The sequence below is a fragment of the Variovorax sp. EBFNA2 genome, from assembly GCF_033802765.1.
GTDB classification, from domain to species: Bacteria; Pseudomonadota; Gammaproteobacteria; order Burkholderiales; family Burkholderiaceae_C; genus Variovorax; species Variovorax paradoxus_H.
The window spans coordinates 3,112,903-3,167,704 of record NZ_CP138496.1 but is presented as its reverse complement, the minus strand read 5'-3'; the positions used below and the strand labels follow the sequence as shown (position 1 = coordinate 3,167,704).

At 68.9% G+C, this 54,802-nt stretch carries 55 protein-coding genes (2 of these 55 running past the window's edge); 24 read left to right on the top strand and 31 right to left on the bottom strand.

Going from position 1 to position 54,802, the window contains the following annotated elements; all coding sequences use genetic code 11:
• From RZE79_RS14830 to RZE79_RS14820, 3 genes are all read left to right on the top strand, one after another.
• A protein-coding gene (locus RZE79_RS14830) for a histidine kinase (protein WP_319360997.1) crosses the window boundary here: on the top strand, positions 1-1,598 show its 3' portion. It extends 85 nt beyond the left edge of the window; 1,598 of the gene's 1,683 nt are visible here — the last part of the coding sequence; its start codon lies beyond the left edge, outside the window; its stop codon occupies positions 1,596-1,598.
• Between the two features lie 35 nt (positions 1,599-1,633).
• Positions 1,634-2,320, top strand: a complete 687-nt coding sequence (locus RZE79_RS14825) for a response regulator transcription factor (protein ID WP_153284337.1) — start codon at positions 1,634-1,636, stop codon at positions 2,318-2,320.
• Between the two features lie 79 nt (positions 2,321-2,399).
• A complete protein-coding gene (locus RZE79_RS14820; protein WP_153284338.1) occupies positions 2,400-3,173 on the top strand; it encodes a response regulator transcription factor in 774 nt (257 codons plus the stop codon).
• A gap of 16 nt (positions 3,174-3,189) precedes the next feature.
• Here RZE79_RS14820 and RZE79_RS14815 read toward each other — a convergent pair whose 3' ends face one another.
• Positions 3,190-3,579 carry a RidA family protein gene (locus RZE79_RS14815; protein WP_319360996.1) on the bottom strand — a complete coding sequence of 130 codons (390 nt, stop codon included), beginning with the start codon at positions 3,577-3,579 and terminating at the stop codon, positions 3,190-3,192.
• 138 nt (positions 3,580-3,717) lie between these two features.
• On the opposite strand from RZE79_RS14815, the gene RZE79_RS14810 reads away from it, so the two are divergent.
• The gene (locus RZE79_RS14810) at positions 3,718-4,653 is read left to right on the top strand and encodes a LysR substrate-binding domain-containing protein (RefSeq protein WP_319360995.1); all 936 of its coding nucleotides are present in this window, start codon (positions 3,718-3,720) and stop codon (positions 4,651-4,653) included.
• Between the two features lie 25 nt (positions 4,654-4,678).
• On the opposite strand, the gene RZE79_RS14805 is transcribed toward RZE79_RS14810, so the two are convergent.
• Genes RZE79_RS14805 through RZE79_RS14785 form a run of 5 tightly spaced genes read right to left on the bottom strand, consistent with a single transcriptional unit; the run spans position 4,679 to position 8,007 of the window.
• Positions 4,679-5,161: a nucleoside deaminase gene (locus tag RZE79_RS14805; RefSeq protein WP_319360994.1), complete on the bottom strand. Its 483-nt coding sequence runs from the start codon at positions 5,159-5,161 to the stop codon at positions 4,679-4,681.
• Between the two features lie 19 nt (positions 5,162-5,180).
• Positions 5,181-5,516 carry a hydroxyisourate hydrolase gene (gene uraH / locus RZE79_RS14800; protein ID WP_099796909.1) on the bottom strand — a complete coding sequence of 112 codons (336 nt, stop codon included), beginning with the start codon at positions 5,514-5,516 and terminating at the stop codon, positions 5,181-5,183.
• Between the two features lie 49 nt (positions 5,517-5,565).
• Positions 5,566-6,078, bottom strand: a complete 513-nt coding sequence (locus RZE79_RS14795) for a hydroxyisourate hydrolase (protein WP_319360993.1) — start codon at positions 6,076-6,078, stop codon at positions 5,566-5,568.
• A complete protein-coding gene (gene uraD / locus RZE79_RS14790) occupies positions 6,071-6,625 on the bottom strand; it encodes a 2-oxo-4-hydroxy-4-carboxy-5-ureidoimidazoline decarboxylase (protein WP_319360992.1) in 555 nt (184 codons plus the stop codon). Before uraD ends, RZE79_RS14795 begins: the two co-directional genes overlap by 8 nt.
• Positions 6,626-6,675: 50 nt before the next feature.
• Positions 6,676-8,007, bottom strand: coding sequence for an MFS transporter (locus tag RZE79_RS14785; protein WP_319361188.1), 1,332 nt, complete (start codon positions 8,005-8,007; stop codon positions 6,676-6,678).
• Positions 8,008-8,212: 205 nt separating this feature from the next.
• Here RZE79_RS14785 and RZE79_RS14780 point away from each other — a divergent pair, with 205 nt between their 5' ends.
• Entirely contained in the window at positions 8,213-9,172 is a 960-nt protein-coding gene (locus tag RZE79_RS14780) for a LysR family transcriptional regulator (RefSeq protein ID WP_319360991.1), read from the top strand.
• Here the strand turns inward: RZE79_RS14780 and RZE79_RS14775 are convergent.
• Positions 9,169-10,077, bottom strand: coding sequence for a LysR family transcriptional regulator (locus RZE79_RS14775; RefSeq protein WP_319360990.1), 909 nt, complete (start codon positions 10,075-10,077; stop codon positions 9,169-9,171). The two genes, RZE79_RS14780 and RZE79_RS14775, sit on opposite strands and share 4 nt — an antisense overlap.
• A gap of 139 nt (positions 10,078-10,216) precedes the next feature.
• On the opposite strand from RZE79_RS14775, the gene RZE79_RS14770 reads away from it, so the two are divergent.
• Complete coding sequence (locus RZE79_RS14770) at positions 10,217-11,215, top strand: tripartite tricarboxylate transporter substrate binding protein (RefSeq protein WP_319360989.1); 999 nt, start codon at positions 10,217-10,219, stop codon at positions 11,213-11,215.
• Positions 11,212-12,402 carry a M20 aminoacylase family protein gene (locus RZE79_RS14765; RefSeq protein ID WP_319360988.1) on the top strand — a complete coding sequence of 397 codons (1,191 nt, stop codon included), beginning with the start codon at positions 11,212-11,214 and terminating at the stop codon, positions 12,400-12,402. The genes RZE79_RS14770 and RZE79_RS14765 overlap by 4 nt, the downstream gene beginning before the upstream one ends.
• A 9-nt stretch (positions 12,403-12,411) precedes the next feature.
• Here the strand turns inward: RZE79_RS14765 and RZE79_RS14760 are convergent, their stop codons facing one another.
• Positions 12,412-13,296 carry an AraC family transcriptional regulator gene (locus RZE79_RS14760; protein ID WP_319360987.1) on the bottom strand — a complete coding sequence of 295 codons (885 nt, stop codon included), beginning with the start codon at positions 13,294-13,296 and terminating at the stop codon, positions 12,412-12,414.
• A 95-nt stretch (positions 13,297-13,391) separates the two neighbouring features.
• On the opposite strand from RZE79_RS14760, the gene RZE79_RS14755 reads away from it, so the two are divergent.
• From RZE79_RS14755 to RZE79_RS14745, 3 genes are read left to right on the top strand one after another with little or no spacing between them, the layout of a single operon-like run.
• Entirely contained in the window at positions 13,392-13,940 is a 549-nt protein-coding gene (locus RZE79_RS14755; protein WP_319360986.1) for a peroxidase-related enzyme, read from the top strand.
• Between the two features lies 1 nt (position 13,941).
• A complete protein-coding gene (locus tag RZE79_RS14750; RefSeq protein ID WP_319360985.1) occupies positions 13,942-14,493 on the top strand; it encodes a redoxin family protein in 552 nt (183 codons plus the stop codon).
• Positions 14,490-15,200, top strand: coding sequence for an MOSC domain-containing protein (locus tag RZE79_RS14745; RefSeq protein ID WP_319360984.1), 711 nt, complete (start codon positions 14,490-14,492; stop codon positions 15,198-15,200). The genes RZE79_RS14750 and RZE79_RS14745 overlap by 4 nt, the downstream gene beginning before the upstream one ends.
• 6 nt (positions 15,201-15,206) lie before the next feature.
• On the opposite strand, the gene RZE79_RS14740 is transcribed toward RZE79_RS14745, so the two are convergent.
• Positions 15,207-16,568, bottom strand: a complete 1,362-nt coding sequence (locus RZE79_RS14740) for a homoserine dehydrogenase (RefSeq protein WP_319360983.1) — start codon at positions 16,566-16,568, stop codon at positions 15,207-15,209.
• 318 nt (positions 16,569-16,886) lie between these two features.
• Here RZE79_RS14740 and RZE79_RS14735 point away from each other — a divergent pair, with 318 nt between their 5' ends.
• The 4 genes from RZE79_RS14735 to RZE79_RS14720 all read left to right on the top strand — a co-directional run bounded on the left by RZE79_RS14735 (position 16,887) and on the right by RZE79_RS14720 (position 23,110).
• The gene (locus tag RZE79_RS14735; protein WP_319360982.1) at positions 16,887-19,580 is read left to right on the top strand and encodes a bifunctional acetate--CoA ligase family protein/GNAT family N-acetyltransferase; all 2,694 of its coding nucleotides are present in this window, start codon (positions 16,887-16,889) and stop codon (positions 19,578-19,580) included.
• A gap of 69 nt (positions 19,581-19,649) precedes the next feature.
• On the top strand, positions 19,650-20,663 hold the full coding sequence (locus RZE79_RS14730; RefSeq protein ID WP_319360981.1) for a DUF4105 domain-containing protein: 1,014 nt from the start codon (positions 19,650-19,652) through the stop codon (positions 20,661-20,663).
• Positions 20,660-22,579, top strand: a complete 1,920-nt coding sequence (locus tag RZE79_RS14725) for an alpha/beta fold hydrolase (protein WP_319360980.1) — start codon at positions 20,660-20,662, stop codon at positions 22,577-22,579. The genes RZE79_RS14730 and RZE79_RS14725 overlap by 4 nt, the downstream gene beginning before the upstream one ends.
• A 324-nt stretch (positions 22,580-22,903) precedes the next feature.
• Positions 22,904-23,110 carry a dodecin gene (locus RZE79_RS14720; protein WP_056581096.1) on the top strand — a complete coding sequence of 69 codons (207 nt, stop codon included), beginning with the start codon at positions 22,904-22,906 and terminating at the stop codon, positions 23,108-23,110.
• 29 nt (positions 23,111-23,139) lie between these two features.
• Here RZE79_RS14720 and RZE79_RS14715 read toward each other — a convergent pair whose 3' ends face one another.
• Positions 23,140-24,369 carry a cyclopropane-fatty-acyl-phospholipid synthase family protein gene (locus RZE79_RS14715; protein ID WP_319360979.1) on the bottom strand — a complete coding sequence of 410 codons (1,230 nt, stop codon included), beginning with the start codon at positions 24,367-24,369 and terminating at the stop codon, positions 23,140-23,142.
• A gap of 185 nt (positions 24,370-24,554) precedes the next feature.
• Positions 24,555-26,027: an amidase family protein gene (locus tag RZE79_RS14710; protein WP_319360978.1), complete on the bottom strand. Its 1,473-nt coding sequence runs from the start codon at positions 26,025-26,027 to the stop codon at positions 24,555-24,557.
• A 113-nt stretch (positions 26,028-26,140) separates the two neighbouring features.
• On the opposite strand from RZE79_RS14710, the gene RZE79_RS14705 reads away from it, so the two are divergent.
• Positions 26,141-26,947 carry a helix-turn-helix domain-containing protein gene (locus RZE79_RS14705; RefSeq protein ID WP_319360977.1) on the top strand — a complete coding sequence of 269 codons (807 nt, stop codon included), beginning with the start codon at positions 26,141-26,143 and terminating at the stop codon, positions 26,945-26,947.
• A 35-nt stretch (positions 26,948-26,982) separates the two neighbouring features.
• Here RZE79_RS14705 and RZE79_RS14700 read toward each other — a convergent pair whose 3' ends face one another.
• The gene (locus tag RZE79_RS14700) at positions 26,983-27,975 is read right to left on the bottom strand and encodes an AraC family transcriptional regulator (RefSeq protein WP_153284358.1); all 993 of its coding nucleotides are present in this window, start codon (positions 27,973-27,975) and stop codon (positions 26,983-26,985) included.
• Positions 27,976-28,211: 236 nt separating this feature from the next.
• Here RZE79_RS14700 and RZE79_RS14695 point away from each other — a divergent pair, with 236 nt between their 5' ends.
• Positions 28,212-29,264 (top strand): aldo/keto reductase, encoded by a 1,053-nt coding sequence (locus RZE79_RS14695; RefSeq protein WP_319360976.1) that lies wholly within the window; start codon positions 28,212-28,214, stop codon positions 29,262-29,264.
• On the opposite strand, the gene bioD is transcribed toward RZE79_RS14695, so the two are convergent.
• The 7 genes from bioD to RZE79_RS14660 form a co-directional block, all read right to left on the bottom strand.
• The gene (gene bioD, locus RZE79_RS14690; RefSeq protein ID WP_319360975.1) at positions 29,247-30,005 is read right to left on the bottom strand and encodes a dethiobiotin synthase; all 759 of its coding nucleotides are present in this window, start codon (positions 30,003-30,005) and stop codon (positions 29,247-29,249) included. The two genes, RZE79_RS14695 and bioD, sit on opposite strands and share 18 nt — an antisense overlap.
• Positions 30,002-31,234, bottom strand: coding sequence for an 8-amino-7-oxononanoate synthase (gene bioF / locus RZE79_RS14685; protein ID WP_319360974.1), 1,233 nt, complete (start codon positions 31,232-31,234; stop codon positions 30,002-30,004). Before bioF ends, bioD begins: the two co-directional genes overlap by 4 nt.
• Positions 31,218-32,648: an adenosylmethionine--8-amino-7-oxononanoate transaminase gene (locus tag RZE79_RS14680; RefSeq protein WP_319360973.1), complete on the bottom strand. Its 1,431-nt coding sequence runs from the start codon at positions 32,646-32,648 to the stop codon at positions 31,218-31,220. Before RZE79_RS14680 ends, bioF begins: the two co-directional genes overlap by 17 nt.
• Positions 32,649-32,949: 301 nt before the next feature.
• Positions 32,950-33,816 carry an NmrA family NAD(P)-binding protein gene (locus RZE79_RS14675; RefSeq protein ID WP_319360972.1) on the bottom strand — a complete coding sequence of 289 codons (867 nt, stop codon included), beginning with the start codon at positions 33,814-33,816 and terminating at the stop codon, positions 32,950-32,952.
• An 18-nt stretch (positions 33,817-33,834) separates the two neighbouring features.
• Positions 33,835-34,146 carry a hypothetical protein gene (locus RZE79_RS14670; RefSeq protein ID WP_056581129.1) on the bottom strand — a complete coding sequence of 104 codons (312 nt, stop codon included), beginning with the start codon at positions 34,144-34,146 and terminating at the stop codon, positions 33,835-33,837.
• Between the two features lie 89 nt (positions 34,147-34,235).
• Complete coding sequence (locus tag RZE79_RS14665; protein ID WP_319360971.1) at positions 34,236-34,856, bottom strand: alpha-ketoglutarate-dependent dioxygenase AlkB; 621 nt, start codon at positions 34,854-34,856, stop codon at positions 34,236-34,238.
• Positions 34,834-37,167, bottom strand: a complete 2,334-nt coding sequence (locus RZE79_RS14660) for an ATP-dependent DNA helicase (RefSeq protein ID WP_319360970.1) — start codon at positions 37,165-37,167, stop codon at positions 34,834-34,836. The genes RZE79_RS14665 and RZE79_RS14660 overlap by 23 nt, the downstream gene beginning before the upstream one ends.
• A gap of 141 nt (positions 37,168-37,308) precedes the next feature.
• On the opposite strand from RZE79_RS14660, the gene RZE79_RS14655 reads away from it, so the two are divergent.
• The 5 genes from RZE79_RS14655 (at position 37,309) to RZE79_RS14635 (ending at position 43,952) form a co-directional block, all read left to right on the top strand.
• Positions 37,309-40,818 carry a response regulator gene (locus tag RZE79_RS14655; protein WP_319360969.1) on the top strand — a complete coding sequence of 1,170 codons (3,510 nt, stop codon included), beginning with the start codon at positions 37,309-37,311 and terminating at the stop codon, positions 40,816-40,818.
• Positions 40,819-40,907: 89 nt separating this feature from the next.
• Complete coding sequence (locus RZE79_RS14650) at positions 40,908-41,690, top strand: protein-glutamate O-methyltransferase CheR (RefSeq protein WP_153286102.1); 783 nt, start codon at positions 40,908-40,910, stop codon at positions 41,688-41,690.
• Complete coding sequence (locus tag RZE79_RS14645) at positions 41,687-42,301, top strand: chemotaxis protein CheB (protein WP_319360968.1); 615 nt, start codon at positions 41,687-41,689, stop codon at positions 42,299-42,301. Before RZE79_RS14650 ends, RZE79_RS14645 begins: the two co-directional genes overlap by 4 nt.
• Positions 42,291-43,508 (top strand): hybrid sensor histidine kinase/response regulator, encoded by a 1,218-nt coding sequence (locus RZE79_RS14640; protein WP_153284375.1) that lies wholly within the window; start codon positions 42,291-42,293, stop codon positions 43,506-43,508. The genes RZE79_RS14645 and RZE79_RS14640 overlap by 11 nt, the downstream gene beginning before the upstream one ends.
• A 90-nt stretch (positions 43,509-43,598) precedes the next feature.
• Complete coding sequence (locus RZE79_RS14635) at positions 43,599-43,952, top strand: response regulator (protein WP_319360967.1); 354 nt, start codon at positions 43,599-43,601, stop codon at positions 43,950-43,952.
• A gap of 15 nt (positions 43,953-43,967) precedes the next feature.
• On the opposite strand, the gene RZE79_RS14630 is transcribed toward RZE79_RS14635, so the two are convergent.
• From RZE79_RS14630 to RZE79_RS14620, 3 genes are all read right to left on the bottom strand, one after another.
• Positions 43,968-44,198: a hypothetical protein gene (locus RZE79_RS14630; RefSeq protein ID WP_228121778.1), complete on the bottom strand. Its 231-nt coding sequence runs from the start codon at positions 44,196-44,198 to the stop codon at positions 43,968-43,970.
• Between the two features lie 189 nt (positions 44,199-44,387).
• Complete coding sequence (locus RZE79_RS14625) at positions 44,388-44,738, bottom strand: hypothetical protein (protein WP_319360966.1); 351 nt, start codon at positions 44,736-44,738, stop codon at positions 44,388-44,390.
• A 111-nt stretch (positions 44,739-44,849) separates the two neighbouring features.
• Positions 44,850-45,797, bottom strand: coding sequence for an adenylate/guanylate cyclase domain-containing protein (locus RZE79_RS14620; protein WP_319360965.1), 948 nt, complete (start codon positions 45,795-45,797; stop codon positions 44,850-44,852).
• Positions 45,798-46,127: 330 nt separating this feature from the next.
• On the opposite strand from RZE79_RS14620, the gene RZE79_RS14615 reads away from it, so the two are divergent.
• Complete coding sequence (locus RZE79_RS14615) at positions 46,128-46,463, top strand: hypothetical protein (RefSeq protein ID WP_319360964.1); 336 nt, start codon at positions 46,128-46,130, stop codon at positions 46,461-46,463.
• 46 nt (positions 46,464-46,509) lie between these two features.
• Here RZE79_RS14615 and RZE79_RS14610 read toward each other — a convergent pair whose 3' ends face one another.
• The 8 genes from RZE79_RS14610 to RZE79_RS14575 form a co-directional block, all read right to left on the bottom strand.
• Positions 46,510-47,487 (bottom strand): LD-carboxypeptidase, encoded by a 978-nt coding sequence (locus RZE79_RS14610; RefSeq protein ID WP_319360963.1) that lies wholly within the window; start codon positions 47,485-47,487, stop codon positions 46,510-46,512.
• A complete protein-coding gene (tadA, locus tag RZE79_RS14605; RefSeq protein ID WP_319360962.1) occupies positions 47,484-48,599 on the bottom strand; it encodes a tRNA adenosine(34) deaminase TadA in 1,116 nt (371 codons plus the stop codon). Before tadA ends, RZE79_RS14610 begins: the two co-directional genes overlap by 4 nt.
• Positions 48,589-48,789 carry a hypothetical protein gene (locus RZE79_RS14600; RefSeq protein WP_373696558.1) on the bottom strand — a complete coding sequence of 67 codons (201 nt, stop codon included), beginning with the start codon at positions 48,787-48,789 and terminating at the stop codon, positions 48,589-48,591. Before RZE79_RS14600 ends, tadA begins: the two co-directional genes overlap by 11 nt.
• A 7-nt stretch (positions 48,790-48,796) precedes the next feature.
• A complete protein-coding gene (locus RZE79_RS14595; RefSeq protein ID WP_319360961.1) occupies positions 48,797-49,432 on the bottom strand; it encodes an FMN-binding negative transcriptional regulator in 636 nt (211 codons plus the stop codon).
• Between the two features lie 64 nt (positions 49,433-49,496).
• The gene (locus RZE79_RS14590; RefSeq protein WP_319360960.1) at positions 49,497-50,195 is read right to left on the bottom strand and encodes an ankyrin repeat domain-containing protein; all 699 of its coding nucleotides are present in this window, start codon (positions 50,193-50,195) and stop codon (positions 49,497-49,499) included.
• Positions 50,195-50,695, bottom strand: a complete 501-nt coding sequence (locus RZE79_RS14585) for a heme-binding protein (RefSeq protein WP_319360959.1) — start codon at positions 50,693-50,695, stop codon at positions 50,195-50,197. Before RZE79_RS14585 ends, RZE79_RS14590 begins: the two co-directional genes overlap by 1 nt.
• Before the next feature lie 116 nt (positions 50,696-50,811).
• Positions 50,812-51,471, bottom strand: coding sequence for a response regulator transcription factor (locus RZE79_RS14580; RefSeq protein ID WP_095947697.1), 660 nt, complete (start codon positions 51,469-51,471; stop codon positions 50,812-50,814).
• Complete coding sequence (locus tag RZE79_RS14575; RefSeq protein WP_319360958.1) at positions 51,468-52,946, bottom strand: ATP-binding protein; 1,479 nt, start codon at positions 52,944-52,946, stop codon at positions 51,468-51,470. Before RZE79_RS14575 ends, RZE79_RS14580 begins: the two co-directional genes overlap by 4 nt.
• A gap of 61 nt (positions 52,947-53,007) precedes the next feature.
• Here RZE79_RS14575 and RZE79_RS14570 point away from each other — a divergent pair, with 61 nt between their 5' ends.
• A complete protein-coding gene (locus tag RZE79_RS14570) occupies positions 53,008-54,081 on the top strand; it encodes a DUF72 domain-containing protein (protein WP_319360957.1) in 1,074 nt (357 codons plus the stop codon).
• Between the two features lie 10 nt (positions 54,082-54,091).
• The gene (locus RZE79_RS14565; RefSeq protein WP_319360956.1) at positions 54,092-54,601 is read left to right on the top strand and encodes a GNAT family N-acetyltransferase; all 510 of its coding nucleotides are present in this window, start codon (positions 54,092-54,094) and stop codon (positions 54,599-54,601) included.
• On the opposite strand, the gene RZE79_RS14560 is transcribed toward RZE79_RS14565, so the two are convergent.
• Positions 54,598-54,802, bottom strand: the end of a protein-coding gene (locus RZE79_RS14560) for a GNAT family N-acetyltransferase (RefSeq protein ID WP_319360955.1). Its footprint extends 347 nt past the window's final position; 205 of the gene's 552 nt are visible here — the last part of the coding sequence; its start codon lies off the right edge, out of view; its stop codon occupies positions 54,598-54,600. The genes RZE79_RS14565 and RZE79_RS14560 overlap by 4 nt on opposite strands.

Genomic DNA, 54,802 nt, shown 5'->3' with positions numbered 1-54,802 from the left:
CGATTTCGGCGGTGCTGGCGATGGCGGTCGATGCAGGGCCGGCCCGGCAACCGGTGGCCGGCGCGGTGTGGCTGGCCTTTTGCGGGTACCTCCTGCATAGCGTGCTGGTGCACGCCTGCACGCAGGGGGGTTGGCGTTATGTGCAGGGCAAGGCCGTCCACTGGACCGACGTGATGTGGTTCACGCTGATCGTCTTCGTGACGGGTGGCGTGCAGAGCCTGTTCTTCCTGTTCTATTTCTTCGCCATCCTGACCTCTTCGTTCCGCTGGGGCTTCGAGGAAGGCGCCCGCGTGACGGTGGTCTCGGTCGCATCGTTCGCCGCCTGCGGGCTCGGCACCAGCACCGGCGACGATGCACCGCAGTTGCTGATGCGCACGACCTTCCTGCTGGCGCTGGGCCACATGATCGTGCACTGGGGCGGCTCCAAGCTCATCCTGCAGCGGCGCCTGGCCCTGCTGGGCGACATCAGCCAGCTGTCGAACCCGCGCTTCGGCGCGGGCCGCACCATCGCCCGCACGATGGAAAAGACGCTGGCCTTCTTCAGGGCCAGCCATTGCATCCTCATGATGCGTGACACCGCCACCGGCAACTGGACCCTGCGCACGCTGCGCAGGGACGACACGTGCGAGCACGTCGGTGTCGAGACGCTCGGGGGCATCGCCGACTCGCCGCTGATGGCGCTCGGGCATCCGCACACCGTGCTGAGAAACCGCCTGCCCTGGCCCCTGAACCTGTTCTTTGCACGCAGCCACATGCACGGACCCGGCACGACCGGCTGGCGCCCCGAGGACCGCGACAGCGCCCTGCGCAGCGCCGCCGTGGCCGCCATGCTCGAGGCCCGCGCGTTCATCAGCGCCGCGCTGCCGCTGCGCCTGGGCGAGGGGCGCGTGTTCATCTCGTCGCGCAACGGCCACTTCAGCAAGTCCGACGCACTGTTTCTCGCGCATCTCATGGAGCAGATCTTCCCGGTCATCGAGACCATCGAGGTGCTTGACCGCATGGCCTCCGAAGCGGCCGCGACCGAGCGTCTGAAGATCTCGCTGGACCTGCACGACACGGCCGTGCAGCCCTACATCGGGCTGCGCATGGGCTTGTGCGCCCTGCGCAAGAAGGCCGCCGCCGACAACCCGCTGCTCGAGGACCTCGACAAGCTCGCCGAGGTGGCGAACGGCGTGATCGCCGACCTGCGGCGCTTTGCCGGCGCGGTCAAGGACGGCGCAGAAAGTTCGTGCGGGCTCGTGCTCCCCCAGCTGTACCGCCAGGCCGCCCGCATCCAGGGCCTCTACGGCATCGAGATTTCGGTCAACGTCGAAGGCCAGGTGCGCCTGGACGACCGCATGACCGCGGAGGTCCTGCAGATGGTGGGCGAAGGCCTCAACAACATCTGCAAGCACACGCAGGCGCGGCACGGCAGCGTGCGCATCGGCTGCCGCAACGGCTGCCTGCACCTGCGCATCGTGAACGAAGGCGGCGAAGAGAACTTCGCGGATTTCCGGCCCCGCTCCCTCAGCGACCGCGCCGCGGCGCTCGGAGGCCGCGCGCAGGTCAGCCGGTGCAGGGGCGGCGGCACCGAGGTGCTGATCGAGATCCCCATCTGAGCAAAAAAACACGACGACACCCCCAGGAGCTCCCCATGCCAACCGAAGCCCATCCCATCGGCGTCCTGCTGGTGGACGATCACCAGACCATGCTGTGGGGCCTGTCCCGGCTGATCGACGGCGAACAGCCGCGCATGAAGGTCGTCGCCACCGCCAGTTGCTGCGAAGAAGCCGTGGCGCACACGCAGAGCCTGGTGCCCGACGTCATCGTGCTCGACCTCGACCTGGACGGCCAGTGCGCCCTTGAGATCCTGCCGCAGCTGCTGTCGAACGAGGTGTCGCGCGTCGTCGTGCTGACCGGCGAACGCGAGCAGCGCACCCTGGACCTTGCGGTGCTGCGCGGCGCGCGCGGCGTGATGCGCAAGGACGCCTCGGCCGAGCAGGTGCTCGATGCGATCGAACGCGTGCACCGCGGCGAACTCTGCGTCGATGCCCAGACCATGGGCCGCGTGCTCTCGGAACTCACCGCGGTGAAGAAACCGCCCAAGGCCGACCCGGAATCCACGAAGCAGGCCAGCCTGACCCAGAAGGAGCGCGACATCGTCCGCACCGTGGTGCGCGGCAGCGGCGCCTCCAACAAGACCCTGGCCGGACAGGCCTTCGTCACCGAACACACGCTGCGCAACCATCTCACGTCGATCTACCAGAAGCTCGGCGTCGGAAACCGGCTCGAGCTGTACATCTACGCGGTCAAGCACCACCTCGACGCCGTGGCGCACTGACACGCGCCCGGCTTTTTCGTCTTTCAGCCCGCGCTCGAAGCGACCCGCATCCGTCGCTCACGCCAACCGGGGGCAGCACATGGTTGATCACAGGCTCATCAGCTCCGGCGACAAGACCTCCGCCGGGGTTTGCGCGCCCGCCGCGAGGCTGTGGCCCGACTTCCTGGTCGGCCAGGAAAACTCGCCGGTGCGCGTGCTGCTCATCGACGACGACGAGTACATGCGCCGCGTGATCGCCCAGGAGCTGCTGTCGGACCTGCGCATCCAGCTCGAAGGCCAGGCCGACAGCGTGCGCGAGGGACGCCGGATGCTGGCCACGCACACCTTCGACGTGCTGATGCTCGAACTGCAACTCGGCGACGAGATGGGCTTCGAGCTGATCACCGAGGCACGCCGCCTGCACCGCAACAGCGAGGTCATCGTGATCTCCTCGCTCGAGGACGATGCCCACGTGCTGCGTGCCTTCGAGCTGGGCGCCATGGGGTACCTGCTGAAGAACGCCTGGCTGCAGAGCTTCGCCGATGCGGTGCTGCACGTGGTGAACGGCGGCGCCGCCATCACGCCACGGCTCACGCGGCGCCTGCTGCACCGCCTGGATTACCGCTCCCGCGAGTCGTTTGCGGACGACGCACCACCACCACCAAGAGCGCCGTCGCACGACATGACGCTCACGCCGCGCGAGTGCGAGGTCCTGCGTTGCGTGGCCTCGGGCTACGTCTCCGCGGAGATCGGCGCCAGGCTCGGCATCACCGGCCAGACGGTCAACGTGCACATCAAGAGCATCTACAAGAAGCTGCACGTGCATTCGCGCGCCCAGGCCGTGAGCTTCGCCGTCCACATCGGCCTGATCTGAGTGCGGAACCCAGGGCCTACGGCAGCTTCGCAATCACCTTGATCTCGAACTGGAAGCCATAGAGCCACGTCACGCCGATGCCGGTCAGCGTCGGGTGCGGCGCGTCGCCCCAGTACTCGGGCACGATCTTCCAGATGGTTTCGAAGTTCGATTCCGGATCGACGATGAAGACCGTCACGTCGACCACGTCGTCGAAGGTGCAGCCCGCCGCTTTCAGGATGGCGTTCAGGTTGTCGAACGCGCGCCGCACCTGCGCCTCCAGTTCGGGTTCCGGCGAACCGTCTTCGCGGCTGCCGACCTGCCCCGACACGAACAGAAAACCGTTGGAGCGAACCGCTGGCGAATACCGGTTGCGTTCATATAGCGCCTGGCGCCCCGGGGGAAAAACGACGTCGCGTGCGGCCATGGGTGCTTTCTTTCTGCGGTAAGTGATGACGATGCAGGGACTTTAGAAAGCCATTCGCCATCGATCAACGGGCAAAGCCAACAATCACTGTTTGCAGATCCCAAACAATCACGGCAACCGCCCCGCAGGAGCCCATCCATGGACCGTTTCGATGCAATGCAGGCCTTCACCCGCGTGGTGGAAGCCGGCAGCTTCACCAAGGCCGCCGACACGCTGCACATGAGCAAGACCACCGTGACGCAGCTGGTGCAGCAGCTGGAGGCCAGGCTGCGGGTGACGCTGCTGAACCGCACCACGCGCAAGGTGAACGTCACGGCCGATGGCGCGGCGTACTACGAACGCGCGGTGCGGCTGCTGTCCGACCTGGACGACGCCGAGACCAGCCTGTCGAGCGCGTCCGCCCTGCCCCGGGGCCGCCTGCGCGTCGACGTGCCCAGCCCGCTGGCCCGCACGATCCTCGTGCCCGCGCTGCCGGCCTTTCATGCGCGCTACCCCGACATCCAGCTCGACATGGGCGTGAGCGACCGCATGGTCGATGTGATCGGCGAGAACGTCGATTGCGTCGTGCGCGGCGGCGAGCTCACCGATCCGTCGCTCATGGCGCGCCGCGTGGGCGACCTGCGGCTCGGTGTCTACGCGGCGCCGGGCTACCTCGAATCGGCCGGCATGCCCGTGCACCCGCGCGCGCTGGAAGACACGCACCATCGCATCGTCGGTTTCGTCTGGTCGCGCAACGGCAAGACCTTTCCGTACGCGATGCGCCGGGGCGGCGAACACATCGACGTGCAGGGCCGCTACGTGCTCTCGGTCGACGACGGCAACGCGTACCTCGCAGCCGGGCTCGCGGGCCTGGGCATCCTCTGGCTGCCGGACTACATGGCCGCGCCGCATCGGGAACGCGGCGAACTGGTGCCGCTGTTCGAAGACTGGCAGCTCGATCCGATGCCCCTGTACGTAGCCTTCGCGCCGAACCGGCACGTGAGCGCCAAGCTGCGTGCGTTCATCGAGTGGGTCGCCGGGCTGATGGCGCAGCATGCGCCGGTCATCGTTCGCCCCGGCGCACCCTCCTCCTGAACCGCCCTGCTCTGCCGAGGCGCTTTCAGCCAGCCACCTTGCGCCAGGCCTCGTACAAGTCTTCATCTGCCTCGTCGCGCACCGGCATCGAATGCAGCTTCATCTCGCGTTGTTCTGGCGGCCGTGCGATCTCGACGTAGCCGCGCTCGGCCGAGAGGTCGAAAGGCTCGCCGTCTTCGTTCGAGTAGGCGTAGAAAACTTCCTTCACGCCCGCCAGGTACATCGCCGTCAGGCACATCGAGCAGGGGTAGCCGCTGGCGTACACGGTGCAGCCCGACAGGTCGGTGCTCTTCAGTGCCTTGGCGGCGGCGCGCACGGCCTGCATCTCGGCGTGCGCCGAAGGGTCGCACAGGGCGTCCACCTCGTTGACGGCGGTGGCAATCACCTCGCCGTCGCGCGCGATCACTGCGCCGAAAGGCCAGGTCTTGCGTTCGCGGACGTTGCCCATGGCAAGGCGGATGGAGTCGAGCAGGTACGCGCCTGCGTTCGGGTCATGGGGTGTTGTCATTCAGAAAAAGCTCCCGCGGTCAGCTGCCGCGATAGGTGGAAAAAAACCAGGGCGCGCACAGCATCGGCACGTGGTAGTGCTGCGTGGCATCGGCGATGGCGAAACGCACGGGCACCACGTCCGACAGCGCATCGGCCGCCTTGAAGTGGTCCCCAACATGGAACTGCAGTTCGAACTGCCCGGTGCGCGCCGAGGCCCCGGGCAGCATGGGCGCGTCGGTGCGGCCGTCGGCGTTGGTGCGCGTGCTGTTCAGGCGCGTCGGCGGCGTGGTCGCCACGTCGTAGAGGTCGACCTTCATCCCGACGAGCGGGCGGCCGGTGGTGATGTCGAGCACATGGGTCGTGATGCCGGTCATGAGAAGAAAACTCCTTGCAGACGATGGGGTGCGAACGGGGCCTGCTGCGTCAGCTGCCGCGCGAGTAGGTGTAGCTCCACGGGCCGAACTGGATCGGCAGGTGGATGCGCTCGGCCGCGTTGGCGACGCGAATGCGCACCGGCAGCTTCGACAGGAACGGCGGCGTGGGCAGCCGCGACTGCTTGCGCGCGAAGTACTCGTCGACGTGCAGCAGCAGCTCGTAGTCGCCGGCGCGGTAGCTGTCGCCGATGAGCAGCGGCTCGTCGGAGCGCCCGTTGCCGTTCATGGTCACGGTGCGCAGCAGCTTGAAGCTGTCGCCCTCGCGCACCGAGAAATCGATGCGCAGTCCGGTCGCCGCGCTGCCGTGGAAGGTGTCGAGCGCATGCACGGTCAGGCGTGGGCTCACGCCGTGCAGCACGATCGGACCGCTGGCCTGCGCGGGGCCGGCCGGTGCGGCCGTTTGCGCAACAGCGCCGTGGGGTGCCAGGGCTGCGGCGCCCAGCGCGAGGCCCGACAGCGCGAAGCGACGGCGGGCAGCAAGGGAAATGACGTTCTCAGGCATGGACCGCTCCTTGAGGCATCGAAGAACCCAGCAGCGTGTCGATGCGCCCGCGGGTGATCAAACCGATCTGCGCCAGCGCCGCACGGCGCTCGGCCTCGGTCGATTCGGCGGCGCGGCTGCGCATCGCTTCGAAGATCTGGCCCTTGGTGCTGCGCCGCACGGCGATGATGAAAGGAAAGCCGTGCCGCTCGCGGTACACGCGGTTCAGCCGCTGGATCTCGGCCATCTCTTCGCGGCTCAGTGCGTTCAGGCCCGCGCTGCCCTGCTCGCCGACCGACTCGGCGGTCATCGTGCCGTCCTGGGCTTCGCGGCCCGCCAGTTCGGGGTGGCCGCACAGGAAGGCGAGTTGCTGGGCGTCGGGGGCGTGGCGCACCACGTCGAGCATGGCATCGTGCAAGGCGTCGATGCTGGCGAAAGGCCGCAGCGACCAGGCCGTGCGTGCGACCCAGGGCGAATTCTCGAAAGTCGGCCCGAGCGCGGCGACGAAAGAGTCGCAGTCCATGGCGTTGAGCGCTTCGAGGTCCAGGCGATAGGCGTGAGAAGGCATGGAGAGCATCTCCTTGTTTCAGACAGAGGGGTTGAGCGAGGGAGCGCTGATCAGCGCGCGGGCGTCTTCGTCTTCTGCAGACGCGGCACGAACAGCAGGATCAGCACGGCGGCGCAGACTTCCACCGCCGCGACCACATACAGCCCGGGCGCAAGGCTGCCGGTGGCGGTCTTGATGAGGCCCAGCATCCACGGCGCGCCGAAGCCTGCGAGGTTGGCGATCGAGTTGATCAGCGCCACGCCGCCGGCGGCAGCGGTGCCGGCCAGGAAGCGATTGGGCATCTGCCAGAACACGGGGATCGCGCTCATGGTGCCGACGATGGCCAGCGTGAGGCCGGCCAGCACGAGGCCCGGGCTCTGGCGCAGGAACAGCGCAACCACCAGCAACGCACCCGAACCGAGCGCCGCGGCCAGCGCGCAGTGGTAGCGCGACTCCTGGTGGCGGTCGGAGTGGAAGCCGTTCCAGATCATCCCGGCCGCGCCGCACAGGTAGGCGCCGGCCATGATCCAGCCGACGGTCAGCGGGTTGGTGAAGCCGATCTCTTTCACCAGCGTCGGACCGTAGAAGGTGAGCGACGAATTGGCCGCGATGATGCAGAAGAAGATCAGGATCAACAGCCAGAACTTGCCGTTCTTCAGCGAGGCCAGCATGCTGTGCTCGCGGTGGCCCAGCGCCTTGCGGTCGCGCTCCAGGTCGTCGTGCACCAGCTGGCGTTCACGCGCCGTGAGCCAGTGGGCCTGCTCGGGCCGGTCGGTCAGGTAGAAGTAGGTGGCGATGCCCGCCAGCACCGAGGGAATGCCCTCGAGCAACAGCACCCACTGCCAGCCGGCCCAGCCGTTCACACCGTGCATGTTGTTCATGATGAAGCCGGCCAGCGGTCCGCCGATCACGCCCGCGAAGGCCGAGGCCGACATGAACATGCCGAAGGCCTTGGCGCGACGGCTGTCCGGGAACCAGTAGGTCAGGTACAGGATGATGCCGGGGTAGAAGCCCGCTTCGAACACGCCCAGCAGAAAGCGCAGCAGGTAGAACATCTCGGTGCTCTTCACGAACATCGTGGCGATCGAGGTCAGGCCCCAGCCGATGGTGATGCGCATGATCGTCTTCTTGGCGCCGATCTTCTGCAGCAGCAGGTTGCTCGGCACCTCGAAGAAGAAGTAGCCCAGGAAGAAAATCCCCGCGCCCAGCCCGTACGACGCCTCGCTCCATTTCAGGTCGTCGAGCATCGTCAGCTTGATGAAGCCGATGTTGACCCGGTCGATCCAGGCCAGCACCCAGAGCAGCATCAAAAAGGGAATCAGGCGAAAGATGATCTTGCGGTAGATGCCGTCCAGTTCCGCCGTGGCGGTGTGTTCCCGGATCGGCGCCAGCGTGGCGTCCATGCTCATGGTTGTCTCCATTTGGGGTGTGGACGGGATGCGCCGCCTGGGGCCTTCTGTGAGCCCGCTTGCCGCTGCCATTCCCGTGGGTGGCGAACTGTAGGCAGATATCGCCGCGCCGGATCACGCTCTCTAGAATGTGCGACATAACGGTTTGCCATGTGGGGCCTGCCGCCGGCACCGCCCCCAGAGGCCATTTCTCTTCGCCATGTCACGCTCCCACGCCCCGATCGACACCTACCTGCTGCGCGTGCTGGTCGCCCTGGTGGCCGAACGCAGCGTCTCCCGCGTGGCGGTGCGCATGAACCAGAGCCAGCCCGCCATCAGCACCGCGCTGCGCCGGCTGCGCGAGGTGTTCGCCGACCCCATCCTCGTGCGCGAGCGCAGCGGCATGGTGCCGACCGAGCGGGCGCTGCAGCTGCGCGACCGCGCACGCGGCGCGCTGCTCGAAATCGACCGCATGCTTTCGGGCCCCGAGCAGTTCGAGCCCGCTTCCAGCGCGATGACCTTCCACCTCGCGCTGCCCGACTACCTGGCGATGAGCTTCCTGGCCGACGTGACCACGCGGTTCCGCGCCGAGGCACCGCACGCACGGCTCGTGGTGCACCCGCTGAGCGTCACCTACGACTACGAGCGTGCGCTGGCGCAGGGCGAGCTCGACATCGTCATCGGCAACTGGCCGCAGCCGCCCGACCGCCTGCACCTGTCGCTGCTGCTCGAAGACGACCTCATGTGCCTCATGGGCAGGAACAACCCGCTCGCCGCCAAGGGCGCGATGACGATGGAGCGCTACATCGCGGCGCGCCACGTGGTGCCCACGCCGTACGCGGCGTCGCAGCGCGGCGTGGTCGAAACGCACCTGGCCACGCTGCGCCAGACGCGCGAAGCCTGCATTGCCGTGCCCTACTTCACCGTGGCGCCGCACCTGCTGGTGGGCACCGACCTGGTGTTCACCACCGCGCGCCACTTCGCCATGCAGTTCGTGGACACGTTGCCGCTGGTGGCCGTGCCCGCACCGCAGGGCTTTCCGCGCATGCGCTTCTACCAGCTGTGGCACGACCGCTCGCAGCACGAGCCGGCGCACCGCTGGCTGCGCGGCATCCTGGCGGCGGTGGCGTCGGGGTTGGCGCGGTCCGATGCCGCACCCGCGGACGCACGGGCCGCCTAGGCTCTTTTCTTGTCGGGCCGCTGCCCGCCCATCTGCGCTTCCATCAACCGGCGAAGAATCGCGAGCGCCGGCGCCTCGGTGCGCTGGCGCAGGGTGACGAGTCCGAAGCGCGCCGTGCCGTGCATCGGCGGCTCCATCCGCAGTTCGACCAGGTCGGGCGCCGACTCGTGCACCGCGAGCAGCACCGTGTCGCTCTGGCGCACCACGTCGGCGATGCTGGGCAGCTCCTCGCACTGCAGGGTCACGCAGTTGGCGGGATGTGCCTGCGGGCCGTAGGTCTGGACCAGCCCGCGTGCCACCTCGTCGCTCAGCGGCGTCGAGGCGATCGGGTAGCGCTGCACGGCGTCGAAACTCACGCCCTTGCGCAGCCGTGTGAGCGGATGGCCGCGGCGGCACAGGAAGGCGCCGCGCAGCTCGTACACGTGGGTCAGCGCCAGGTCGGGCGCGGGCTTGAGCGCGCGCGCATCGACCACCAGCGCATCGAGGCTGCGCTCGCGCAGCGCCTGCGCCAGCAGGTCGGTGCTGCCGCGCGCGATCTCCGTGCGCACGGCCGGATGGTGCTTGGCCATGTGCAGCAGGAAGGGCGTCATCAGCAGCGCACCCGGCCCGGAACCGAGGCCGATGCGGACCGTGCCGCCCTCGCCTTCGCGCATCTGCCGGCCGCGGTCGCGCAGCGCCTCGGCTTCCGACACCAGCAGCCGCGCGCGCTCCAGCACCTCGCGCCCGAAGGCCGTGAGCTCGTTGCGCCGGCCGATGCGGTCGAACAGCGGCATGCCCAGCTCGTCCTCGAGCGCGCGCACGCTGCGGCTGAGCGCGGGCTGCGTCAGGTGCAGGGCTTCGGCCGATTTGCTGAAGGAGCCCGTGTGGGCCAGCGAAATCAGGTGCCTCAGTTGAACCAGCGTCATGGCGGGAACCTCGTTTTCATGAATGCATTGGACTCATGCTAATGCAGACAACAATGCATTGGACGTTCGTTCTTGTCACTCCTAGCATTCCCCTGCATCCGGCCCCACGAGCCGGCACCACCCCAGGAGACATGACTTGATGACGACCTCGTTCTTCCGATCCGCGCTCTGCCTCGCCTGCGGGCTGATGCTGGCCGCGGGCCCTGCCAGCGCCGACAGCTTTCCCACCAAGCCCGTGAACCTGATGGTTCCCTACCCGGCCGGCGGCCCCTCGGACGCCACCGCGCGCATCTTCACCGTGCCGCTGGGCAAGGCGCTGGGCAAGGCGCTGGGCCAGCAAGTGATCGTGGAGAACCTGGGCGGCGTGAGCGGCGCCATGGCCGCACAGAAGGTGCTGGCCGCGCCGGCCGACGGCTACTACATCTTCCAGGGCTCGCCCAACGAGATCATCCTGTCGCCGCTGGCCAATGCAGCCGTCAAGCTCAAGGCCGAAGACTTCCGCATGGTCCACCCCGTCGCCGAGGCGGTGATGGTCTTCGTCGCCCGCAAGGACCTGCCGGCCAACAGTGTCGACGAGCTCATTGCGCTGGCGCGCAAGTCGGCCGACAAGCCGCTGTCGTACGGCAGCGTGGGCATCGGTTCGCTCTACCACCTGATCCTTGAGAAGGTGCAGCTGGACACCGGCGTGAAGCTCATGCACGCGCCCTACAAGGGCAACGCGCCGCTGCTGCAGGACATCGGCGGCGGGCAGGTCGACTTTGCCGTGCTGGTCTACAGCGCCGCCATGGGCGCGCTGGCTGAACAGGGCCGGCTGAAGATCCTCGGCCAGCTCGGCGGACAACGCTCTGAACTGCTGAAGAACGTGCCCACGGCCAGCGAAGGCAAAGAGCTGAAGAACGTCAACTACAAGACCTGGAGCGGCTTCTTCGTGCGCAAGAACACGCCCGAGGACGTGGTGCAGAAGCTGCACCAGGCCATCGGCACGACGCTGAAGGAAACCAGCGTGCGCGAGCAGCTCGCCGCCCAGACGCAGCAGGCCTCGCCATCGACCACGCTGGCCGACTCCGCGAAGTTCTACGAAGCCGAAACCGCGCGCTACCGCGACATCGCCAAGTCCATCCGACTGGAACCCCAATGAGCACCACCACCGCCCTCCTGAACGACCTGCACGCCACCGCCGACACCTTCATCGGCATCCGCCGCGACATCCACCAGCACCCCGAACTGGGCTTCGACGAGCACCGCACCTCGGCGCTGGTGGCCGAAAAACTCGAAGCCTGGGGCTACACCGTCGAGCGCCACGTCGGCGGCACCGGCGTGGTGGGCCGGCTCGTGCGTGGCAACGGCACGCGCCGACTCGGCCTGCGCGCCGACATGGACGCCCTGCCCATCGACGAGGCCACGGGCCTGGCCTACGCCAGCGCGCACACCGGCGTGATGCACGCCTGCGGCCACGACGGCCACACGGCGATGCTGCTGGCAGCGGCGCAACACCTGGCCGAACGCGGGCGCTTCGACGGCACGCTGAACCTGATCTTCCAGCCCGCCGAAGAAGGCGGTGGCGGCGCGGTGCGCATGATCGACGACGGCCTGTTCGAGCGCTACCCGTGCGACGCCATCTTCGCGATGCACAACATGCCCGGCCTGGCGCAGGGCCGGCTGGCGATGCGCGAAGGCCCGGCCATGGCCTCGTCCGACTACGCCACGATCACCCTCACCGGCGTGGGGGGCCACGGCGCCATGCCGCACCGCGCGGCCGACCCGGTCGTGGCGGCGGCCAGCACCGTGATGGCGCTGCAGAGCGTGGTCTCGCGCAACATCGACCCGCTGCAGATGGCCGTGGTGACGGTGGGCGCCATCCACGCGGGCAAGGCCAACAACGTGATCCCGCAGAGCACCGTGCTCGAACTCAGCGTGCGCGCCCTCGACCGCGACGTGCGCAAGACCATCGAAACCCGCGTCAAGGCGCTCGTGGCCGCGCAGGCCGAAAGCTTCGGCGTGCAGGCGCAGATCGACTGGCGGCCCGGCTACGCGGTGCTGGTCAACACGCCCGAAGAAACCGCGTTCGCGCGCACCGTGGCCGAAGAACTCGTGGGCGCGGCGCAGGTCACCTGGCAGACGCCGCCGCTGTCGGGCAGCGAAGACTTCGCCTTCATGCTGGAGCGCGTGCCCGGCTGCTACCTGCTCATCGGCAATGGCGACGGCGACGCACACGGCGCCTGCATGGTCCACAACCCGGGCTACGACTTCAACGACAGCAATGTCGCGGTGGGCGGCGCCTACTGGGTGCTGCTGACCGAGCGCTTCCTGCGCGCGGCAAATTGAACTGAACGCTCAAGCAGACTGCCGCGCGAGCCATTCGCGCGGCGACACGCCCACCTTCTGCGCGAACAGGCGCGACAGCGCTGACGCATTCGCGTAGCCGAGGCGGTCGGCAATCGTCTTGACCGACGCGCCCGTGCGCAGCTCAGCCTGCGCAATCGTCAGGCGCCACTGCGCGAGGTAGTCCGCGGGCGTGGCGCCCACCACCGACTTGAAGCGCGCCGCGAACGCACTGCGCGACATGCCGGCTTCCGCGGCCATCTGTTCGAGCGGCCATGGCTCGCCCGGGCGCTCGTGCAGCGCGACCAGCACGCGCGCCAGTTGCGGGTCGCTCAGACCCGTCAACAAACCCGCGGGCACGCCGCTCTCCTGCGGATGGTCGAGCAGCCAGCGCAGCAGCTGGATCAGCACCACCTCGAACAGCCGGTCGGCCAGCAGCCGGTGTCCGCACAGCACGCGCCCGGTTTCCGCGAACAGCAATGCCAGCGAAGCTTCGAGGCCGTCGACTGCATGCAGCGGCAGCTGCACCAGCGGCGGCAAGGCGCGCACCAGCGGGTGCGCCTCGCCGCCGTCGAAGTCGACCGTGGCGCAGACGAAATCCGATCCTTCCGTGGGCGCGTTGTGGAAGTCGTGCGCCAGCGGGCGCGGATAGAACAGCAGGCTGGGCTCCTTCACGACGAGCTTGCGCGGCACGCCGGCCGAGCGCACCGACGGCGCCGAATGCGTGACCACCATTTCGCCGCGCCGCATCACATGCAGGAAGCTGCGCCCCTCCTTCGCCGCGAAGTGCGTCACGCCGCACAGCGGCCCCGTGTGGAACAGGTGGGCCCGGACACGGAAGCGCTCGAGGAGAGACGAGAGCCTGTCGATCGGTGGCGAAGGTGATGCGCTCGGCATTGGACGAAAAGGTATGTTGAATGGATGAAAGCGTTCAAATCATACGGATTCCGGGGAGACACTGCTTCCATCGTCATCACTGGAAGGAAATCCTCATGCCCCGCATCAACCTCGTCTCAGACACCGCCGCCACCGGCGACGCCCAAGCCTTGCTCTCCCAGATCCACGGCGCCTTCGGCGCGACGCCCAACATGTTCCGCGCCGTCGCCAACTCGCCTGCAGCGCTGCGCAGCCTGTGGGGATCGTTCGGCGCGCTCGGCGGCGGCGTCATTCCGGCGCAGCTCGGCGAGCAGATCGCCGTGGCGGTGGCCGACCGCAACGCCTGCCACTACTGCCTTGCAGCGCACACCGCGCTGGGCCGTAAGGCGGGCGTGTCGGCCGCCGACATGGCGGCCGCGCAGGCCGGCGAATCGGCCGACCCGCGCACGGCGGCGGCGCTGCGCTTTGCGCTGAAGCTGGTCGATGCACGCGGACAGATCGACGACGCCGACGTGCAGGCCTTGCGCGCCGTGGGCTTCGACGACCAACACATCGTCGAGATCCTCGCCCACGTCGCGCTGAACCTGTTCACCAACTACGTGAACGTGGCCTTCCAGGTGCCGGTCGATTTCCCGCAGGTGAAGCTGCGCACCGAGGCGGCCTGACATGGCCTGGCCGCACCCCGACGCGCCCGAGCTGCAGGTGTCCCAATGGCTCAACACCGACGCGCCCGTCACGCTCGCGTCGCTGCGGGGCCGGGTCGTGGTGCTGCACGCGTTCCAGATGCTGTGCCCGGCCTGCGTGTCGCACGGCCTGCCGCAGGCGAAGAAGACGCGGCAGCTGTTCGCGGAAAAAGACGTCGCGGTGATCGGTCTGCACTCGGTGTTCGAGCACCACGACGTCATGACGCCCGCCGCGCTCGACGCCTTCGTGCGCGAGTACCGACTGGGCTTCCCGATCGGCATCGACCAGCCCTCGCCCACCGGCATCATCCCCGCCACGATGCGCGACTACCAGTGGCAGGGCACGCCGAGCACGGTGCTGATCGACCGGCGGGGCCGTCTGCGCATGAGCCATTTCGGGGTGATCGACGACATGGCGCTGGGCGCCGCGATCGGGCAGCTCGCGGCTGAAGATGTACCCACGCATCTCATCGCGCAACCGGCGGACGGTGCGCCGCCAGATGGCGCGTGCAACGACAACGGCTGCCCCGCATGACCTCACAGACCACCCTGCCCATCGACGCGCTGCTGGTCGGCCCCGTGGCCCTGCTGCCCGACGGCCGGTCGCGCAGCGGCATCCGCAAGACGGCCACGTCCGATGCGCTGTGGCTGTCACCCACGGGCCTGCAGGGCGACGCACAGGCCGACCTGCGCGTCCATGGCGGTGTCGAGAAGGCCGTGCACCACTACCCGCGCGAGCACTACGCGGGCTGGGCCTCGGCGAGCCACCCAAGCGAGTTGCTGACGCACGCAGGCGCCTTCGGCGAGAACATCTCGACCACCGGCTGGGACGAATCGACCGTGTGCATCGGCGACGTGATCCAGCTCGGCGATGCGCTCGTGCAGGTGTCGCAAGGCCGACAACCCTGCTGGAAGCTCGACGCGCACTTCGGCGTCCCCGGCATGGCGCGCGAGATGCAGGCGCGCGGCTGCACGGGCTGGTACTACCGCGTGCTCGAGCCCGGTTGGCTGCGGGCCGGTGCCGTAGCCACGCGGGTGGAACGCCCGCATCCGGCGTGGCCGCTGTCGCGCCTCATCGCGCTGCTGTTCTCGCGCGACGCGCGCTTCGTGCCTGAATGGGAACAGGCGGCCGGGCTGCCCGCGCTGGCCGAACGCTGGCGCGCGACGTTCCGCAAGCGGCTGGATGCGGGGCGCGTCGAAGACTGGGAGCCGCGACTGCGCGCACCCGCGTCCGACACCTGAACGCCTTCAGTCGTCGAGCGTTTCCACGCGCAATGCAACGACCGGGCCTGCGACGACCGGGCTCGCCTGCAACGCATGCAGCGCGAGATCGACCGCGCCCTGCAACGCCGATTCGGTGATCACCAGCACCTGCGGCGCCGCATCGGCCGGCCCGTTCGCCAGCACCAGTTGCCGCACCGGCAGCCGCTGCGCGGCCAGCAGATCGGCCACGGTCGCGATGTCGGTCGCCGCCTGCACCGGCACGCGCAGGTAGTGCGCGCTGCGCACGGCCGCGCGCGGCAGCACCGGCAGTTCGCGCACCGCATGCGCGTGGAAACCGGTGTGCGGCACGCGCTGGCCGGCGTGGGTGCCGTCCAGGCGCGCCACATCGACGAGGTCGGCGATCACGGCTGAGGCGGTCTGCTCCGAGCCGGCGCCCGCGCCGTAGTACATCGTGACGCCCGCCGCGTCGGCCTTGACCATGATCCCGTTCATCGAGCCGTTGACCTGCGCGAGCAGGTGCGTCGCCGGCACCAGCGCGGGCTGCACGCGCAGCTCCACGCCCTCCTCGCGTCGGCGTGCCACGCCCAGCAGCTTGACGCGAAAGCCCAGTTGCTCGGCGCAGGCCACGTCGAGGCGCTGCAGCGCGGTGATGCCCTCGATCTGCGCGTCGGCAAAGCGCACCGGCATGCCGAAGGCGTTGGCGGCCAGCAGCGCGGTCTTGTGGGCGGCGTCGACGCCCTCGATGTCGAAGGCCGGATCGGCCTCGGCATAGCCCAGCGCCTGGGCCTGCGCGAGCGCGTCGGCAAAGTCCAGGCCCTCGTCGCGCATCTTGCTCAGGATGAAGTTGGTGGTGCCGTTGACGATGCCCGCCACCCATTCGATGCGGTTGGCCGTGAGGCCCTCGCGCAGCGCTTTCACGATGGGGATGCTCACCGCCACCGCGCCTTCGTACATCACGGCCACGCCGTGCGCGCTGGCGGCGGCAAAGATCTCGGGGCCGTGCACGGCCAGCAGCGCCTTGTTGGCAGTGACCACGTGCTTGCCGTGCGCAATGGCGGCCAGCACCCAGTCGCGCGCCGGGCCGGTGCCACCGGCCACCTCGACGACCACATCGACATCGGGATCGGTCGCGACCTGCATCGGGTCGACCGTGAGCGCGACGCCCTCGCCCACGATGCCCTGGGCGCGCGCGAGGTTGCGCGCCGCGACCATCGTCACCTCGATGCCGCGCCCGGCGCGGGCGGCGATCAGGTCCTGGTTGCGGGCCAGCACGCGGAAGGTGCCCGAGCCCACGGTGCCGATGCCGATCATGCCGACGCGCAAAGGGCGAATGGCCGCGGGGCGGCTGGGCTGGGGCAGGAAGGACGAGACGGGATCGCGGTACATGGGCTTCTCCAAACGACGAACGAACAGGACAAAAACAAAAAAACCCAGCTGCCAGCTGGGTTTCGTTCATTCGGGAGAAGAGACACCAGGTGGCTGCCGGAGCGGCCACCCTGCGCGAGCTAGGGGGCCGCGGCGGTCATGGTGGTAATCATTCGTGCATTCACTGCGTCGCTCGTTCGCACGCAAGCGGCGAACGGCATCGTGCGGCCGATAACGGCGGCGCTGGATGCTGCAACAGGGGAAAGTGAAGGGCACGACATGAGCCGGCGAGTGTACACGCGGTGCTTGCGGCAGGCCCCGATCCGGGCAAACTAGGGCATGGACAAGCATTTCCTGACCCCCCTGTTCGCCCCCACGTCGATCGCGGCCTTCGTCGGCGAGCCCAGCGATCCGGGCGGCCAGACCGGCCTGGGCCGCACGCTGCGCGAAGCCTTCCGCGCCGACCGCTTCGACGGCACGCTGCGCTTCATCGACATACGCACCCAAGGCACGCTCGAAGAGCTGGCGCAGACGCATGCCGACCTGGCGCTGATCGCGTTGGCGCCGCGCGACGTGGCCGCCGCGCTCGAGATCGCGGGCCGCATCGGCTGCAAGGCCGCGGTGGTCATCTCCACCGGCATCGCCGCCGATCAGGCCGCGCAGTGGCGCAAGATCGCGCGCCGCGAAGGCGTGCACCTGCTGGGTCCCAATTCGCTGGGCTTTCAGCGCCCGCCGCTGCACCTGAACGCAAGCGTGGCCGGCCCGCTCGCGCGCACCGGGCCGCTGGCGCTGGTGTCGCAGTCGGGTGCGCTCACCGCGTCGATGCTCGACTGGGCGCGGCAGAACGGCGTGGGCTTTTCCAGCGTGGTCTCGCTCGGGCCGCACACCTCGGTCGACATTCCGCAGGTGCTCGACTTCCTGGCCAACGACGCCGCCACGCACAGCATCATCGTGTACCTCGAAGGCATTGCCGACGCGCGCCGCTTCATGAGCGCGCTGCGCTCGGCCTCGCATGCCAAGCCGGTGGTGGTGCTCAAGGCGGGCCGCAAGCCGGCCGGCAACGAGGCCGCGCAGACGCACAGTGCCGCCATCGTGGGCAGCGACGACGTGTTCGACGCTGCCTTGCGCCGCGCGGGCGCGGTGCGGGTGCGCTCTTTCGTCGAACTGTTCTCGGCCGCCAAGTGCCTGGCCTCGCGCTACCGGCCCGTGGGCAAGCGGCTGGCCGTGGTCACCAACGGCGGCGGCCCCGGCGTGCTCGCGGCCGACTGGATCAACGAAATCGGGCTCGACCTGGGACGCCTCTCCGCGCCCGCGCAGAAGCTGCTGCAGCCCTCGCTGCCCGCGCTCGCGTCGCTCACCGATCTCATCGACCTGTCGGAAGACGCCACGCCTGCGCACTTCCGCGCGGCCATCGACACGGCTTCGGCCGACAGCCAGATCGACGGCGTGCTCGCCATCTTCTCGCCCAAGGCCGGCGTCGACGCTGCTGCCACGGCGCGCGCGCTGGCCGATATTCCGCGCCCCATGCCCAAGCCGCTGCTGGCGTGCTGGATGGGCGATGCCTCGGTCGGCAATGCGCGGGCCGTGCTGGCCGAGGCCACCATCCCGAGCTTTCGCACGCCCGAGGCGGCCGTGGGCGCCTTCGGCAACATCGCGGCCTTCTATCAGAACCAGCAGCTGCTGCAGCAGACGCCGCCGCCGCTCTCGGCGCTGGCCAAGCCCGACATCGACGGCGCGCGCCTGCTCATCGAAAGCGTGCTGGCCGAGCGGCGCAAGGTGCTGACCGAGATGGAGTCGAAGTCGCTGCTGTCGTGCTTCCACATCCCGATCACGCGCACGCTGCTGGCGCGCAGCGCCAACGAGGCCATGATGATCGCCACGCAACTGGGCTTTCCGGTGGCGCTGAAGATCGACTCGCCCGACATCTCGCACAAGTCCGACGTCGAGGGCGTGGCGCTGAACGTGATGAACGGCACCAGCGCGCGCGACACCTACCTGGAGATGATGGAGCGCGTGGCGCAGCTCGCGCCCGACGCCCGCATCAACGGCGTGACCGTGCAGAAGATGGTGCGCGCGCGGCGCGGGCGCGAGATTTACGTCGGCCTCGTCACCGACCAGCCCTTCGGCCCGGTGATCGTCTTCGGCGCGGGCGGCACCATGATCGAGCTCATGAACGACCGCGCGATGGAGCTGCCGCCGCTCAACCAGTTCCTGGCGCGCCACCTCATCGAGCGCTCGCGCGTGGCCGAGACGCTGGGCGAATGGCGCGGCGCCAACGCGGTGAACATGGAAGCCATCGAGGACGTGCTGCTGCGCGTGTCCGAAATGGTGTGCGAGCTGCCCGAGCTGCGCGAGATGGACATCAACCCCATCATCGTGGACGAGCACGGCGCGGTGTCGGTCGATGCGCGCATCGTGGTCGACAGCAGCACGCAGGCGGTGGCCGGGCTCGCGGGCAACGGCTACCAGCACCTGGCCATCATGCCGTACCCCGCGCGCTACCGGCGCGAATGGCCGCTGCCCGGTGGCGGCGCGTACGTCGTGCGGCCGGTCCACCCGAACGACGCGCAGATGCTGCAGGCGCTGGTGCAGGGGCTGTCGCCCGAGAGCCGCTGGTTCCGTTTTGTCTCGCGCTTCCACGAGCTGCCGCCGTCGATGCTGTCGCGCTTCACCCTGATCGACTACGACCGCGAGATGGCGCTGGTCGCCACCATCATGGAACGCAGCACCGCGCCCGACGGTACCGTGCTCGACACCGAGCGCATCGTGGGCGTGTCGCGCTACATCACCAACCCCGACCAGACCAGCTGCGAGTTCTCGCTCGTGGTGGCCGACGAGTTCAGCGGCAAGGGCATCGGCTCGCGCCTGATGGAAAGCATCATCGACGTGGCACGCGACCGCGGCCTGTCCGAAATGGACGGGCTGGTGCTGGCCAGCAACCCCGACATGCTCAAGCTGGTGCGCCGGCTGGGCTTCACGGTGAAGTCCTTCCCCGAGGACCCGGACTTCAAGCTCGTGACCTACCCGCTGTAGCCCGGCGACAGCGGAATGGGCGGCCGCAACTCGACGAGAATCGGCCGCCCTCCACCTCCGCGTTGCTTCATGCTCCGAATCCTTCTGCGCTCTCTCGGCCGTCTGCTGCTGAGCTTCGCCGTGCTGTTGTCCGCCGCCTGGGCCTGCGCGGCCCTCTGGTACCAGCTGCCGGTGGCGACACCCGTCAAGGTCGGCGCGATGGTGCTGTGGGGCCTCTTCGGCCTGGCGGCGATCGTGCTCGTGTGGCGCGGCAAGGCGGCCCGCCCGCTGCTGTCGTACGCCATCGGCTTCGCCATGCTGCTCGGCTGGTGGAACACCATCGAGCCTTCGCAGAACCGCGAGTGGGCCGACGATGTGGCGCGCCACCTGAAGCCGCGCGTCGAGGGCAACGTGGTCACGATGGAGAACGTGCGCAACTTCGACTGGCGCAGCAACACCGACTACACCGTGCGCTGGGACACGCGCCGCTACGACCTCGACCGCCTGCGCTCGGTCGACGTGTCGCTGTCGTACTGGACCGGCCCGGCCATCGCTCACACGCTGGTGTCCTTCGGCTTCGACGACGGCCAGTACGTCACCTTCTCCATCGAAATCCGCAAGGAACGCGGCGAGAGCTTCTCGTCCATCGGCGGCTTCTTCAAGCAGTTCGAGAACAGCCTGGTGGCCGCCGACGAGCACGACATCCTGCGTGTGCGCACCAACGTGCGCGGCGAAGACGTCTACATGTACCGCGTGCAGCTGCCGCAGGCCGAGATGCGCTCGCTGTTCCTCGGCTACGTGGGCGAGGCCGAAGCGCTGGCGCGCGCGCCGAGCTTCTACAACACGCTCACGGCCAACTGCACGACCATCGTCTACGACCTCGCCAAGCATGTCGTGCCCGGCCTGCCGATGGACTACCGCCTGCTGGCCTCGGGCTACCTGCCCGAATATTTGTACGACGTCGGCGGTCTCACGCCGGGCCAGCGCATGGACGCGCTGCGCGCCGCCGGCCGCATCACCGACCGGGCCATTGCCACGGACAAGCAGCCCGGCGTGAACTTCTCGCAGGTGATCCGCAAGGGCTTGCCGGGCGCCACGCCATGAGGCGCGTCGGCTTCCTCGCCCTTCTGCTGGCCTTGTCGCTGCTCACGGGCTGCGCCGGCGTCACCGTCGGCACGATCTCGCCGGCCGAGTACCTCGCGCAACGGCGCGGCGACGTGCTCACCACCGGCAAGCTCAGCAGCTCGGCACAAGAGGTGCTGCGCGTCATCGGTTCCGACGCCGACCAGTGCCGCAAGGACGGCCGAGCCTGCCGCCAGAACCTCGCCACCTCGGCCGGCCTGAGCGACGAGCAGCGCATGTCGGCGCTGTCCGAGGTGTGGCTGCAGCTCGCGCTGGCGGGCGGCGACGGCGGCTCGGCCGCACAGCCCATGGCGCCCGAGGCCATCGAAGCCTGGCTCGAAACCGCACGCCATGCCTACGCCTACCTGTTCTTCACCGCACGCAAGCCGCGCGACCGGGCCTTCGAAGACCGCCAGACGCAGGTGCGCGACTACTACAACTACGCGGTGCAGCGCGCCATCACCGGCCTGTTCAGCCGCTACCGCAAGGACGAGATGCCGCCGGACAGCATTCCGCAGGTGAGCGGCTGGCGCATCGACGCCGACCTGTCGGCGGTGCAGCTTGCGCCCGACGCGCCCCCGCCCAAAGAGCTGATTCCCGCCGCCTCGCTGACCTTCTCTGGCCTGCGCAACATCTACCGCCGCGACGGCTTCGGCGCCGAGCTGGTGGCCGCAGGCAGCGACCGCCCGACCGATGCCCAGGCCGAGGAAGACGCGCCGCCCTTCAGCGAAACGCCCTTCCCCGCCCTCACCGCGCTGCTGCAGTTCGACGGCGCCACCCTGCAGGACGTGCTGGCCACGCGCACGCTGCGCATCGCCGTGTTCGACCCCTACCGCACCAGCACGATCCAGCTGGCCGGCGAAGAGATTCCGCTGGCCGCCAACTTCACCTCGGGCTACGGCCTGTGGCTGGCCCGCTCCGACTTCGCGCTGCAGGCGCTGCGCAGCCTGTTCGGCGGCGCCGAGGGCCTGACCCGGCCGCACATCTACCTGATGCAGCCCTACGACCCGAAGCGCCGCACCATCGTCATGCTGCACGGCCTGGCCAGCAGCCCCGAGGCGTGGATCAACGTGGCGAACGAAGTGCTCGGCGACGAAACGCTGCGCCGCCGCTACCAGATCTGGCAGGTGTACTACCCGACCAACGCGCCGCTGCCGCTGAACAACCTCGCCATCCGCGAAGCCATCACGCAGACGCTGGCACATTTCGATCCGCAGGGCCGCGCCGAGGCGTCGCGCAACGTCACGCTTATCGGCCACAGCATGGGCGGCGTGCTCTCGCGCCTGCTGGTGTCGTCGTCGGGCGATGTGCTGTGGAACGCCCTGCGCGAGGGCTACCCGATGCCGGCCGCCCAGCGCCGCCGCATCGAGGAAGGGCTGGGGCCTTACTTGCGCTTCGAGCCGCTGCCCCAGGTCAGCGACGCCATCTTCATCGCGTCGCCGCACCGCGGCACCTCGTTCGCCAACAAGCGCATCTCGCGCTGGGTGGCCAACCTCATCACGCTGCCGGTGGCGATGCTGGGCCAGCTCAACGACCTGTCGCGCGAGTTGATGCGCGTAGCCCCGAGTTCGCAGGACATGGGCCCGCTGCGCATTCCCAACAGCATCGACAACCTCAGCGACCGCGACCCTTTCGTGCGCCTGTCGTCAGGGCTGCCGATGAACCCGAAGGTGCGCTACCACTCGATCATCGGCAACGACACGCCCGGCGTGGCGCAGGCCGATTCGAGCGACGGCATCGTGCCCTACGCCAGCGCGCACCTCGACGGCGCGGTGTCCGAGCTGGTGATTCCGTCGGCGCACAGCGTGCAGGAGAACCCGCTGGCGATCCTGGAGATCCGGCGGATTCTCAGGGAGCAGCTGCGCAGCTCGCCCGCAGGTGGCACGCAGGCGCGTTGATCTTTCGAAGGCGCAGTGGCGGCGGCTCCGCCACGCGCATGACAACCGATGGTGAGCCCGGCGCGATGCGCCACGCGACGGCGGTCAGCGCGAGGATGTGGCGGGCCCGTGCGGCCGGGGACGAAGAGACGACGGTGTGCAGCGGCATGGCGGACGGTTTCCCTGGATCGATGCCGCCGATTCTGCGAAGCGCCCGCGCCCTTGCCAACGACGGATTGCGAATGTGCTGATGCGTTTTGCATCGCATCCGCGCGCGCCCAAGGGTTGCGCCGCACCCCGTGCACTGACTACGATGGATGCGAAACCACCCAAGGAGCAAGTGCCATGTCGAACCATGTCTACAAGTCGCTCGAGCTGACCGGCTCGTCCCCCACGAGCATCGAAGATGCGGTGCAGACCGCCATCGCGAAGGCGCACGAGACGGTGCGCAACATCCAGTGGTTCACCGTCACCGAGACGCGCGGCCATGTGGTCGACGGCAAGATCGCGCACTGGCAGGTGACGGTGAAGATCGGCTTCACGCTCGAGTAGCCGCAACGCGGCCCTCGCCGCTAAGGCGCTCAGGCGCGCAGCGCCGACGTGCCTTCGTAGATATAGCGGCGTGACCACGGGAGCGTCGTAGCCGCCCTGCCCGCCTTGCGCCCCACGATCTGGTAGATCGCCACATCGTCGTTCTCGAAGGCATAGGCGCAGCCCGCGAGGTAGATGCGCCAGATGCGGAACTTCTCTTCGTCGACGAGCGCGCGCGCCTCGTCGGCATGGGCCTCGTAGGCGTCGCTCCAGTGGCGCAGTGTCTGCGCGTAGTGGCGGCGCAGGTTTTCCACGTCGAAGGCTTCGAGCCCGCCCTGCTGCATGGCCTGCAATGCGAGGCTGATGTGCGGCAGCTCGCCGTTGGGGAACACGTAGCGGTCGATGAAGTCGCCGCCGCCGTACGACACGCCGCCGCCTTCGGGGTCGGACGAGGTGATGCCGTGGTTCATGACGATGCCGTCGTCGGCCAGCAGCTCCTGCACGCGCTTGAAATACTCGGGCAGGTTCTTGCGGCCCACGTGCTCGAACATGCCGACGCTGGTGATGCGGTCGAACTGGCCCGTCACGTCGCGGTAGTCCTGCAGGCGGATTTCGATGCGGTCCTGCAGGCCGGCGGCCTTCACGCGTTCGGTCGCCAGGTCGAACTGGTTCTGCGACAGCGTGACGCCCACGCAGCGCGCGCCGAACTTCTGCGCCGCACGGATCACCAGCGCGCCCCAGCCGCAGCCGATGTCGAGCAGCGTCTGCCCCGGCTTGAGTTCGATCTTGGTGAGGATGTGGTCGATTTTTTTCAGCTGCGCGGTGGCCAGGTCTTCGTCGCCGTTCTCGAAATAGGCGCACGAATAGACCATGTTCGCGTCGAGCCAGAGTTGGTAGAACGCGTTCGACACGTCGTAGTGGTACTCGATGGATTTCTTGTCCGACGACTTGGTGTGCGCGAAGTAGCGCGCCATGTGCCGCAGCGCACCGCCTGGCTTGTCCATCGAGGTCCTGGCCAGGCCGTAGGCGATGTCGATCACGTCGCTGAGCTTGCCTTCGATGTCGATCTTGCTCTTGACGTAGGCCTCGCCCAGGTTGTCGAGCGTGGGCTGCAGCATCAGCGACAGCGCCGCGGGCGATTTCACGTGCAGCGTGACCGCCGGCCCGCTGAAGTCACCGAAGTCGTAGGACTGGCCGTCCCACAAGGTGAGCCGCGCGGGCAGGTTGGCCCGTGCGCGAACCGCGGCGCTCCACTGCGCCAGCTTCTTTTCCCAAAGCATGCATCTCTCCGAGTTGTTGAGTAGTTCCGCTTCCACAAGCGGATGGGTGCTGCAGCAACAAAACGATAGCGAGATTTTGCGAAATCTGCATTTCCACGACGACGCAAGAAATCGCGGCAAGTGCTAGTTTGGACGATTGGCCGGGCGGGCCCTGGGCCCTCTCAGAGCCCTCGCTCAGAGCCCTGCTACACGGCTCCCGGCTTGCGTTGCACCCAGGGCGCGGCGCGCTCCAGCTCGAAGGCCAGGCCGAACAGCATGGATTCGTTGCCCACGCGCGCCGCAAACTGGCTGCCGATGGGCAAGCCCGATGCACTCTGGCCGAGTGGCGCCGACATCGCGGGCGTGCCCGCCACGTTGTGGATCGGCGTGTACGACACGTAGGTCATGAGCCGCTCGAACATCTGCGAACCGGGCACGTTCGGCCCCAGGAAACCCAAGGGGGGCGGCTCTTCGTGAAGCACCGGTGTCAGCATCACATCGAAGCTCTGGAAGAAGGCGTCGAAGCGCCGCGAGAGTTCCGCGAAATACACACCGGCCTTCGCACCGGCATCGGCGGGTTGCCTGCGGAAATGCGCGCTGAGGTACAGCGTCCAGGGCTCCAGCACGTCTTCGGCTCGCAGGCCCTGCCTCTCGGCCATGCGCCGCATCTGATCGGCACCGCGGCTCCACGCCACCATGAAATGCGTGAAAAACGCCTCGCCGTCCACGGGCAGGCGCGCCGGTTCGACGTGGTGGCCGATGCTCGCGCAGAGCCTTGCGCTTTCTTCGAGCGCCGAACGAACTGAAGGCGCGGCTTGCTGCCCGAACACATTGGCGGTCGAGAAGCCGATCTTCAGGCGCCGTGCGCCCAGCGGTTCGAGCACCGGCGCGGGCTTCAGCGGTGCCTGCGCATCCTGTCGCTGGTTCCATGCGAACAGGCGCGCGCTGTCGCGCACAGAGCGGCTCACACAATGATCCACACCTGAATCGGTGGCGCGCGAGCCGACCATGCGGCTGCGGCTCGGCATGAGACCGAAAAGGCCGCAGCACGACGCGGGAATGCGGATCGAGCCGCCGCCATCGCTGGCATGCGCGATCGGCACCATGCCCGAGGCCACCGCGACGGCGGCACCGCCCGACGAGCCGCCGGAGGAACGCGCCGCGTCCCACGGATTGCGCGAAGGCCCGAACAGCACCGGTTCGGTGGAGCCGTTGAGCGCGAACTCCGGCGTGTTCGTCTTACCCAGGATCACGAGGCCTGCCGCCGTCGAGCGCGCAACGATCGCGCTGGTGTCCTGCGAGATGTTGCGCGCCAGCAGCCGCGAGCCCGAGGTGCGGCGCGTGCCCTGCAGGTCCAGCATGTCCTTGATGGCGTAGGGCACGCCCCGGAATGGTCCTGCCGGCAGCGGTGTGCGAACCTCGCCGCGCGCACGCTCGTACAGCGGCGTCACGATGGCGTTGAGCCTGGGGTTGAGCGCCTCGATGCGCGCGATCGCTGCTTCGAGCAGTTCGCCGGGCGTGACCTCGCGGCGCTGCACCAGTTCGGCCTGCGCGGTGGCGTCCAGGCCTGCGAAGTCGTCGCGGCGCGCGGCCGTCGGGCGCTCGAAGGCGGCGCAGCCGGCCAGGGCGATGCCGCCGAGGCTGGCGCCGGCGCTTGAAAGAAGTTGACGTCTGTCCACGGTGAATGCGCTCCTGATGAATGGAGCCGCATTGTTTTTCGCGGCCTGCATCCGAAGCTTGTATCTGTGCGCCACGGGCCGTCACTAGAATCCCGGCCACCTTCCCCAAGACCATGACGCACTGGAAAAGCTATCACCTGCTCGGCGAATCCTTTGCCGACACGGACGATGCCCCGGCCTCGCTGTTCCGTTGGGCGGTCGAGCGCGTGGTCGATGGCCTCACCGATCACGATGTCTATTCGCAGACCGTGGCGAAGGCCGCCACGCGGCAAGGTGCCATGCAGCGCGCGGAGCGGCGCATGCTGCAGCTCCTGGCCCTCGATGCGAACCCCGTCGCAGAGCTGATGCGCACGGCCCACGATGCATCCGCTTTCCAGATGCGATGGAACGGCTTCAACCGCATGGCGCCGCTGGGCGTGGAAACGCGGGTCTCCTGCGATGCCGGTCTTCGCCTGCAACGCGAGACGCGCGCTGCAGGGCTGCAAGACGAAATGCGCGAGCAGGCGGGCGCAATCTGCGTGTCGCACCTCATGGCCGAAGACAGCCCGCTGCGCCAGCGCAACGAAGAAATCAGGCCGCTCGCACGCCACTTCGGCGAACTCGGCTATGCGAACGCCGCGTTGCGAGACAGCGTCGACAGCCTGTATGCCGACCCCTTCGCCGAGCTGGACCAATGTGCCGATGCGGTAGGCGCTTCACGCCGCACGCTGCAGCGCGCTTTCACGCAGGCCGGCCTGAGCTTTCGCCTGCTGCGCCAGGCCGTGCGCCTGACGCTCGCAAGCCATGCGATGTGCAGCACGAGCGGCGAATCGCTCACCGCCATCGCGCATGCCTCGGGCTTCTTCGATTCGGCGCACCTGGTGCGCGCGTGGAAGCAATCCTGCGGCCTCACGCCTTCGCAGTACCGCTCGCTCTGCTGAACGTGCCGTTGCTCAGGGTGCGGCGGCCGCTTCCCTCATGCGGCTTCCATCGACGCCGCACCCAACGCGTCGTTGCCGGCCTCGCCGAGCCAGCGGCGCTTGTCGCGCAGCGGCGGCGCGCCGAACATGCGGCCGTATTCGCGTGCGAACTGCGACGGGCTTTCGTAGCCCACGTTGTGCGCGGCGCTCGCCACGTCGGTGCCGGCGATCAGCATCTGGCGGCGCGCCTCCTGCAGACGCAGTTGCTTCTGATACTGCAACGGGCTCATTGCCGTCACGGCCTTGAAGTGATGGTGGAACGACGACACGCTCATGTGCACCGCGCGCGCCATGTCTTCCACGCGCAGCGACTGCGCGTAGTTCGTGCGCAGTGCGCTGATGGCTTTGGCGATGCGCTGCGTGTGGCTGTCGTGCAGCGCAATCTGGCGCAGCCGCGCACCCTCGCCGTTCACCAGCAGGCGGTACATGATCTCGCGCTTGATGAGCGGCGCCATGATCGGAATGTCTTCGGGCGTGTCGAGCAGCCGCAGCAGGCGCAGCACGGGTTCCAGCACCGGCATGGCGATGCGGTTGACGTACATGCCGCGCGAGGCCGGGGCGTTGGCCTTGGCCGGCAGTTTTTCGTCGCCGATGAGGTCGCCGATCTCGTCGACCGCCAGCTCCAGCCGCACGCCCAGGTAGGGCTCCTTCTCGCTGGTCACGCACACCTGGCCGCACACCGGCAGGTCGACCGAGGTGACGAGGTAGTTCATGGGGTCGTACACGTAGATGTCGTCGCCCACGATGACCCGCTTGGAGCCCTGCGCAATGAGGCCCAGCGCCGGTGTGGCGAAGCCGTGCTTGGGGCCGTCGGGCTTGCTGATGCAGTGCACCTGCAGGCCGGGCACGGCGCATTCGACGGTGCCGTCCTGTCCGCGCGTGATGTGGCGGATGAGCTGCACCAGCTCTTCGCGGGCGGCATCGAGTTCGGGGTCCAGCGGCATCGGCATGGCGAGGACGGTGGCGGTGTCGGGGGTTTCGTCGGACATGGGTAGGCCTCTGACAAAAGGGACGCGGCCGCGGTAACGGCCATGGAGGATTGGGCTGCCCGCAGCTTAGCGCCGCGCCCTCGAATCTGCACGGGCCCGGCGCGAGGTCTGGAGAAATAGGCAAAGACTTTGCAGAAACACGCTCGCCCGCCGGGGGTTGCCGGCCGGATACTTTTTGGCAACCCCGGCACGCCTGACCGCCGGACGGCCCCTCCTCACGCAAAGGACCCCTTTCGATGCACTACCGCAAATTCGGCCGCACCGGCCTCCTGGTTTCCGAACTCTGCCTCGGCACGATGACCTTCGGCGGCGCGCCCGGCATCTGGGACCACATCGGCCAGCTGCAGCAAGGCGAGGCCGAAGGCCTCATCGGCCGCTCGCTCGATGCCGGCATCAACTTCATCGACACCGCCGACGTGTACTCCGACGGCCTGTCCGAGACCATCACCGGCCAGGCACTGAAGAACCTCAAGGTGCCGCGCGACCGCGTGGTGGTCGCGACCAAGGTGCTCGGCGAAACCGGCAGCAAGGGCGTGAACTCGGCCGGCGCCTCGCGCTATCACATCATGGACGGCGTGAAGGCCAGCCTGAAGCGGCTGCAGCTCGACCACATCGACCTCTACCAGATCCACGGCACCGACCCGCTCACGCCCATCGAGGAAACGGTGCGCGCGCTCGACGACCTCGTGCGCCAGGGCCACGTGCGCTACGTGGGCGTGTCGAACTGGGCCGCGTGGCAGATCGCCAAGGCGCTGGGCATTGCCGAGCGCGACCGGCTCGCGCGCTTCGAATCGCTGCAGGCGTACTACACCGTGGCCGGGCGCGACCTGGAGCGCGAGCTGGTGCCGATGCTGCGCAGCGAACAGCTCGGCCTGATGGTCTGGAGCCCGCTGGCCGGCGGCCTGCTGAGCGGCAAGGTCGACCGCCACACGGCCACCGCCGAAGGCAGCCGCCGCGCAAGCTTCGACTTTCCGCCGGTGAACGTGGAACGCGCCTACGACTGCATCGACCTCATGCGCCAGTTCGCCGAACCACGCGGCGTGTCGGTGGCGCAGATCGCGCTGGCCTGGCTGCTGCACCAGCCGGTCGTGACCAGCGTGATCGTCGGCGCCAAGCGCATCGACCAGTTGAACGACAACATTGCCGCGACCGACGTGCGGCTCACGGCCGACGAGCTCGCGGCCATCGACAAGGCCAGCGCGCTGGCGCCCGAGTACCCGGGCTGGATGCTCACGCGCCAGGGCGGCGTGCGCGCCCAGCGGCTGGCGGATTCAGGCCGTCGCGGCTGACACGCGCGGGGCCTCGGTGCGACGCGCGGCATGGGCCGCGCTCGCACGCAGCGCGCGCAGGTCGAGGTGTTCGGCGGCGCGTGCAGCCGAGGGTTCGGCCAGGTGCGGCACCACGCCCAGCAGTGGCGCACCGAGCCGGGCGCGCAGCGTCTGCAGGTTGCCTTCGGGCGAGAGCATCTGCGGCTCGACCACGCTCGCGACCCAGCCTGCGAGCACCAGCCCGCGCGCACGGATCGCCTCGGCGGTGAGCAGCGCGTGGTTGAGGCAGCCGAGCCGCAGCCCGACCACGAGGATCACGGGCAGGCCCAGCGCCACCGCGAGGTCGGCGGTGTCGAGGTCGTCGCCCAGCGGCACGCAGAAGCCGCCCACGCCTTCCACCACCACCGCATCGGCCTGCGCCGACAGCCGCTCGAAGGCATCGAGCAGCACGGGCAGCGATACACGCACGCCCTCTTCCCGCGCCGCCAGGTGCGGCGACATCGGCGCCTTCAGCACGTAGGGGCAGCGCCAGGCGAGCGGCGCGGCGACGTTGCCGGCCGCCTGCAGGCGCTCGACGTCTTCGTTGCGCCATTCGCCATCGATGGCATCGAGCCCCGCCGCCACCGGCTTCATGCCGACCGCACGCAGGCCCGAGGCGGCCAGCAGCGCGAGCATGGCGCTGCTCACCAGCGTCTTGCCGACGCCGGTGTCGGTGCCGGTGACGAACCAGCGGCGCTGTGCAGCCGCTGCCGCCGTCGTCATGCGGCCTCCGGCCGCGGTTCGGCCAGGGCCTCGCCCAGCGCACCGATGAGCCGTGCGACGTCGGCTTCGGTGTGGCTGGCCGACAGCGCGATGCGCAGGCGCGCGGTGCCCGCGGGCACGGTCGGCGGACGGATCGCTCCCACGCGCAGGCCGTGCGCGTCGAGCCGTTCCATCGTCTGCATGGCGCGCGCGTTGTCGCCCACGATGAGCGGCTGGATGGCGGTCGGCGAATCGGCCAGCCAGGCGCTGCCGTCGGCGGGCAGCACCTGCTTCAGACCGCTGCGCAGTTGGGTGATGCGGGCACGCAGCTGCGCGCGGCGGCGCATGCCCTCCTCGCCCTCGATGAGCGCCAGGCTGGTGAGCAGCGCATGCGCCACCGCCGGCGGTGCGGCCGTGGTGAAGATGTAGGGCCGCGCGCGCTGCACCAGGAAATCGATCACCGTGCGGTGCGCCGCCACGAAGGCGCCCGACACGCCGGCCGCCTTGCCCAGCGTGCCGATCAGCACCAACCGCTCGGAGCGCAGCGCCAGCGCCTGCAGCGCGCCGCGTCCGGTGGCGCCGAGCACGCCGAAGCCGTGCGCGTCGTCGATCACCAGCCAGGCGTCGTGTTGCTCGGCCAGCGCAAGCAGACCCGCCACCGGGGCGATGTCGCCGTCCATGCTGAAGACGGCGTCGCTCACGATGATCTTGACCGGCGCGTCGCAGGCGGCGAGCTGCGCATCGAGCGCCTGCAGGTCGCAGTGCGGGTAGCGCTCCACGCGGGCGCGGGCCAGCCGCGCGCCGTCGATCAGCGAGGCGTGGTTCAGCGTCTCCGAGAAGATCACCGCCTCGGCGTCGCCCAGCGCCGACAGCACCGCCAGGTTGGCCATGTAGCCGGTGCAGAAGAACAGGCTGCGCGCCTCGGGAATGTGCGGCGCCATCCATTCGCCCAGCCGCTCTTCGAGTTGCGCATGGGCGCGCGAGTGGCCCAGGATCAGGTGCGAGCCGCCGCTGCCCGTGCCGTAGCGCGCCGCGCCTTCGGCCAGCGCCTCGGCCAGCGCGGGGTGCGCGGCCAGGCCCAGGTAGTCGTTGCTGCTGAAGCCGAGCATGGTGCGCGGCGCCGTGGCGCCGGCCAGCGTGAGGATCTGCTCGGGCGCGCACGCGGTCTCGGCGATCTGTCGGCGGCGGCGCAGCGAGCGCGCATCGAGCGCGGTGATCTCGTCCTGCAGGCGTTCAAGCAAGCGCAGCATCGCGGGCTCCTTCTTCGGCAACGGGGCCGGATGCGGTGGTGACGGCTTTCAGCGTCGCGAGCGTGCCGTCCACCAGTTGGTCGATTTCATCGTCGGCGATGGCATACGGCGGCATGAGGTACACGGTCGCGCCGATGGGCCGCATCAGCAGGCCATGGTTGCGCGCCGCGAGGTGGAAGCGCTCGGCGAAGCGCGGGCCGGGCGCGCGCACGTCGAAGGCCGTGATCATTCCGCGCTGGCGCAGGTGATCAACGGCTTGGTCGGCCAGCCCCTCGCGCAGGCGGGCGAACAGGCGCGCGGACCGCGAGCGATTGCGGTTCAGCGCGTCTTCTTGGTCGAACAGGTCGAGCGTGGCGAGCGCCGCGCGACAGGCCAGCGCGTTGCCGGTGTAGGAATGCGAATGCAGGAAGCTGCGCGCGGCGTCGTCGTCGACGAAGCCCTGGTAGATGGCGTCGCGCGTCATCACCAGCGCCAGCGGCAGGTAGCCGCCGCTGATGCCTTTCGACAGGCACAGGAAGTCGGGCCAGATGCCGGCCTGCTCGCATGCGAAGAAAGTGCCGGTGCGCCCGCAGCCGACCGCGATCTCGTCGGCGATCAGGTGCACGCCGAAGCAGTCGCACAGCGCGCGCAGGCGGCGCAGGTAGGCGGGGTCGTGCATCGCCATGCCGGTGGCGCACTGCACCAGCGGCTCGACGATCACGGCGGCGATGCTGTCGTGCTGCGCGGCCAGCAGCGCCTTGAGCTCGTCGGCCGCGCGATTCGCCACGGCGGCGGCGTCTTCGCCGGGCCGTGCAGCGCGCGCGTCGGGCGAGGCCACGAGGTGCGCGCTGGCGAGCAGCGGCGCATAGGCGTCGCGGAACACGGGCACGTCGGTGACGTGCAGCGCACCCAGCGTCTCGCCGTGGTAGCCACCGCGCAGCGCGACGAAGCGGCGCTTGTCGGCGCGGCCCGCGTTGCGCCAGGCGTGAAAGCTCATCTTCAGCGCGATCTCCACGGCCGAGGCGCCGTCGGAGGCATAGAAGCAATGGCCCAGCGCATGGCCCGTGAGCGCCGCCAGCCGCTCGGCCAGCTCGACTGCGGGCGCGTGCGTGCAGCCGGCCAGCATCACGTGCGGCAGCGTGTCGAGCTGCGCCTTGAGCGCAGCATTGATCGCCGGGTGGGCGTGGCCGAACAGGTTGACCCACCACGAGCTGGTGGCGTCGAGGTAGCGCCGGCCCTCGTGGTCGGTCAGCCAGACGCCCTCGCCGCGCGCGATGGGCAGCGGCGGCGCGACCTCGAGACGGATGCTCTGGGTGCAGGGGTGCCAGACGTGTTGGCGGCTGCGTTGTTGCCAGCCGGCATTGGCGTTCGGAGAAGCAGTGGTCGTTGGGGGCACCCGCGCATTCCTTTCTTGTTCGAAAAAAGCATTACCCATCGCGAGAAACGAGGGCAAAGGCGCGGGATCGTATCGACGGAAAGACGGTGCGGCAAACGCGCTTCGGGCGGGTGTTTGCGGGGCGTGATGAGGGAGGTTTGGGCGACGTTGTGCGGCGTAGCGCGGCCGTTCGTCGCAACGATGGGGGCTTCAGCGTGGTCGCACCAGCCCCGCTCGCAGAGGCGCTCCCGCAAGTTGTCCGGCTGCCGCCAAAGATAGCGAGCGAATGTCCGGTTCTCGGGGTGCGAACAGGCCAGTCCATGCTTTTCGGACACGGCCGTGGCCGATTCCAGCGGGCCGTTCAGCCGCTGCTCTTTTTCACCAGCGCGGCGATGTACGCATCCATCGACACGGCCCCGCGCTTCGGCGCATGCGCCGGCTCGTAGGCCTCTTCGAGCGTGAGCCGCGTCATGGCGACATAGGACTTCGCCGCCGGTTCCGAAAAGCCCATCGAGCGGAAGGCCTGCTCCCACTGCGCAGGCGGCGTCTGCACGGCTTCGACCGGCCGGCCCAGCGCTGCGGCAAAGGCGGCGGCCACATCGGCCGGCGAGTAAGGCGCTGGTCCTTCGACGTGATGCAGCCCCGAGGCTTCGGGCGGCGCCAGCATGAGCTTGGCCGCGGCCTCGCCGATGTCGTGCGGCGCCACCATCGGCAGCTTGAAGTCGGGCGGGTACATGCTGTGCACCTTGCCCTCGGTGCGCGCGGTCTCCAACGAGGCGTCCCAGTTGCTCATGTAGTAGGCCGCGCGCTGCACGCTGAGCGGCACGGGGCCGGCGGCCAGCGCCTGCTCCATGTCGTACAGCACGCCCAGGTCGCCGATGCCCTCGCCGGGCTGCGCGCCGTAGGTCGAGGCGGCGACGATCTTCTCGAGCTTGCAGCCTTCGATCGCGGCCAGGATGGCGCGCAGGCTGCGGTGTTCCTCGGCCACGGTGTCGGTCGATGGCGCGGCCGGCGGGTTGAGCACGAAGAGCCGCGTGCCGCCGGCGATCACGCGGTGCAGCGCAGCCGTGTCGAAGATGTCGACCTCCGCCACGCGTGCGCCCTTGTTCTGCTGCGCCTGGGTCTTGCGGGCGTCGCGCGTGACCAGCGTGACGGGTTGGTTCTGCGCGAGCAACGCCTGAACCAGCGCCGAGCCGACATGGCCCGTCGCGCCAAGAATGATGTGCATGGGAGCCCTTGTTTCTTGTCAGCTGCGCTTCTCGGCGTTGCGCTTGCGTGTGGCGGCGCCCTTCTTCGCGGACGCGGAGCGTTCGGCGGCGGTGCGGTTCGCCGCTGCCGCGCCGCCGAGGCGGCCGCCCTTGCGCGACGGCCCGTGGTGCTCGGCCTTGCCGCGCCCCGAGCCGCTCTTCTTGCCGCCGCCGGTTTCGGCGTTCACCGTGGCCCAAGCGCGGCGCTCGGCCTCGCCCTTGGCCACGCCGCGGTGCTCGTAGCCTTCCTCGATGTGCTCGGCCTTGCGTTTCTGCTTGTCCGTGTAGGACGACTTGTCGCCTCTTGGCATGTCGTGCTCCTTCGATCAAAGGGATGAAAGAAGCCTTCATGCTGGCCGCCTGTGCGGGGCCGTGGGTCGGAGGAGACAGGCGCTGCGCGTCAGCGCAGTCTGTCGTGCGAGCGGGTTCGCAAGGTGATCGAGTAGCGCAGCGCCTCGGTCGGCGCAATGGCGTGCTGCCACGCCCAGCGCGCCGGTCCGCGCAGCAGGTAGACGGAGCGCGGCTCGATGAGGAACTCGAGCGCCGCCGGCCCCGAGGCGGGCGCGCCGGGCACGTAGGGCCGGAACTGCATCACCGCGTCGCCGTGCAGCGAGACGCCGACGATGTCCTCGAAATCGGGCACGTCGCGGTGCCAGCCCAGCGGCGTGCCGGGGCGGTACTCGGCGATCAGCAGGTGCGTGAGGTCTTCGGGCGCGACGCCGGCCCAGGCCGCTGCCTTGGCCCGCAGCGGATGCAGCACCTTGGGCAGCGGCGCGCCGGGCTTGAGGCGGTTCGTGTCGAAGTCATAGCTGCCGCCGAAGCTGGTGCCGCGCCGGCGCGCGGTGTATTCCTTGTAGCGCATCTCCTCGAGCGGCAGGCCTTGCACGATGCGCAACAGGTCGGACTCTTCGTCGCGCGACAGGAACTCGCTGTCGTAGCGCAGGCCCTCGATGGCTGCGACGGGCGCCTCGCCGAACAGGTCGGGCTGGCCGGCGTGTTCAAGGCGTCGGGTGGCGCGCATCGTTTTCGGTTTCCCCGGCCAGTTGCACATGCCACCAGCTCGGCAGCAGCTCGCGGATCTCGGCGCGCGCAAAGCGGTCGTCGAGCAGGTGCAGCACGCCCGTGTCGGCCTCGGTGCGGATCACGCGGCCCGCGGCCTGCACCACCTTCTGCAGACCGGGGTAGAGGTAGGTGTACTCGTAGCCCTTGCCGAAGCGCGACTGCATGCGTTCGCGCGTGATCTCGTTGAGTTCGTTGTACTGGGGCAGCCCCAGGCTCGCGACGAAAGCGCCGATGAGCCGGCTGCCCGGCAGGTCGATGCCCTCGCCGAACGCGCCGCCGAGCACGGCGAAACCGATGCCCTGCCCGCCCTCCTCGAAGCGCGCGACGAAGCCGTGGCGGTCGGACTCGCGCATGCCGCGCGTCTGCGCCCACACGGGCACGCCGGGGTGGCGCAGCGAGAACGCGGCGCAGGCCTTGTCGAGGTAGTCGAAGCTGCTGAAGAAGGCCAGGTAGTTGCCGGGCAGGCGCTCGAACTGCGCGCCGATGATGTCCGCCACATGGCGCAGCGAACCGGCGCGGTCGCGAAAGCGCGTGGAGACGCCGGTCGCCACCTCGACGCGCAGTTGCCGGCTGCTGAACGGCGACGCCACGTCGAGCAGCGCCGTGTCTTCAGGCAGGCCGAGCGCGTCGCGGTAGAACGCGAACGGCGACAGCGTGCCCGAGAAGCAGGTGACCGACACCGCATCGGCGAAGCGGCCTTCCAGAAACGGCCCGGGCACGAGGTTGCGGATGGCCAGGCCGCGCTGTTCCTGCGTGGCCCCCAGGGTGCGCTCGAACACCGAGTGGTCGTCGAAGACCTCGGCCAGCCGCGCGAAGTGCAGCGCGTCGAAAAAGAAGCGCTGCAGCGGCCCCTGCGCGGCCTCCGGCGTGGCGGCGAAGTGCTCGGCCATCGCGGTGTTGGCGGCCTGCAGCGTGCGCAAAAAGCGCTCGGGGATCTCGTCGGCGGTGTCGTAGTCGGCCGTCTGCGCCTGCTGCAGCGTGTCCCATTCGCGGAACAGCCGCGCGAGCGGGCCGCGCACGGCGGCCGGCGCGGCGCGGTGCGCTTCTTCGAGGGCCGCGCCTTCGAGCTTCGCGGTGTACATGCCGCGCGCCCGCTCCAGCAGGTTGTGCGCCTCGTCGACCAGCACGGCGACGCGCCAGTTGGCGTCTTTCATGCTGGCGAACAGGAAGGCGCTGCTGTCGAAGTAGTAGTTGTAGTCGCCGACGATGACGTCGCTCCAGTGCGTCATTTCCTGCGCGAGGAAATAGGGGCACACCTCGTGCGCGAGCGCGACTTGGCGCAGGGCCTCGCGGTCGAGCCAGCCGGCTTGCGCAGCCTCGGCGCGCGCGGCGGGCAGCCGGTCGTAGAAGCCGCGCGCCAGTGGGCAGGCCTCGCCGTGGCAGGCACGGTCGGGGTACTCGCAGACCTTCTCGCGGGCGGCCAGCTCGAGCACGCGCGGCCGGGCGCCGCCCTGCCCCAGCACCCGCAAGGCGTCGAGCGCGACGGGTCGGCCGGAGGTCTTGGCGGTGAGGAAGAACACCTTGTCGACCCGGTGCGCCGCGCGCGCCTTGAGCAGCGGGAACAGCGTGGCCAGCGTCTTGCCGATGCCCGTGGGCGCCTGCGCCAGCAGGCATCGCGCACCGACCGCCGCGCGGTAGACCGCCTCGGCGAGTTCGCGCTGGCCGGTGCGGAAGGCGGCGTGGGGAAATTCGAGCCGCGCCAGCGCGGCGTCGAGCGCGCCGCGATGCGCGGCCTCGCGCTGCGCCCAGTCGTTGTAGCAGGCGCACAGGGTCTCGAAGTGCGTGCGCAGGGTGTCGCGCGTGTGCTGCTCCTCGAGCACGGTTTCATCGCCGCTGGCCAGGTCGAGGTAGACCAATGCGACGGTCAGGCTGTCGTGCCCTTCCTGTTCGCAGAGCATCCAGCCGTAGCAGCGCGCCTGTGCCCAGTGCAAGGCGCGGTGGTTGGCGCGGATGGCGTCGAAGTCGCCGCGGAAGGTCTTGATTTCTTCCACCCGCGCCTGCGAAGGGTCGTAGCCGTCGGCCCGGCCGCGCACGCGCAGGGGGCCGCAAGTGGTGTCCAGCGGCACCTCGCTGCGATAGTCGCCGCCGCGCCGGGCCTGCACCAGCGCGTGGCCGGCCATGCCTTCGAGCGCGCTGGGCGCGGGCACGAAGCGCAGGTCGAGGTCGCCCGCCTTGGCGCCGAACGCGCACAAGGCCTTGACGGACACGACGTGCGCCGCCGAGACGGTGGCAGACGCGGCGGGAGACTGGGTTTGGGGTTCGGAAGGCATGCTGCCGATACTGGATGAAACCACAGTATAACGAGCACCGAATGCGGCAATACGTCACACAAATGGGTATCGGGGCTTTCTCCGACAGGTCAAATGCACTTTTTCGGCAAGACTTGACAAGTTTTGCTTACAAATGCGCCCATGAAAACTCCCTCCGCGATCGACCCCGTCGAATTCGACCGCCTGCTCAGCCGCAACCTCAAGCTGCCGCTGCTCGGGGGCCTGATCGGCGCCGTGGCGTTCGTCGCACTGATCCTGTATTTGCTGTCGAGCCTGAGCTGGGTCGAGCACACCGACCAGGTCACGCGCGCCGCCAGCGAACTGCAACGCCGCTCCATCGACATGGAAACCGGCATGCGCGGCTACCTGATCACCGGCGAGGAGAGTTTTCTCGAGCCCTACCAGACCGCCCTGCCGCGCCTGAAGGCCGACACCGACGCGCTGCGCCGCCAGGTGTCGGACAACCGCCAGCAGGTGGAACGCGTCGACCGCATCGCGGGCCTGCAGGAGTCATGGCTGACGTTTGCGCGAGAAATGATCGAGGCGCGGCGCAACGGCGTCGACCTGCAGGCCACGGTGCGGCTGGGCCGCGGCAAGCGCCTGACCGACGAGCTGCGCGCCGAGTTCACGGCCTTCATGGACACCGAGCAGACGCTGCGCTTCCAGCGCAACACCGAGGCCAACCGCACCAGCTGGTGGGTCGTCGGCCTGTTCCTGCTGTTCACGCTGGTGTTCTCGGGACTGGTCGCGTTCTTCGGGCGCCGGCAGCTGATGCGGCTGTCCGACAGCTACGACGTGGTGCTGCGCGAGCAGGCGGCGCATGCCGATCGCCTGGCGCAAGAGGCCTGGCTGCGCAACGCGCAGACCGAGCTGGTGGGCGAGCTGGTCGGCGAACTCAGCGCGCCCGACATGGGCCGCAAGATCCTGGCGTTTTTCTCGCGCCACCTCGGCAGCTCGGTCGGTGCGCTTTACGTGCGTGAGCGCCACGGTCCGCTGCGCCGCGCCGCGAGCTTCGGTTTTTCGAGCGAGGCCGAGGCCTCGCCGCAGGTGTTTTCCCCCACCGAAAGCCTGGTCGGCCAGGCCGCGGCCGAGCAGCGCCGCATGCTGATTGATCCGGTGCAGGCCGACTACCTGAAGGTCAATTCGGGTCTGGGCGAGATGGCGCCCAAGGCCGTGCTGCTGTTGCCCGTGGCGGCCGACGGGGTCGCCAACGGCGTGATCGAACTCGGCCTGCCGGGCGCGCCCGACCCTCGCAGCGAGCAGCTGCTCGACCTGGTGGCCGACGACATCGGCACCTCGCTGGCGGCGGCGCGCTACCGCGAACAACTGCAGGACGTGCTGGCCGAAACGCAGCAGCTCAACGAAGAGCTGCAGGTGCAGCAGGAAGAACTGCGCACCGCCAACGAAGAGCTCGAAGAACAGTCGCGCGCGCTGCGCGCCTCGCAGGCGATGCTGGAGAACCAGCAGGCCGAGCTGGAGCAGACCAACAGCCAGCTGTCGGAACGCACCGAAGCGCTCGACCAGCGCAACACCGCGCTGCGCCGCGTGCAGCGTGACCTGGAAGACCGCGCCGACGAGCTGCAGCGCGCCAGCCGCTACAAGTCGGAGTTCCTGGCGAACATGTCGCACGAGTTGCGCACGCCGCTCAACAGCGCGCTCATCCTGGCCAAGCTGCTGGGCGACAACCCGCAGGGCAACCTGTCGTCGGAACAGGTGAAGTTCGCGGAATCGATCTACGCCTCGGGCAACGACCTGCTGGTGCTGATCAACGACATCCTGGACATCGCCAAGGTCGAGGCCGGCAAGCTGGAGCTGGTGCCCGAAGAGGTGCCGCTCGACAAGCTCGCCCACAGCCTGGAGAACACCTTCCGCCCGCTCGCGACCGACAAGAACCTGGAGTTCCGGCTCGAGCTGCGACCCGACGCGCCGGCCTTTCTGGTCACCGACAGGCAGCGGGTCGAGCAGATCCTGAAGAACCTGCTGTCGAACGCGATCAAGTTCACCGAGCGCGGCGAGGTGGCGCTCACGGTGTCGGCCACGGCCGATGGCGGCGCGGCTTTTGCGGTGCACGACTCGGGCATCGGCATCGACCCGCAGCAGCACGAGCTGATCTTCGAGGCTTTCCGCCAGGCCGACGGCACCACCAGCCGTCGCTATGGCGGCACGGGGCTGGGCCTGTCGATCTCGCGCGACCTCACGCAGCTGCTCGGCGGCACGCTGACGGTCAAGAGCGAAGCCGGCCAGGGCAGCACCTTCACGCTGCAGCTGCCGGCGCGCGCGCCGCAGACCCCGCTCGCACCGGCCACGCCGCTGGGTTCGATGGGCACGCTGCGCGCCACGCCGACGCCTTCGCCGGCCCATGCGCCGGCCGTGCTGTCGCCGCCGCCGCTCGCGCCCCCTGCCCCGGCGCCGGCGGTGCCGGCCCCGCGCTTCGCGGACGACCGATCGATTCCGCGCGACCAGGTGCGCCGCGTGCTGGTGATCGAAGACGAGCCCCAGTTCGCCCACATCCTCTACGACCTGGCGCACGAGCTGGGTTATCGCTGCCTGGTGGCGCACGGCGCGGCCGATGGTTTCGAGCTGGCCACGCAGTTCGTGCCCGACGCGATCCTGCTGGACATGCGCCTGCCCGACAGCACCGGCCTGGACGTGCTGCAAAAGCTCAAGGACTCGCCGCACACGCGCCACATTCCGATCCACGTGGTTTCGGCCGCCGACAACGCGCAGGCCGCCGCGCTGCACATGGGCGCCATCGGCTTCGCGCTGAAACCGGCCACGCGTGAAGAGCTGACCAAGGTGTTCGCGCGGCTGGAAGAAAAGCTCACGCAGAAGGTCAAGGTCGTGCTGCTGGTGGAAGACGACGCACGGCAACGCGAGAGCGTGATCAAGCTCATCGGCGACGACGACATCGAGATCGTCGCGGTCGGCTCCGGCGAAGAAGCGCTCGAGCTGCTGCGCACGCGCGTGTTCGACTGCATGGTCACCGACCTGCGCCTGCCCGACATGCAGGGCAGCGAGCTGCTCAAGCAGATGGCGGCGGAAGAGATCGTGTCGTTCCCGCCCGTCATCGTCTACACCGGGCGCAACCTCACGCGCGACGAAGAGACGGAGCTGCAGCGCTACTCGCGCTCGATCATCATCAAGGGCGCGCGCTCGCCCGAGCGGCTGCTCGACGAGGTGACGCTGTTCCTGCACAAGGTGGAGGCGGAATTGTCGAGCGAGCGCCAGGGCATGCTGAAGACGGCGCGCGGGCGCGACCGCATCTTCGAGGGCCGCACCATCCTGCTGGTGGACGACGACGTGCGCAACATCTTCGCGCTGACCAGCGCGCTGGAGCAGCGCGGCGCCACGGTCGAGATCGGCCGCAACGGCCGCGAAGCGCTGGAGCGCCTGGACCAGGTGAGCGAGATCGACCTCGTGCTGATGGACGTCATGATGCCGGAGATGGACGGCCTGGAAGCCACGCGCCGGCTGCGCGCCGACCCGCGCTTCGTGAAGATGCCGGTGATTGCCATCACCGCCAAGGCCATGAAGGACGACCGCGACCAGTGCCTGGCCGCGGGCGCCAGCGACTACCTGGCCAAGCCGGTGGACCTGGAGCGCCTGTTCTCGCTGCTGCGCGTGTGGATGCCGAAGATGGAGCGCCTGTGACCCGCAAGCCCCTCCCCGCTCCGGCGTCGGCCACGCCGCCCGCGCAGGCCCAGCCGCTGAGCGACACCGAGATCGAGCTGCGCCTGCTGATGGAGGCCATCTACCTGAAGTACAGCTACGACTTCCGCAACTACACCACGGCCTCGCAGAAGCGCCGCGTGCTGTACGCGCTGGAGCAGCTGGAGTTCCCGAGCATCTCGGTGCTGCAGGACCGTGTGCTGCGCGACGCGACCTTGTTCGGCCGGCTGCTGCAGTTCCTGACGATCCCGGTGAGCGAGATGTTCCGCGACCCGGCCTACTTTCTGGCGCTGCGCCGGCACGTGGTGCCGATCCTGCACACCTACCCGTCGGTCAAGGTGTGGGTGGCGGGCTGCAGCACCGGCGAAGAGGTGTTCTCGCTGGCCATCCTGCTGCGCGAGGAAGGCCTGCTCGAACGCACGCAGATCTACGCCACCGACATCAACCCGGCCTCGCTCGAAAAGGCGCGCCAGGGCATCTTTCCGCTCGAAGCGATCCGCGGCTACACGTCGAACTACCAGCGCGCGGGCGGGCTCAGTGCGTTCTCCGATTACTACACCGCCGCCTACGAGGCCGCGCGCTTCGACCCCTCGCTGTGCGCCGACGTGATCTTTGCCGACCACAGCCTGGCCACCGACAGCGTGTTCGCCGAGACGCAGCTGGTGTCGTGCCGCAACGTGCTGATCTACTTCAACCGCCAGCTGCAGGACCGTGCGCTCGGGCTGTTCCACGAGTCGCTGTCGCACCGCGGTTTTCTGGGGCTGGGCTCGAAGGAGAGCATCGACTTCTCGGGCTACGCCGACCGCTTCGACACGCACGCGCGCGCCGAGCGCATCTACCGCAAGGTCGCATGAAGCGCGGCAGCACCCCGCACCGTTCGTTTCCGCTTCGCCGCGTCGAGGCCGTGGTGCTCGGCGCTTCGGCGGGCGGCATCGACGCGCTCAGTGCGGTGCTCGACGGCCTGCCCGCGGGCTGGCGCATTCCGATGGCGGTGGTGCTGCACCTGCCCGAATCGCACGACAGCCACCTCGCCGAGATCTTTGCGCAGCGCCTGCCCATTCCCGTGCACGAGGCACTCGACAAGATGCCGCTGACCGACGGCTGCCTGTACTTCGCGCCGCCGGGCTACCACCTGTCGATCGAGCGCGGGCGCCGCTTCTCGCTGAGCTGCGAGCCGCCCGTGCTGTATTCGCGCCCCTCCATCGACGTGCTCATGGCCTCGGCCGCCGACGCCTACGGGCCGTCGGTGGCGGGCTTTCTCATGACCGGCGCGAACGAAGACGGCGCCGAAGGCCTGTTGTGCATCCACCGCGCCGGCGGACTCACCGCCGTGCAAGACCCGAAAGAAGCCCTGGTTTCCACCATGCCCCTCGCCGCCATCGCGCGCCACACGCCCGACCACGTGCTTCCCCTGCGTGACCTGCGCACCCTGCTGCAGCAACTGGAGCCCGTCCATGCCCTTTGAGGTCGAAAGCAAGCTGCTGATCGTCGACGACCTGCCCGAGAACCTGCTGGCGCTCGAGGCGCTGATTCGCGCGCCGGGTCGGCTGGTGTACCGCGCCGGCTCGGCCGAGGCCGCGCTGACGCTGCTGCTGGAGCACGAATTCGCGCTCGCCATCGTCGATGTGCAGATGCCCGGCATGAACGGCTTCGAGCTGGCCGAGCTGATGCGCGGCACCGAGCGCACGCGGCACATTCCGATCATCTTTGTGAGCGCCGCCGGGCGCGAGATGAACTACGCCTTCCAGGGCTACGAGAGCGGCGCCGTCGACTTCCTGCACAAGCCGCTCGACCCGCACGCGGTGGTCAGCAAGGTCAGCGTGTTCGTCGACCTGCACCAGCACCGCAAGGCGCTGCGCCACGAGATGGAATCGCTGGCCGCCGCGCACCGCAAGCAGGAAGAGCTGGTGCAGCAGCTGCAGCACACGCAGCGCGAGCTGGAACGCGCGGTGCGCATGCGCGACGACTTCATGTCGATGGTGTCGCACGAACTGCGCACGCCGCTGAACACGCTGTACCTCGAGGCACAGTTGCGCCAGCTGCACCTGTCCAAGGGCAAGCTCGACAGTTTTTCGCCCGAGAAGCTGCCCACCATGATCGAACGCGACCAGCGGCAGATCCGCAACATGGTGCGCCTCATCGACGACATGCTCGACGTGACGCGGCTGCGGCGCGATGCGTTGTCGATCCAGACCAAGCCGGTCGATCTGGCAGAACTGGCGCGCGCCGTGGTCGACAACCTGCGCCACCAGGCCGAGGCCGCGGGCTGCACCATCGCGCTGGAAGCGCCCGACACGCTGCGCGGCGTGTGGGACGAATTCCGCATCGAACAGGTGCTGACCAACCTGCTGACCAACGCGCTGCGCTACGGCGGCGGCAAGCCGGTCGAGATGACGGTGCGGCGGGAAGGCGACAACGCCGTGGTGAGCGTGCGCGACCAGGGCATCGGCATTTCGCCCGAGGACCACCAGCGCATCTTCGAGCAGTTCGAGCGCACCGACGTCAGCCGCAAGCACGCGGCCGGCCTGGGCCTGGGGCTGTACATCACGCACAAGATCGTGACGCTGCATGCAGGGCGCATCGGGGTGGAGAGCACGCAGGGCCAGGGCGCGCGCTTTTTCGTCGAACTGCCGCTGCAGACGCCTGCTGCCACCCAGGACGGCGGGAAGTAACAAACGAAGCCCTTGTTACGGCTTCCCGTAGGCACTGCGCCGATACTGGGGATCGCAATCAATGGATGCCGAGAGAAAACAACTGTGAATGTGCTGATCGTCGACGACAACGAGGCTGCGGCCGACCTGCTGCGGGAGCTGCTGACACTGCAGGACCACACCGCCCGCTGTACCTACACGGCGCAACAGGCGCTCGATGCAGCGGCCGGCGAGCGCTTCGATGCGGCGCTGATCGACCTCACCCTGCCCGACTTTCCGGGCACCGAGGTGGCGCGACGCCTGCGTGCCACCGCCGCCGAAGGCACGCCGCGGTTGCTGGTGGCGATCTCTGGTTTTTCGGAACGGGACGCGGCGAATGCCGCGCCAGGCGAGGTGCTGTTCGATCACCACCTGCAAAAGCCGATCGACATCGACGCGCTCGAGCGCATCCTGGCACCGGGCTGACCGGCGCCCTCGCCTTCAGCGCATCGCGCGGTAGCGATACAGGCGAAAACCTTCCTTCTGAATGAAGCCGCTGGGCTCCCAGCCGCGTGCGAGCGCGCGATCGGTGATCTGCGCCATCTGCAGGCCGATGCTGTCCTGGAGGTTGTCTCCCACGGCCAGCTCGAACTTGCGAAGCTCGCCGTCCAGGGCCTCCACCGCCGCCATGGCGGCCTCGACATCGGTGAAAGGCCGAACGCTGGTCTGCATTTTTTGTCGCTCCTTGGGCACTCTGCGCGCCTGTTGAACGATGAAAGGCAAGTGTCATGCCCCGGACTGAAACCCTCCTCCGGGCATGAATTGAATTCTTTGAACTTACAAATGTGACTGATTGTGACGTTTTCGTCAGGAGTCACGCCAAGAATTGGCATGCCCGAAAGCATGCGGCGACGGGATCAATCAATCGCGGTCGTCACCCTCGTCGTCGTCATCATCGTTCGGCGGACGGTAGGGATAGCCGGGGCCGTAGTACGGGCGTCCGGGAGGCGGCGCGTAGATCGGAGCCGGCCGGTAGTACACGGGCGGCGGCGGCCGGTAGTAGGCCCGCGGCGGCTCGTAGTAGATCGGGGCCGGGTACGCATAGACGGGCGGCGGCACGTAGTACGGCGGCGCATAGACCGCGCCGGGCGTGCCGATCTGCACCGACCAGTTCGTGCGTGCGCTGGCAGCGCCCGTGACGAGCAGCGCGCCGGCCGCGATCACGGCGACGGCTGCCCATCTGAAAACAGAAGAATCATTGGGGGAATGCATGGGGACTCCAGGCCCGGCGCGAACGGCGCCGGGGTGGTCATGCAACGTGGCTCGCCTCCGCGTGGTGCACGCCGAAGGTCACCAGCTGGTTGCCAAACGTGAACAGAATTCTCAGTCGACGACCGCTCTGCGCGACAGCATGACGTCGTCGCCGGTCGTGTTGAAGGCGATGGTCGGCGCGCTGAAGTCGCTGAGCGGTGCGCCCAGGCCGATCTCGCCGCGGCCGTGCAGCACGCATTCGTCGCGCCGCAGCGCAATCTCGTGGCTCGAGCCGCCGTTGCCATGAAAGCGCACCCACGTGCCGTAGGTGCTGACGTCGATCAGCACGCAACTGCCCTGCCGCTCTTCGATGCGCGCATGCAGCCGCGACACGCGCGGATCGTTGACCACGAACTGCGCGTCGCCCACGCGGCCCAGGTGAATGGGCAGCTGGTCGATGCGGAACATGGAGCGCACATCGAGCCACGCGAGCTCGATGTGGCCGAAGGTGGAGTCGGGCAGCCGCGCCGGCAGCAGCGCGGCCGGCACCGTGAGGAAGCTCGTGAGGTCTTCCTGCCAGTCGATGCGGTGGACGATCGACATCTCGGTGCGCCCGCGAATGCTGATGGGCCCGAGGTCACGGTGTTGCACGGCGCCCTCGTGCAATTGGAAGATCACCGTCTCGGTGACCCAGATCTGGCCGGGGCCGGCCAGGTCGCTCAGGCGCGAGGCCAGGTTGACGGCGTCGCCGAAGCAGTCGCCCTCGACCTCGACCACGTCGCCGCTGGCCACGCCGATCTGCAGCGCCATGCGCAACGGCACGGGCCAGCCGGCCAGGCGCTTCTGGTGGTAGCGCTGCAACTCGATCACCGCGTGCGTGGCGGCGGCGCCGCCCGTGAAGATGGCGAACACACCGTCGCCCAGCGACTTCACGACCCGGCCGCCGTGGGCCTCGCACACACGCCCGATCCACTGGGTCAGCCGCGTCACGGTTTCGGTGGCACGTGCATTCCCCATGGCCTCGAAGACCCTGGTACTTCCGGTCAAGTCCGCGAAAACGACTGTGGAATTGACACCCATACTGTTTTTTCTTGGCAGCAAGCGCTGGTTATGTTGCTCTGGACCTTTCGCCGCTCCTGCGGGAAGTTTCCCCGACATGCGCCATCACATGCAAGGAACGATCCGCAGAAGCTTCTTGTTGACGCTGCACGGCGCGGGCCCACTGCCGCATCGTGCCGATGAGCGCTAAAGTTTTTTAATACTTTTGAACTCAAAACTCAAATGACAACAAAAGAGACCGCTAAAGCTTGTTGTTTGCAAACAAGAAACGGTGTTTCACATCTTGTGTCTCGGCCAACTGAGGCTTAAGGTAGCGACCGTTCCAGTTCCGGGCAATACGCTTTTCGTGACATGCTGCTCTTTCGCCGCCTTTTTCAACTTCTGAACGTACCCGGCCTGGGATCGCGGCAGGCGGGAGAAAGTCAGCTCGGCCGCATCCGCACCGCGATGCTGTCGGTGCTTCAGGGCCGCGGCGGCCAATCGGTTCAGCGTGTCAGCCAACGCGTGCGCTTTGCGGTCGATGTGGAAACCCTCTGGTACCTGCGTCAGGACGTGATGGTCGCGCTGAGCGCCATCGACGGCGAATCGGCTGCGCGGCGCCAGATGAAAGAAATCAACAGCATGTTCAAGGGCGGCCTGCCCGGCTCGATGGGTCCGCGCGTCCATCAGCGTTTCACGAACCAGTAAACGGCCTGGGCGAGCGAGCGGCATCGACAGCCGCCCGCGTCGCGGCTCAATGATCGTGGTGATGGTCGTGACCGTGGTGATCGCCATGGCCATGGTGGCCATGCCGATGGCCCCACACCAGGAACACGTCGCGCCCTTCGGCGGCCAGCGCCACCTTCGCACCCACCGGCAGCAGCACCTTGGTCTGCACATGTCCGAACGGCAGGCCGGCAATCACCTGCACCTTCTTCAGGCTGGCGCGCAGCCGATCGATCACCGTGTTCATGCCGAAACCGCGGTCGTAGCCGGCGATGTTGCGCACGCCCGTGAACTGGCCGAACACGACGGCCTTCTGGCGCGCCAGCACGCCCGCGAGCTTGAGCTGGTCGAGCATGCGTTCGACACGGTACGGGTGTTCGTTGGTGTCCTCGATGAAGAGCACGCCCTTGTCGACCACCGGAAAGTACGGCGTGCCCAGCAGGCTGGTCAGCACGCAGAGGTTGCCGCCCCAGAGCACGGCGTCTTCGATCGGCTTGACCTTGAGCTCGGCATCGCGCACCGGCATGCGCCAGCCGGTGCCCTCGCCCTGCCCGCTCAACAGGTCGTCGAAGCAGGCTTCCATGATGTCGTCGGGGCCGCCTTCGGCGCCGAAGTCTTCGCCGACCGCGGGGCCGGACCAGGTGATGGCGCCGTTCTTGGCCAGCAGTGCGTTCTGCAGCGCCGTGAAGTCGCTGCAGCCGACGAACTCGGTGCCCTTGTCGATCGCCTTGGCCAGCGCCTTGTACGGGAGCGACTCGAGGATGCGCGTGAGGCCGTAGCCGCCGCGTGCGATGAGCGCCACGTCGGCGCCGCTTGCGGCTGCGCGCGAGATCGCGGCGAGCCGCGTGGCGTCGTCGCCTGCAAAACGCTGGTGCGCCGTCAGCGCGGCTTCGTCGATTTCGACCTCATGGCCGAGGGCCTTGAGCCGGGCCACGCCGCGCTTGAAGGCGGCTTTGTCGCGGATGGCACTGGAGGGGGAGTAGATGTAGATATGTTGGGAAGTCACGGCGTCGAGTATCCCATTGCGTCCCGGATCTGCCGGGCCAGGGGGGCGGCCTGCGCTGCCGTTGGCCCACCCGATGCGGCGCGCGGACCGAGCGCGCGCAGCGCGGCTTCGTAGCCGCGGTCGGGGAACGGCGCGCGCCAGGCGTCCTTGACGCGCACGCCGCTGTCGGGGGCGACGAGGCTCGCGACGAAGCGGCCCGGTGCCGCCGCTTGCAGCAGTGTGACCAGTTCGCCGCCTGCTTCGCTGTGGACCAGCACGAGCGGTTCGGGATGAATCTGATCGAGCCACGCCAGCACCACGTCGCGGTGCCATTCGAGCCGATGCGTTGCTTCGCGCTTGGGCTTGTCGCTCTTGCCGAAGCCGATCAGGTCGGGCACGAGCGTGCGCAGGCCGGGCGTGCCGACGAGGTGGCGGAAGAAGTAGCCCCATTCGCCCGGGCCATGCAGGCACAGCGCATCAGCCACGCGGCCATCACTGCCCGGCGGACCGCTTTCGTCCACCCAATGCAGACGCCAGCCCTGCAGGATCGGCAGGTCCTGGACGTGATGCGGCGCGAAGTCGAAATCGATGAGCGCGATAAAGCGTTCGACGGGCGTGCGCAAGGCATCGTCACGCAACGGCTCGGCCTGCGCGCGCGCGACGCTGCGGCGTTGCTGGAAGAAGCGCTGCAGCAACGCGCTGCAGTCGTCGGCCAGCACGCCGCCCTGCACGCGCGTGTGGTGGTTCAGCTTCGGCTCGGCGAACAGGTCGAGCACCGAGCCCGCGGCGCCGGTCTTGGGGTCGGCGGCACCGAACACCACGCGCGCCAGCCGCGAATGCAGCATCGCGCCCGCGCACATCGCGCAGGGCTCGAGCGTGACGAACAGCTCGCAGCCTTCGAGCCTGTAGTTGCCGAGCGCGGCGGCACCGGCGCGCAGCGCGTTGATCTCGGCGTGCGCGCTCGGGTCGTGCTGCGCCACGGGCGTGTTGCGGCCGGTCGCGATGACCTGCCCGTCCTTCACCAGCACCGCGCCCACCGGCACCTCGCCCGCGTCGGCTGCGTGCTGCGCTTCCTGCAGCGCGAGCGCCATCCAGTGCGCGTCCGATGTCGATACGGCCGGCTCAGTTGTCATCGGGCATCTTGCGGGCCTGGGCCGCGGCGTCGAGGGCGTCCTTGACCTGTTGCTGGACCTGCTGCGCCTGCGCGCGCGCATCGACCGCAGCCGGTTGCGTGGCGGTCGCCGCGGTGGGGCGCGACAGCTGCTGCTTTGCCAGCAGGCCGACGACGACCAGCGCCAGCACGAGGCCGATCAATCCGAACATCCGCATCTCAGCGCGCTTCCGTTGCGGCGACCATGCCGAGCCGCTCCATCCACACGGCCAGCGCCTGCTCGTCCGGAGAACCGGCGCGGTAGACCTCTTCCATCGCCGCATGCGATTCGGGCCGGTGCTGGTTGAGCTTGATCTTGCATTGCAGCGCCGTCACGTGCAGCTCGAAGCCCATGATGCCGGCCAGCATCTTGCGCTGGAATTCCTCGCCGAGGTCTTTCCATTGCTGGGCGTAGGCCGGCTCGTGGTCGCCGATGAGCTTCTTGAGCAGCACGTCCTTGGCCTCGGGCGTCTCGACGAGCCGGGCTTCGACGGTGCAATGGACCGCGAGGTAGTTCCAGGTCGGCACCCGCGCCAGGTCGGGATAGACCGAGGGCGACAGGTAGGCATGCGGCCCCTGGAAGACCACGACCGCGCGCGGTCGCGCCTGCAGGTAGCGCCAGTGCGGATTGGGCTTGGCGCAATGCCCCAGCAGCACAAGCGCATCGCCCTCGCGCGGCTCGGCCACGATGGGCAGATGGGTGACGAAGGGCAAGCCCTCGTCGTCGTTCGAGATCAGGTTGGCAAAGGGATGCGCGCGCATCAGGCCCAGCGCGACGGCCGGGTCCTTGGCGTTGAACTGCGGAGGCATGTACATGGGGCGGGTTCCTCGTGGGGAGATCCGATTGTCCCCGAGTCGCCCCAGACTCCGATGCGACAGGCTACTTGGCGCGTGCCGCTTCGAGCTGCTTCACCATCTCTTTGTAGCCGCGCGCCTTCGCCAGTTGCAGCGGCGTGAGGCCCTGGCGGTCGGCCAGTTGCAGGTTGGCGCCGCCTGCGATCAGCGCGGCCAGGGTGCGCTGGTGGCGTGCGCCGCCATCGCCCAGCACGATCGATTCGATCGTCGCCGTCCAGTGCAGGTTGTTCACGTGGTCCAGCGGCGCACCCGCTGCGACCAGCCGGCGCACGACCTCGTCGTGCCCCAGGTGCGCGGCGGCGATCAATGCCGTGCCGTCGTAGCGGCTGGTGGTCTGCCCGGGTTTGGCGCCCAGTTGCAGCAGCAGCGTGAGCGTGGTCACGTCGTCGGCCACGGACGCGATGGTCACGGCGTCGTAGCGATCGTCTTCGAGCAGGTCGATGTTCGCGCCTGCCTTGGCGAGCAGCTTCACGGCGTCGCGCTGGCGCGCATAGGTGGCGACCTGCAGCGGCGTGCGGCCGCGTGCGTCACGCACATCGAGGCTGGCGCCGGAGGCGATCAGGCTCTTGAGCTTCGGCAGATCGCCGTGCCAGGCCGCACGGTGCAGGCCTTCGTAGGCCAGCACTTCGGCAGCCAGCGGCGGCACCTGGGCCGCCGCACCGGGCGCGGCGCTCCAGCCGATTGCGGCGGCGAGCACCGCCGACCAGAGACCGCGCGCCGTCATCAGAGCTGGCCCTTGACCTTCTCGAGCGCGGCGTTGGCGCACTGCTCGTCGAGGTGGCCGCCCGGCGCACCGCCCACGCCCACGGCACCGATCACTTCGTTGCCCGACTTGATCGGCACGCCGCCGCCCAGCAGCAGGAAGCCCGGCAGGTAGACGAGGTTGGCGGCGCCGGGGTTCTTCTGGGCGCCTTCCATCATGGCTTGCGTGGGGCTCTTGGCCGAGGCCGAGGTCCAGGCCTTGCGTTCACTCGATGCCAGCGTGTGCGGGCCGGCGTTGTCGGCACGCTGCACGGCGCGCACGACACCGGCGCGGTCGACCACCGTAGCGGCGACGTTGTAGCCGTTGGCGGCGCAGGCGGCCACGGTCTCGGCGGCGATCTGGTTGGCCAACGCGAGCGAGATGTTCTTCTCGGTGCGAACAGCGGGGGCCGGCGTCTGGGCCTGGGCGACGGAAGCAGCGAGCAGGACGGCGAGGCCGGCCACGCGGATGATCGATTGCATGTGTTTTTTCTCCAGTGATGAGAGGGTTCGTGCCGGCCTGTGCCGACAACGGTGTCACTGTAAAAAAACCAGCCCGCCGCGGCCATTCGTACGGCTACGCCCGGCACTCCGTAGTTCTACGGAGCGCCCTCTTCGCCCGCATCCGACGCCAGCACGGCGTAGCGCCGGATCAGCTGCGCGAGCGAATCGCAATCGAGCTTGGCGAACAGGTTCGCGCGGTGGGTCTCGACGGTGCGCGGCGACAGCGCCAGCACGCGCGCGATCTCCTTGTTGGTGAGCCCCTGCACGATGAAGGCCAGCACCTCGCGCTCGCGCTCCGACAGCTGCGCCACCCGCTCGCGCGCCGCGTTGTCGGCCTGCGAGCGCTCGCGCGTGCGCACATGCTGGCGCACGGCCTGCTGCAGGGCTTCGAGCAGCTGCTCGTCGTCCACCGGCTTCTCGAGGAACTCGGCCGCGCCGGCCTTGAAGGCGCGGCGGCACATCTCGACCGTGCCGTGGCCGGTCAGCATGATCACGGGTTGGTCAACGCCCTGCGCCACCAGCCGGTCGAGCACCGTGAGGCCGCTGATGCCGGGCATGCGCACGTCGAGCACGATGGCGCCGACGCTCGCGCGGTCGAAGCCGTCGATGAAGGCCTGCGGATCGGCCCAGCCCTGCACGCGCAGGCCGACCGTGCCGATCAGCAGCGAGAGGCTGTCACGCACGGCCTGGTCGTCGTCGATCAGGTGGATGAGGGGCGATTGGGGCTGGTCGGCGGTGGCGGTCAACGTGTTCATGTCGAGGGTGCCACCAGCGGCAGCAGCAAGGTGAAGCGCGCACCGCGCGGCGAGGCATTGGCGGCGCTCAGGCTGCCGCCCATGCCGCTGGCCAGCGTTTCGCTCAGGCTCAGGCCGAGGCCCAGGCCGCCTTCGCGCGTGCTGAAGAAGGGTTCGAACAGGCGCGGCAGTGACTCGGGTGCGATGCCGCGGCCGTTATCGGTGACGGTCAGCACGCCCTCCTCGCCGTTGCGGCCGACCGAAACCACGAGGCGCCGCTCGGCGGCGGGCACGAGGTCGAGCGCCTGCGTCGCGTTCATCAGCAGGTTGTGCACGATCTGCTCCAACGCCACGGCTTCGGCCTGCACGCGCACGGGCGCCTGCGCGCTGGCATCGAACTGGGCCGCCACGCCGTGGCGCGCGAACTCGGGCGCCAGCAGGTGCATGGCGCTGCGCACCACCTCCTGCAGCACCAGCGGCTTCACGTCGCCGCCGGCCTCGGGGCGCTCGATCACGCGGCGCAGGCGGCCGACCACGCCGGCGGCGCGGCGGGCCTGCTCGACGGCCTGGCCCATCGCGTCGCGCGCGGTGGCGAGGTCGGGCGGGTCGTCGTCGAGCAGGCGGCGCGCGGCCTGGGCATTGGCCAGCACGGCCGTGAGCGGCTGGTTGAGTTCGTGCGCCAGCCCGGCCGACAGCTCGCCCAGCGCATTGAGCCGCGCGACCTGGCCCAGGCGCAGCAGCTCTTCGGCGCGGCGCCGTGCGATGCGCTGGCGCTGCGCGGCCCAGAGGCCTGCGAGCAACAGCGCCATCGCCACGGCCCAGCCGCCAATGGCGCGCCACGGCAGCTCGGCCCAGCCGACCTGGCGCTCGGCCACCAATTCGAAGGGCTGGCTCGGCGACGCGAGCGCCTTGCTCAGGCTGTAGCGCCAGCCGTGCTCGGCCGACTGGCCGGGTTGCAACACCAGCTGCTGGCCGTCGCGCTGCAGGATCAGGCGCACGGGGCTGCGCTGAGGATTCATCGGCCAGTCGCGCCAGGGCACCGAGCCGACGAGGTCAATCTCGAGCGCGTAGCTGAGCGGCTCGGAGCCGATCACGAGTTGGTACCGGCCGTGCGGCAGATCAAGCACGGCGAGGTCGGCGCGACGTTCAGCGCGCGAGCGGGCCTCGGCGGCGGCCAGCGCGTCGGCGTGTTCCGCATCGGGCCAGGCCTCGTCGGCCGCGCGCCGCTGCACGCGCAGGATCGACGAGTACACCGACGGCAGCCGCCGCTCAGGGTAGTCGGCGCCGGCGTTAGGTTCGAGCAGCGCGAGGGTGGCCAGCACGGCGTCGTACTGCACCACCTGCTGGCTCAGGAGCCGGTGCGCGATGCGCGCGTCGGTCTCGAAATCCTGCTGGAGTTGGGTCAGCTCGGCGCGCGCGAACCACACGGCGCCGGCGGCCGTGAGCACCCCCCACGCCAGCCACCAACCACCCCGCGTACGCAACCACTGTGTCATGGCGCGGATTGTGCCCGGCGCCGACAGGCCTCCCCGCTTGGCCGAAAATGCCGACCCAGACATGGCTGACGTGCAGGACTCCCTCTTTTCCGATCTCCCCGAACTTCCGCGCCCGACCCAGGTGAACGAAGCGGCCGAGGCGCCGGCGCCTTCGCCGAAGAAATCGCGCGGCGCGACCGTGAAGCCCGTGGCACCCGACGCGTCACTGGTCGCCCTCGCCGCCGAGTTGCCGCCGCAACTGCGGCTGGGCACCTCGTCGTGGAGCTACCCGGGCTGGGCCGGGCTGGTCTGGGACGGCGACTACGCCGAGAGCGTGCTGTCGAAGAACGGCCTGTCGGCGCTCGCGCAGCACCCGCTGCTGCGCACCGTGAGCCTGGACCGCAACTTCTACCGCGCCCTCACCGCCAGCCAGTACGCGCGCTACGCGGCCATGGTGCCGGACGATTTCCGCTTCGTCGTGAAGGCCCCGAGCCTCGTCACCGACGCCACCGTGCGCGACGAAAGCGGCCGCGGCACGCAGGCCAACCCGGTGTTCCTGAGCCACGAAATCGCGCTGCAGGAGTTCGTGCAGCCGGCGCTCGACGGCCTGGGCCACCGCATCGGCGCGCTGGTGTTCCAGCTGAGCCCGATCCCGGCGCACCTGCTGGCCGACCAGCCCGCGCTGATCGCGCGCATCGGCGCGATGCTGGCGGCGATGCCCGACCTGCAGCCGACCGCGCCCGACGCCGTGCTCGCCGTCGAGGTGCGCGACCCTCAGCTGCTGTGCCCGGTCTTCGCCGACATGTTGCGCAGCGTGGGCGCGACCTTCTGCATGGGCCTGCACGCGAAGATGCCGCCCATCGAAGACCAGTTGCCGATGCTGCGCGCGCTGTGGCCCGGGCCGCTCGTGTGCCGCTGGAACCTGCACCACCGCCACGGCCGCTTCGGCTACGAAGACGCCGAGAAGCTCTACGGCCCCTTCGACAAGGTGCTCGACCCCGACCCCGAAACCCGCGCCGCGCTCGCCAAGGTGATCGCCGGCACCACGGGCGCCGGGCAGAACGCCTTCGTCACCGTAAGCAACAACGCCGAAGGCTGCGCGCCGCTGACCATCGCGTCGCTGGCGCAGGACATCGTCGACCGGATTTCCCGCTAGGACGCCCGCCATGCATCCGATCTCGTTCCGACCGCTACACGCTTCCGATTTCGCGATGCTCCACGAATGGCTGTGCCGCCCGCACGTGGCCGAGTGGTGGACGCCCGTGCCCACGCGCGCCGAGGTCGAGGCCGACTTCACGCCGATGCTGGCGCCCGACTCGCCCGACCGCGGCTATATCGCGCTGCTGGACGGGCAGCCGCTTGGCTTCATCCAGTCGTACGTCGTGATGGGTTCGGGCAACGGCTGGTGGGAAGACGAGCGAGATCCGGGTGCGCGCGGCATCGACCAGTTCCTGGCGCATGCGGACCAACTCAATCGCGGGCTCGGCAGCGCGATGGTGCAGGCTTTCACCGACCAACTGTTCGCCGACCCGGCCGTGACGCGCATCCAGACCGATCCGTCGCCGCACAACGCACGCGCGATTCGCAGCTATGCCAAGGCCGGCTTCCGCGCGCTGGGTGAAGTGGTCACGCCCGATGGCCCCGCGCTGCTGATGGTGCGCGAGCGCGGCGACTAAGTCGAAGACGGTGTCGCGCCGAGGTCGCACCACATGTGGACCTTCGACGAGAACGCGCCATCGAGCACGGTGGCCATCGGCTCGACGCCGAAGACCTGGAAGCCGCAGCGTTCGTACAGCGCCTGCGCCGGGCGATTGCCTTCCGTCACGGTCAGCTGCACCACGCGCACGCCGTCGAGCGTGCGCGCATGCGCGAGCAAG

Bases quoted from the DNA above. Each gene is read 5' to 3' on its own strand.
- RZE79_RS14775 (WP_319360990.1), bottom strand. From the start codon at position 10,077: ATGACGCTGGTTCAACTGAGGCACCTGATTTCGCTGGCCCACACGGGC.
- RZE79_RS14755 (WP_319360986.1), top strand. From the start codon at position 13,392: ATGCCCCGCATCAACCTCGTCTCAGACACCGCCGCCACCGGCGACGCC.
- RZE79_RS14645 (WP_319360968.1), top strand. From the start codon at position 41,687: ATGAAGCGCGGCAGCACCCCGCACCGTTCGTTTCCGCTTCGCCGCGTC.
- uraH (WP_099796909.1), bottom strand. From the start codon at position 5,516: ATGACCGGCATCACGACCCATGTGCTCGACATCACCACCGGCCGCCCG.
- RZE79_RS14765 (WP_319360988.1), top strand. From the start codon at position 11,212: ATGAGCACCACCACCGCCCTCCTGAACGACCTGCACGCCACCGCCGAC.
- RZE79_RS14715 (WP_319360979.1), bottom strand. From the start codon at position 24,369: ATGCTTTGGGAAAAGAAGCTGGCGCAGTGGAGCGCCGCGGTTCGCGCA.
- RZE79_RS14625 (WP_319360966.1), bottom strand. From the start codon at position 44,738: ATGCATTCCCCCAATGATTCTTCTGTTTTCAGATGGGCAGCCGTCGCC.
- RZE79_RS14675 (WP_319360972.1), bottom strand. From the start codon at position 33,816: ATGCACATCATTCTTGGCGCGACGGGCCATGTCGGCTCGGCGCTGGTT.
- RZE79_RS14620 (WP_319360965.1), bottom strand. From the start codon at position 45,797: ATGGGTGTCAATTCCACAGTCGTTTTCGCGGACTTGACCGGAAGTACC.
- RZE79_RS14650 (WP_153286102.1), top strand. From the start codon at position 40,908: ATGGAGGCCATCTACCTGAAGTACAGCTACGACTTCCGCAACTACACC.
- RZE79_RS14795 (WP_319360993.1), bottom strand. From the start codon at position 6,078: ATGCCTGAGAACGTCATTTCCCTTGCTGCCCGCCGTCGCTTCGCGCTG.
- RZE79_RS14575 (WP_319360958.1), bottom strand. From the start codon at position 52,946: ATGACACAGTGGTTGCGTACGCGGGGTGGTTGGTGGCTGGCGTGGGGG.
- RZE79_RS14695 (WP_319360976.1), top strand. From the start codon at position 28,212: ATGCACTACCGCAAATTCGGCCGCACCGGCCTCCTGGTTTCCGAACTC.
- bioD (WP_319360975.1), bottom strand. From the start codon at position 30,005: ATGACGACGGCGGCAGCGGCTGCACAGCGCCGCTGGTTCGTCACCGGC.
- RZE79_RS14585 (WP_319360959.1), bottom strand. From the start codon at position 50,695: ATGCAATCGATCATCCGCGTGGCCGGCCTCGCCGTCCTGCTCGCTGCT.
- RZE79_RS14670 (WP_056581129.1), bottom strand. From the start codon at position 34,146: ATGCCAAGAGGCGACAAGTCGTCCTACACGGACAAGCAGAAACGCAAG.
- RZE79_RS14735 (WP_319360982.1), top strand. From the start codon at position 16,887: ATGGACAAGCATTTCCTGACCCCCCTGTTCGCCCCCACGTCGATCGCG.
- RZE79_RS14565 (WP_319360956.1), top strand. From the start codon at position 54,092: ATGCATCCGATCTCGTTCCGACCGCTACACGCTTCCGATTTCGCGATG.
- RZE79_RS14615 (WP_319360964.1), top strand. From the start codon at position 46,128: ATGCTGCTCTTTCGCCGCCTTTTTCAACTTCTGAACGTACCCGGCCTG.
- RZE79_RS14570 (WP_319360957.1), top strand. From the start codon at position 53,008: ATGGCTGACGTGCAGGACTCCCTCTTTTCCGATCTCCCCGAACTTCCG.
- RZE79_RS14705 (WP_319360977.1), top strand. From the start codon at position 26,141: ATGACGCACTGGAAAAGCTATCACCTGCTCGGCGAATCCTTTGCCGAC.
- RZE79_RS14595 (WP_319360961.1), bottom strand. From the start codon at position 49,432: ATGTACATGCCTCCGCAGTTCAACGCCAAGGACCCGGCCGTCGCGCTG.
- RZE79_RS14810 (WP_319360995.1), top strand. From the start codon at position 3,718: ATGGACCGTTTCGATGCAATGCAGGCCTTCACCCGCGTGGTGGAAGCC.
- RZE79_RS14725 (WP_319360980.1), top strand. From the start codon at position 20,660: ATGAGGCGCGTCGGCTTCCTCGCCCTTCTGCTGGCCTTGTCGCTGCTC.
- bioF (WP_319360974.1), bottom strand. From the start codon at position 31,234: ATGCTGCGCTTGCTTGAACGCCTGCAGGACGAGATCACCGCGCTCGAT.
- RZE79_RS14750 (WP_319360985.1), top strand. From the start codon at position 13,942: ATGGCCTGGCCGCACCCCGACGCGCCCGAGCTGCAGGTGTCCCAATGG.
- RZE79_RS14600 (WP_373696558.1), bottom strand. From the start codon at position 48,789: ATGTTCGGATTGATCGGCCTCGTGCTGGCGCTGGTCGTCGTCGGCCTG.
- RZE79_RS14740 (WP_319360983.1), bottom strand. From the start codon at position 16,568: ATGTACCGCGATCCCGTCTCGTCCTTCCTGCCCCAGCCCAGCCGCCCC.
- RZE79_RS14760 (WP_319360987.1), bottom strand. From the start codon at position 13,296: ATGCCGAGCGCATCACCTTCGCCACCGATCGACAGGCTCTCGTCTCTC.
- RZE79_RS14770 (WP_319360989.1), top strand. From the start codon at position 10,217: ATGACGACCTCGTTCTTCCGATCCGCGCTCTGCCTCGCCTGCGGGCTG.
- RZE79_RS14825 (WP_153284337.1), top strand. From the start codon at position 1,634: ATGCCAACCGAAGCCCATCCCATCGGCGTCCTGCTGGTGGACGATCAC.
- RZE79_RS14780 (WP_319360991.1), top strand. From the start codon at position 8,213: ATGTCACGCTCCCACGCCCCGATCGACACCTACCTGCTGCGCGTGCTG.
- RZE79_RS14660 (WP_319360970.1), bottom strand. From the start codon at position 37,167: ATGCCTTCCGAACCCCAAACCCAGTCTCCCGCCGCGTCTGCCACCGTC.
- uraD (WP_319360992.1), bottom strand. From the start codon at position 6,625: ATGCCTTCTCACGCCTATCGCCTGGACCTCGAAGCGCTCAACGCCATG.
- RZE79_RS14745 (WP_319360984.1), top strand. From the start codon at position 14,490: ATGACCTCACAGACCACCCTGCCCATCGACGCGCTGCTGGTCGGCCCC.
- RZE79_RS14815 (WP_319360996.1), bottom strand. From the start codon at position 3,579: ATGGCCGCACGCGACGTCGTTTTTCCCCCGGGGCGCCAGGCGCTATAT.
- RZE79_RS14785 (WP_319361188.1), bottom strand. From the start codon at position 8,007: ATGGACGCCACGCTGGCGCCGATCCGGGAACACACCGCCACGGCGGAA.
- RZE79_RS14590 (WP_319360960.1), bottom strand. From the start codon at position 50,195: ATGACGGCGCGCGGTCTCTGGTCGGCGGTGCTCGCCGCCGCAATCGGC.
- RZE79_RS14720 (WP_056581096.1), top strand. From the start codon at position 22,904: ATGTCGAACCATGTCTACAAGTCGCTCGAGCTGACCGGCTCGTCCCCC.
- RZE79_RS14730 (WP_319360981.1), top strand. From the start codon at position 19,650: ATGCTCCGAATCCTTCTGCGCTCTCTCGGCCGTCTGCTGCTGAGCTTC.
- RZE79_RS14630 (WP_228121778.1), bottom strand. From the start codon at position 44,198: ATGCAGACCAGCGTTCGGCCTTTCACCGATGTCGAGGCCGCCATGGCG.
- RZE79_RS14820 (WP_153284338.1), top strand. From the start codon at position 2,400: ATGGTTGATCACAGGCTCATCAGCTCCGGCGACAAGACCTCCGCCGGG.
- RZE79_RS14665 (WP_319360971.1), bottom strand. From the start codon at position 34,856: ATGCGCGCCACCCGACGCCTTGAACACGCCGGCCAGCCCGACCTGTTC.
- RZE79_RS14580 (WP_095947697.1), bottom strand. From the start codon at position 51,471: ATGAACACGTTGACCGCCACCGCCGACCAGCCCCAATCGCCCCTCATC.
- RZE79_RS14655 (WP_319360969.1), top strand. From the start codon at position 37,309: ATGAAAACTCCCTCCGCGATCGACCCCGTCGAATTCGACCGCCTGCTC.
- RZE79_RS14805 (WP_319360994.1), bottom strand. From the start codon at position 5,161: ATGACAACACCCCATGACCCGAACGCAGGCGCGTACCTGCTCGACTCC.
- RZE79_RS14640 (WP_153284375.1), top strand. From the start codon at position 42,291: ATGCCCTTTGAGGTCGAAAGCAAGCTGCTGATCGTCGACGACCTGCCC.
- RZE79_RS14680 (WP_319360973.1), bottom strand. From the start codon at position 32,648: ATGGGTAATGCTTTTTTCGAACAAGAAAGGAATGCGCGGGTGCCCCCA.
- tadA (WP_319360962.1), bottom strand. From the start codon at position 48,599: ATGACAACTGAGCCGGCCGTATCGACATCGGACGCGCACTGGATGGCG.
- RZE79_RS14700 (WP_153284358.1), bottom strand. From the start codon at position 27,975: ATGTCCGACGAAACCCCCGACACCGCCACCGTCCTCGCCATGCCGATG.